Origin of the sequence: Thauera sp. (assembly GCF_035444905.1) — a bacterium.
Taxonomy (GTDB): Bacteria; Pseudomonadota; Gammaproteobacteria; order Burkholderiales; family Rhodocyclaceae; genus Thauera.
In genome coordinates, this window is record NZ_DAOMPS010000023.1 from 1 (window position 1) to 54989 (window position 54989).

The 54989-nt window shown below is 67.5% G+C and carries 56 protein-coding genes (1 of these 56 running past the window's edge); 37 read left to right on the plus strand and 19 right to left on the minus strand.

All coding sequences use genetic code 11. The features are described 5' to 3' along the window. The first annotated feature begins 205 nt into the window (after positions 1-205). Positions 206-1030 carry an ABC transporter substrate-binding protein gene (locus PLC66_RS11645; RefSeq protein ID WP_324540536.1) on the plus strand — a complete coding sequence of 275 codons (825 nt, stop codon included), beginning with the start codon at positions 206-208 and terminating at the stop codon, positions 1028-1030. Between the two features lie 33 nt (positions 1031-1063). Further along, the gene (locus tag PLC66_RS11650; RefSeq protein WP_324540538.1) at positions 1064-1648 is read left to right on the plus strand and encodes a DUF5610 domain-containing protein; all 585 of its coding nucleotides are present in this window, start codon (positions 1064-1066) and stop codon (positions 1646-1648) included. Here the strand turns inward: PLC66_RS11650 and PLC66_RS11655 are convergent. Further along, a complete protein-coding gene (locus tag PLC66_RS11655; protein WP_324540540.1) occupies positions 1608-2666 on the minus strand; it encodes an LLM class flavin-dependent oxidoreductase in 1059 nt (352 codons plus the stop codon). The genes PLC66_RS11650 and PLC66_RS11655 overlap by 41 nt on opposite strands. Before the next feature lie 47 nt (positions 2667-2713). Between PLC66_RS11655 and PLC66_RS11660 the strand changes: the two genes are divergently transcribed. From PLC66_RS11660 to PLC66_RS11680, 5 genes are all read left to right on the plus strand, one after another. After that, positions 2714-3619: an ATP-grasp domain-containing protein gene (locus PLC66_RS11660; protein WP_324540542.1), complete on the plus strand. Its 906-nt coding sequence runs from the start codon at positions 2714-2716 to the stop codon at positions 3617-3619. A gap of 109 nt (positions 3620-3728) precedes the next feature. Next, positions 3729-4520, plus strand: a complete 792-nt coding sequence (gene aotJ / locus PLC66_RS11665) for an L-arginine-binding protein AotJ (RefSeq protein ID WP_324540544.1) — start codon at positions 3729-3731, stop codon at positions 4518-4520. A 130-nt stretch (positions 4521-4650) separates the two neighbouring features. Next, on the plus strand, positions 4651-5337 hold the full coding sequence (locus tag PLC66_RS11670; RefSeq protein WP_324540546.1) for an ABC transporter permease: 687 nt from the start codon (positions 4651-4653) through the stop codon (positions 5335-5337). After that, a complete protein-coding gene (locus tag PLC66_RS11675; RefSeq protein WP_324540548.1) occupies positions 5334-6059 on the plus strand; it encodes an ABC transporter permease in 726 nt (241 codons plus the stop codon). Before PLC66_RS11670 ends, PLC66_RS11675 begins: the two co-directional genes overlap by 4 nt. A 23-nt stretch (positions 6060-6082) precedes the next feature. After that, positions 6083-6847: an ABC transporter ATP-binding protein gene (locus tag PLC66_RS11680; RefSeq protein WP_324540550.1), complete on the plus strand. Its 765-nt coding sequence runs from the start codon at positions 6083-6085 to the stop codon at positions 6845-6847. Here PLC66_RS11680 and PLC66_RS11685 read toward each other — a convergent pair. From PLC66_RS11685 to PLC66_RS11695, 3 genes are all read right to left on the minus strand, one after another. Next, on the minus strand, positions 6840-7970 hold the full coding sequence (locus PLC66_RS11685) for an MFS transporter (RefSeq protein WP_324540650.1): 1131 nt from the start codon (positions 7968-7970) through the stop codon (positions 6840-6842). The genes PLC66_RS11680 and PLC66_RS11685 overlap by 8 nt on opposite strands. A 182-nt stretch (positions 7971-8152) precedes the next feature. Then, the gene (locus tag PLC66_RS11690) at positions 8153-9157 is read right to left on the minus strand and encodes an HpcH/HpaI aldolase/citrate lyase family protein (RefSeq protein WP_324540552.1); all 1005 of its coding nucleotides are present in this window, start codon (positions 9155-9157) and stop codon (positions 8153-8155) included. A 177-nt stretch (positions 9158-9334) separates the two neighbouring features. Next, a complete protein-coding gene (locus tag PLC66_RS11695; RefSeq protein ID WP_324540554.1) occupies positions 9335-10324 on the minus strand; it encodes a malate dehydrogenase in 990 nt (329 codons plus the stop codon). Between the two features lie 226 nt (positions 10325-10550). Between PLC66_RS11695 and PLC66_RS11700 the strand changes: the two genes are divergently transcribed. The 12 genes from PLC66_RS11700 to PLC66_RS11755 all read left to right on the plus strand — a co-directional run bounded on the left by PLC66_RS11700 (position 10551) and on the right by PLC66_RS11755 (position 25614). Beyond that, positions 10551-11279 carry a GntR family transcriptional regulator gene (locus PLC66_RS11700; RefSeq protein WP_324540556.1) on the plus strand — a complete coding sequence of 243 codons (729 nt, stop codon included), beginning with the start codon at positions 10551-10553 and terminating at the stop codon, positions 11277-11279. A 104-nt stretch (positions 11280-11383) separates the two neighbouring features. After that, positions 11384-11773: a succinate dehydrogenase, cytochrome b556 subunit gene (gene sdhC / locus PLC66_RS11705; RefSeq protein ID WP_324540558.1), complete on the plus strand. Its 390-nt coding sequence runs from the start codon at positions 11384-11386 to the stop codon at positions 11771-11773. Next, the gene (gene sdhD, locus PLC66_RS11710; RefSeq protein WP_324540560.1) at positions 11767-12114 is read left to right on the plus strand and encodes a succinate dehydrogenase, hydrophobic membrane anchor protein; all 348 of its coding nucleotides are present in this window, start codon (positions 11767-11769) and stop codon (positions 12112-12114) included. The genes sdhC and sdhD overlap by 7 nt, the downstream gene beginning before the upstream one ends. A gap of 2 nt (positions 12115-12116) precedes the next feature. Beyond that, positions 12117-13910, plus strand: coding sequence for a succinate dehydrogenase flavoprotein subunit (gene sdhA, locus PLC66_RS11715; protein ID WP_324540562.1), 1794 nt, complete (start codon positions 12117-12119; stop codon positions 13908-13910). A 31-nt stretch (positions 13911-13941) separates the two neighbouring features. Continuing rightward, positions 13942-14652: a succinate dehydrogenase iron-sulfur subunit gene (locus PLC66_RS11720; RefSeq protein ID WP_324540564.1), complete on the plus strand. Its 711-nt coding sequence runs from the start codon at positions 13942-13944 to the stop codon at positions 14650-14652. 15 nt (positions 14653-14667) lie between these two features. Next, entirely contained in the window at positions 14668-14904 is a 237-nt protein-coding gene (locus tag PLC66_RS11725; RefSeq protein ID WP_324540566.1) for an FAD assembly factor SdhE, read from the plus strand. Positions 14905-14964: 60 nt separating this feature from the next. Next, complete coding sequence (gene gltA, locus PLC66_RS11730) at positions 14965-16260, plus strand: citrate synthase (protein ID WP_324540567.1); 1296 nt, start codon at positions 14965-14967, stop codon at positions 16258-16260. Between the two features lie 160 nt (positions 16261-16420). Continuing rightward, positions 16421-19273, plus strand: a complete 2853-nt coding sequence (locus PLC66_RS11735) for a 2-oxoglutarate dehydrogenase E1 component (RefSeq protein WP_324540569.1) — start codon at positions 16421-16423, stop codon at positions 19271-19273. Between the two features lie 23 nt (positions 19274-19296). Next, positions 19297-20487: a 2-oxoglutarate dehydrogenase complex dihydrolipoyllysine-residue succinyltransferase gene (gene odhB / locus PLC66_RS11740; RefSeq protein WP_324540571.1), complete on the plus strand. Its 1191-nt coding sequence runs from the start codon at positions 19297-19299 to the stop codon at positions 20485-20487. Positions 20488-20573: 86 nt separating this feature from the next. Continuing rightward, on the plus strand, positions 20574-21998 hold the full coding sequence (gene lpdA, locus PLC66_RS11745; RefSeq protein WP_324540573.1) for a dihydrolipoyl dehydrogenase: 1425 nt from the start codon (positions 20574-20576) through the stop codon (positions 21996-21998). Positions 21999-22087: 89 nt separating this feature from the next. Beyond that, positions 22088-23200: a cell division protein ZapE gene (gene zapE, locus PLC66_RS11750; protein WP_324540575.1), complete on the plus strand. Its 1113-nt coding sequence runs from the start codon at positions 22088-22090 to the stop codon at positions 23198-23200. A 167-nt stretch (positions 23201-23367) separates the two neighbouring features. Next, the gene (locus tag PLC66_RS11755; RefSeq protein ID WP_324540577.1) at positions 23368-25614 is read left to right on the plus strand and encodes a mechanosensitive ion channel domain-containing protein; all 2247 of its coding nucleotides are present in this window, start codon (positions 23368-23370) and stop codon (positions 25612-25614) included. A 112-nt stretch (positions 25615-25726) separates the two neighbouring features. Here PLC66_RS11755 and PLC66_RS11760 read toward each other — a convergent pair whose 3' ends face one another. Continuing rightward, on the minus strand, positions 25727-27754 hold the full coding sequence (locus tag PLC66_RS11760) for a PhoX family protein (RefSeq protein ID WP_324540579.1): 2028 nt from the start codon (positions 27752-27754) through the stop codon (positions 25727-25729). 188 nt (positions 27755-27942) lie between these two features. Here PLC66_RS11760 and yoaA point away from each other — a divergent pair, with 188 nt between their 5' ends. From yoaA to moaE, 5 genes are read left to right on the plus strand one after another with little or no spacing between them, the layout of a single operon-like run. Further along, entirely contained in the window at positions 27943-29904 is a 1962-nt protein-coding gene (gene yoaA / locus PLC66_RS11765) for a DNA repair helicase YoaA (protein WP_324540581.1), read from the plus strand. 57 nt (positions 29905-29961) lie between these two features. Further along, a complete protein-coding gene (gene mobB, locus PLC66_RS11770) occupies positions 29962-30468 on the plus strand; it encodes a molybdopterin-guanine dinucleotide biosynthesis protein B (RefSeq protein WP_503012197.1) in 507 nt (168 codons plus the stop codon). Continuing rightward, positions 30465-31670, plus strand: a complete 1206-nt coding sequence (locus tag PLC66_RS11775; RefSeq protein ID WP_324540583.1) for a molybdopterin molybdotransferase MoeA — start codon at positions 30465-30467, stop codon at positions 31668-31670. Before mobB ends, PLC66_RS11775 begins: the two co-directional genes overlap by 4 nt. 32 nt (positions 31671-31702) lie before the next feature. Continuing rightward, positions 31703-31963 (plus strand): molybdopterin converting factor subunit 1, encoded by a 261-nt coding sequence (moaD, locus tag PLC66_RS11780; protein WP_324540651.1) that lies wholly within the window; start codon positions 31703-31705, stop codon positions 31961-31963. Positions 31964-31966: 3 nt separating this feature from the next. Continuing rightward, a complete protein-coding gene (gene moaE, locus PLC66_RS11785) occupies positions 31967-32500 on the plus strand; it encodes a molybdopterin synthase catalytic subunit MoaE (protein ID WP_324540585.1) in 534 nt (177 codons plus the stop codon). Between the two features lie 78 nt (positions 32501-32578). Here the strand turns inward: moaE and PLC66_RS11790 are convergent, their stop codons facing one another. The 4 genes from PLC66_RS11790 to PLC66_RS11805 all read right to left on the minus strand — a co-directional run bounded on the left by PLC66_RS11790 (position 32579) and on the right by PLC66_RS11805 (position 35555). Then, entirely contained in the window at positions 32579-33085 is a 507-nt protein-coding gene (locus PLC66_RS11790) for a phasin family protein (protein WP_324540587.1), read from the minus strand. A gap of 227 nt (positions 33086-33312) precedes the next feature. Continuing rightward, a complete protein-coding gene (locus tag PLC66_RS11795; RefSeq protein ID WP_503012198.1) occupies positions 33313-33867 on the minus strand; it encodes a TPM domain-containing protein in 555 nt (184 codons plus the stop codon). Further along, positions 33868-34791, minus strand: a complete 924-nt coding sequence (locus PLC66_RS11800; protein WP_503012199.1) for a TPM domain-containing protein — start codon at positions 34789-34791, stop codon at positions 33868-33870. An 89-nt stretch (positions 34792-34880) separates the two neighbouring features. Then, a complete protein-coding gene (locus PLC66_RS11805) occupies positions 34881-35555 on the minus strand; it encodes a LemA family protein (RefSeq protein ID WP_324540589.1) in 675 nt (224 codons plus the stop codon). Positions 35556-35747: 192 nt separating this feature from the next. On the opposite strand from PLC66_RS11805, the gene PLC66_RS11810 reads away from it, so the two are divergent. Further along, positions 35748-36077: a DUF2249 domain-containing protein gene (locus PLC66_RS11810; RefSeq protein ID WP_416163234.1), complete on the plus strand. Its 330-nt coding sequence runs from the start codon at positions 35748-35750 to the stop codon at positions 36075-36077. Here the strand turns inward: PLC66_RS11810 and PLC66_RS11815 are convergent. Both PLC66_RS11815 and gorA read right to left on the minus strand, forming a co-directional pair. Continuing rightward, entirely contained in the window at positions 36074-36283 is a 210-nt protein-coding gene (locus PLC66_RS11815; protein ID WP_324540590.1) for a hypothetical protein, read from the minus strand. The two genes, PLC66_RS11810 and PLC66_RS11815, sit on opposite strands and share 4 nt — an antisense overlap. A gap of 13 nt (positions 36284-36296) precedes the next feature. Continuing rightward, positions 36297-37637, minus strand: coding sequence for a glutathione-disulfide reductase (gene gorA, locus PLC66_RS11820; RefSeq protein WP_324540592.1), 1341 nt, complete (start codon positions 37635-37637; stop codon positions 36297-36299). A 247-nt stretch (positions 37638-37884) separates the two neighbouring features. On the opposite strand from gorA, the gene PLC66_RS11825 reads away from it, so the two are divergent. Further along, a complete protein-coding gene (locus PLC66_RS11825) occupies positions 37885-39696 on the plus strand; it encodes an SLC13 family permease (RefSeq protein ID WP_324540595.1) in 1812 nt (603 codons plus the stop codon). 10 nt (positions 39697-39706) lie between these two features. On the opposite strand, the gene PLC66_RS11830 is transcribed toward PLC66_RS11825, so the two are convergent. The 4 genes from PLC66_RS11830 to ppk2 all read right to left on the minus strand — a co-directional run bounded on the left by PLC66_RS11830 (position 39707) and on the right by ppk2 (position 43369). Beyond that, a complete protein-coding gene (locus PLC66_RS11830; RefSeq protein WP_324540597.1) occupies positions 39707-40264 on the minus strand; it encodes a glutathione peroxidase in 558 nt (185 codons plus the stop codon). A 61-nt stretch (positions 40265-40325) separates the two neighbouring features. After that, on the minus strand, positions 40326-41828 hold the full coding sequence (locus PLC66_RS11835) for a methyl-accepting chemotaxis protein (RefSeq protein ID WP_324540599.1): 1503 nt from the start codon (positions 41826-41828) through the stop codon (positions 40326-40328). A gap of 31 nt (positions 41829-41859) precedes the next feature. After that, entirely contained in the window at positions 41860-42048 is a 189-nt protein-coding gene (locus tag PLC66_RS11840; RefSeq protein ID WP_324540601.1) for a hypothetical protein, read from the minus strand. Between the two features lie 133 nt (positions 42049-42181). Further along, positions 42182-43369: a polyphosphate kinase 2 gene (ppk2, locus tag PLC66_RS11845; protein WP_324540603.1), complete on the minus strand. Its 1188-nt coding sequence runs from the start codon at positions 43367-43369 to the stop codon at positions 42182-42184. A gap of 139 nt (positions 43370-43508) precedes the next feature. On the opposite strand from ppk2, the gene PLC66_RS11850 reads away from it, so the two are divergent. Continuing rightward, entirely contained in the window at positions 43509-44459 is a 951-nt protein-coding gene (locus PLC66_RS11850) for an alpha/beta hydrolase (protein WP_324540605.1), read from the plus strand. 23 nt (positions 44460-44482) lie between these two features. Here PLC66_RS11850 and PLC66_RS11855 read toward each other — a convergent pair whose 3' ends face one another. Both PLC66_RS11855 and xpt read right to left on the minus strand, forming a co-directional pair. Next, positions 44483-45343 (minus strand): HDOD domain-containing protein, encoded by an 861-nt coding sequence (locus PLC66_RS11855; protein WP_324540607.1) that lies wholly within the window; start codon positions 45341-45343, stop codon positions 44483-44485. 123 nt (positions 45344-45466) lie between these two features. Further along, complete coding sequence (gene xpt / locus PLC66_RS11860) at positions 45467-46072, minus strand: xanthine phosphoribosyltransferase (protein WP_324540609.1); 606 nt, start codon at positions 46070-46072, stop codon at positions 45467-45469. 206 nt (positions 46073-46278) lie between these two features. Between xpt and tadA the strand changes: the two genes are divergently transcribed. Genes tadA through PLC66_RS11880 form a run of 4 tightly spaced genes read left to right on the plus strand, consistent with a single transcriptional unit; the run spans position 46279 to position 48450 of the window. After that, entirely contained in the window at positions 46279-46743 is a 465-nt protein-coding gene (gene tadA, locus PLC66_RS11865; RefSeq protein ID WP_324540611.1) for a tRNA adenosine(34) deaminase TadA, read from the plus strand. Next, entirely contained in the window at positions 46744-47223 is a 480-nt protein-coding gene (locus PLC66_RS11870; protein ID WP_324540612.1) for a L,D-transpeptidase family protein, read from the plus strand. It abuts the gene before it with no gap. Beyond that, the gene (locus PLC66_RS11875; RefSeq protein WP_324540615.1) at positions 47220-47678 is read left to right on the plus strand and encodes a GNAT family N-acetyltransferase; all 459 of its coding nucleotides are present in this window, start codon (positions 47220-47222) and stop codon (positions 47676-47678) included. Before PLC66_RS11870 ends, PLC66_RS11875 begins: the two co-directional genes overlap by 4 nt. Beyond that, on the plus strand, positions 47671-48450 hold the full coding sequence (locus PLC66_RS11880) for a spermine/spermidine synthase domain-containing protein (protein ID WP_324540617.1): 780 nt from the start codon (positions 47671-47673) through the stop codon (positions 48448-48450). Before PLC66_RS11875 ends, PLC66_RS11880 begins: the two co-directional genes overlap by 8 nt. On the opposite strand, the gene PLC66_RS11885 is transcribed toward PLC66_RS11880, so the two are convergent. Further along, complete coding sequence (locus PLC66_RS11885; RefSeq protein WP_324540618.1) at positions 48416-49222, minus strand: NRDE family protein; 807 nt, start codon at positions 49220-49222, stop codon at positions 48416-48418. The two genes, PLC66_RS11880 and PLC66_RS11885, sit on opposite strands and share 35 nt — an antisense overlap. An 18-nt stretch (positions 49223-49240) precedes the next feature. Further along, a complete protein-coding gene (gene ygfZ / locus PLC66_RS11890) occupies positions 49241-50272 on the minus strand; it encodes a CAF17-like 4Fe-4S cluster assembly/insertion protein YgfZ (RefSeq protein ID WP_324540620.1) in 1032 nt (343 codons plus the stop codon). Positions 50273-50516: 244 nt separating this feature from the next. On the opposite strand from ygfZ, the gene mltG reads away from it, so the two are divergent. The 6 genes from mltG to PLC66_RS11920 all read left to right on the plus strand — a co-directional run. After that, a complete protein-coding gene (gene mltG / locus PLC66_RS11895; RefSeq protein ID WP_324540622.1) occupies positions 50517-51521 on the plus strand; it encodes an endolytic transglycosylase MltG in 1005 nt (334 codons plus the stop codon). 38 nt (positions 51522-51559) lie between these two features. After that, positions 51560-52219, plus strand: a complete 660-nt coding sequence (tmk, locus tag PLC66_RS11900; RefSeq protein ID WP_324540660.1) for a dTMP kinase — start codon at positions 51560-51562, stop codon at positions 52217-52219. Next, on the plus strand, positions 52216-53283 hold the full coding sequence (holB, locus tag PLC66_RS11905) for a DNA polymerase III subunit delta' (protein ID WP_324540624.1): 1068 nt from the start codon (positions 52216-52218) through the stop codon (positions 53281-53283). The genes tmk and holB overlap by 4 nt, the downstream gene beginning before the upstream one ends. Further along, positions 53280-53645 (plus strand): PilZ domain-containing protein, encoded by a 366-nt coding sequence (locus PLC66_RS11910; protein ID WP_324540626.1) that lies wholly within the window; start codon positions 53280-53282, stop codon positions 53643-53645. Before holB ends, PLC66_RS11910 begins: the two co-directional genes overlap by 4 nt. A gap of 118 nt (positions 53646-53763) precedes the next feature. Next, complete coding sequence (locus PLC66_RS11915) at positions 53764-54540, plus strand: TatD family hydrolase (protein WP_324540628.1); 777 nt, start codon at positions 53764-53766, stop codon at positions 54538-54540. Next, positions 54521-54989, plus strand: the 5' portion of a protein-coding gene (locus PLC66_RS11920) for an ankyrin repeat domain-containing protein (RefSeq protein WP_324540630.1). 260 nt of this gene lie beyond the right edge of the window; the window shows 469 of its 729 coding nt (coding positions 1-469); it begins with the start codon at positions 54521-54523; the stop codon falls past the right edge of the window. Before PLC66_RS11915 ends, PLC66_RS11920 begins: the two co-directional genes overlap by 20 nt.

A 54989-nucleotide genomic window follows, 5' to 3' on the forward strand; every position in this document is an offset into this window, starting at 1 on the left:
TGCGGGCCGGTCACGCTCGAGCGGGCGGAGGGTTCAAAGCCGATGAGCATCCACTGGCGGCTGGGCGTGCCTTTGCCCGGGCGGCTGTTCAGGGAGTTCAGCATCTTGCGCGGGGCGTGAGCAGCAGGGGCGGGCGGTCTGATTGGGAAAGACTTGCGGCTGGGGACGCGCCTGCAGGTGCTCGCTGGTGAGGGATAATCGGTGAATGAACCCACGCCGCCTCCCCTCCCGCATCGTCTGCCTCACCACCGAAACCGTCGAAGTCCTCTACGCCCTGGGCGAGGAAGCCCGCATTGCGGGCATCACGGGCTACACCGTGATTCCGCCGCGCGCGAGAAAGGAGAAGCCCAAGGTGTTCGCCTTCTCCAGCGGCGACCTGGAGAAGATCCTCGCGGTCGAGCCCGACCTGGTGCTGGGCTTTTCCGACATGCAGGCCGATGTGGCGCGCGACCTGATCAAGGCGGGCGTGGCGGTGCATGTGTTCAACCAGCGCAGCGTCGACGGCATCCTGGCGATGATCGAGACGGTGGGCCGGCTGGTGGGGGCGGAGGAGCGCGCGCTGGCCCTGGTGGCAGAGCTCGAGGCGACAATGGCGGCGGTGCGTGCGCAGGCCGCTGAGCTGCCGCGGCGGCCGCGGGTGTATTTCGAGGAGTGGGACGAGCCGCCGATCAGCGCGGTGGGCTGGGTGTCGGAGTTGATCGGGATCGCCGGCGGCGAGGATGTGTTTGCCGAGCGCGCACGCCATCCGGGCGCGGCCCAGCGCATCCTGGCCGATCCGCTGGAGGCGGCAAGGCGGGCGCCGGACATCGTGGTGGGCTCGTGGTGTGGCAAGCGCTTCCGCCCCGAGCGCGTAGCCACGCGCACGGGCTGGGAGGAAGTACCGGCGGTGCGCGACGGCGAACTGCACGAGGTGAAGTCGGCGTTGATCCTGGCGCCGGGGCCGGTGGCGATCCGCGAGGGCCTGCCGGCGCTGGCGGAGATCATTGCGCGCTGGGCGGGGCGTGAGGCGGGACGTACGGGCAAGGTTTAGAATAAAAAAAGAATTCTGAAAAAGGAGTCAGCCATGAACACGATCTTGCCGGCGCAGTCTGCCCTCGCCAGCGGCGCCTTCCAGCCGGCCGAGGCTGGGCGCCAGAACAGCGCGGCCGCTTCGCGCGTGCAGCGCCAGGACGAGGTGTCGGAAGGCGCCTTGCGCAAGGACCTCAACGGCAAGATCCTGCAGGCCTCGCTGGAGGTGTCGATCCGGTCGGGTAACGAGTCGCAGGCCTTGCTGCTGCGCACGGCGATCGAGGGCATCAACGAGGCCCTGGCGCCGATGCTGGGGCCGGACGCGATCCAGAACGCGATGAGCCAGGACAACTCGGCCGAGGCCACGGCCGAGCGCATCGTGTCGATGTCGACCGCGTTCTTCGACGCCTATGCCGCGCGCCGCCCGGGCGACGACCCGGAGACGGTGCTGCGCGACTTCAAGGACGTCGTCCGCGGCGGCTTCGAGAAGGGCTTCGGCGAGGCGCGCGACATTCTCGATGGGCTCGGCGTCTTCAACGGCGCGGTCGAGGCCGACGTGATGAAGACGCGCGAGCTGGTGCTGCAGGGTTACGACCGCTTCATGCTGGCGCGGCTGCCGAGTTCTGATCAGCAGGCCTGATGGCGGGCAGTCCCCACGCCTCGGCCACCAGCGCGAAGGACTTGAGCCGCGCGGCGTGATCGAAGATCTGCGCGGTGAGGACGAGTTCGTCGGCGCCGGTCTGTTCGATCAGGCCTTCGAGTTGCTTGCGCACTTCAGCGGGCGAGCCGACGGCGGAGCAGGCGAGCGATTCGTCGGAGAAGGCGAGTTCTGCGGCTGACCAGTCACGCTCGACGAAGGCTTCGGGCGGCTGCAACTGACCCCGCACGCCACGCGCCATGGCAGCGAAGCGCAGGCGCAGCGAGCGCAGCAGGTGCTGCGCGGCCTCGTCGGTGTCGGCCGCGATGGCGTTGGCAGCGACCGCCACGTAAGGCTTGTCGAGCTGTTCCGAAGGCTGGAAGCGGCTGCGGTAGAGGTCGATGGCCTTGAACAGGAAGCGCGGCGCGAAGTGCGAGGCGAAGGCGAAGGGCAGGCCGAGGTGGGCGGCGAGTTCGGCGCTGTAGAGGCTGGAGCCGAGCAGCCAGATCGGCACCTTGAGCCCGGCGCCCGGGACGGCGCGCACAGCCTGGTTGGGCTGCACCGGCTGGAAGTAGGACTGCAGCTCGAGCACGTCCTGCGGGAAGTTGTCGTCGCTGCCGGCGAGGTGGCGGCGCAGGGCGCGGGCGGTGTTCTGGTCGGTGCCCGGCGCGCGGCCGAGGCCGAGGTCGATGCGCCCCGGGAACAGCGACTCGAGCGTGCCGAACTGCTCGGCGATCACCAGCGGCGCATGGTTGGGCAGCATGATGCCGCCGGCGCCGACGCGGATGCGCTCGGTGGCGCCGGCGATGTGGGCGATGACCACCGCGGTGGCGGCGCTGGCGATGCCGGTCATGTTGTGATGCTCGGCGAGCCAGTAGCGGGTGTAGCCGCAGCGGTCGGCAAGCTGTGCGAGCTCGCGGGTGTTGCGCAGCGCGTCGGCCGGCGTGCTGCCGGCAGTGACCGGCGCGAGGTCGAGGACCGAGAGCGGGATGGCGGCTTGGGGGAGGGCAGGGTTGGACATGGCAGTCTTGCTAGAATCACGGCCCCCGATTACGCCACAGGCGCGCGATGACTGCAAAGCCGATCGATGTGCTGATCCTCACCGAGGACCGCTACGTCCAGCTCGACCCCAAGGACTGGTACCAGGCGCAGATTGCACGTGAGGAAGATCTCGTGGCCACTGCGCTGGGCGACTTGGGCCTGCGCGTGGCGCGCCGCTCGTGGTCCGACCCGGACATCGACTGGACGCGCTGCGGCTGCGCGCTGTTCCGTTCGACCTGGGACTACTTCGACCGCTTTGTAGAATTCTCCCCCTGGCTGGACGCGGTGTCGGCGCAGACGCGGCTGTTCAACGACGCCAGCCTGATCCGCTGGAACGTGGACAAGCACTATCTCGCCGACCTGGCGGCGCGCGGCGTGGCGATCGTGCCGACGCGCTTCGTCGAGCGTGGTGAGGCGATCCCGCTGGCGGCGATCATGGCGGCAGAGGGCTGGAACGAGGTCGTGTTCAAGCCGGCGGTGTCGGGCGCGGCGCGGCTGACCTTCCGCGTGAGCACGGACTCCGTTGCCGAGCATGAGCCGGTGTTCGCGCGCTGTGTGGCGCAGGAGGCGATGATGGTGCAGGCCTTCGAGCCGGCCATCGTCGACGACGGCGAGCTGTCACTGATCGTCATCGACGGCCGCGCGACGCACGCGATCCGCAAGACGCCGCGCGCGGGCGACTTTCGCGTGCAGGACGATCACGGCGGCACGGTGCATGCGCACACGCCCGATGCCGCCGAGCGCGCCTTCGCCGAGGCGGCGGTGGCGGCCTGCCCGATGGGGCCGCTGTATGCGCGCGTGGACTTCGTGCGTACCGCGCCGGGGGCGTTTCGCCTGATGGAGCTCGAACTCGTCGAGCCGGAGCTGTTCTTCCGCTTCCATCCGCCGGCGGCGCAGGTGCTGGCGCAGGCGCTGGCCGAAAAGCTGCGCTGAATCAAGGGCTTTTGCGCACTGCAGCATTGCCCGTAGTGGTTGAATTCCGGCAACGCCCACCATTGCAGCGGTTAGAATGCCGCCGTTAACGTTCAATGAAGGACTGCTCATGATCCGACGCACGCTGATGCTTGCCGCGCTGGCGCTGGCCGCCCAGGGCGCAATGGCCAAGGACTGGGACACCATCCGCTTCGCCACCGAAGGCGCCTACCCGCCGTTCAACACCGTGGATACCAGCGGTGCGGTGCAAGGCCTGGACGTGGATGTCGCCAACGCGCTGTGCGAGGAACTCAAGGCGAAGTGCGTGTGGGTCAAGCAGGAGTGGGACGGCATGATCCCCGCGCTACTGAGCCGCAAGTTCGATGCCATCTCGGCCTCGATGTCGATCACCGAGGAGCGCAAGAAGCGCGTCGATTTCACCGACAAGTACTACGCCACCCCGCTCGCGCTGGTGGCGAAGAAGGACAGCGGCCTGCTGCCCGAGCTCGAGCTGCTCAAGGGCAAGCGCATCGGCGTGCAGCGTGGCACCGTGGCCGACAGCTTTGCGAGCCGCTTCTGGGCCAGCCAGGGCGTGACCGTGGTGCGCTATGCGCGCCAGGAAGAGGCTTACCTCGACCTGTCCGCCGGCCGCATCGACGCCGCCTGGGCCGACGCCCTGGTGGCCGACGGCGGTTTCCTGAAGCAGCCGGCCGGTGCCGGCTACGAGTTTGCCGGCGGCCTGTACCACGGCCGCAACGCCGACGAGAAGGGGGTGATCGGCGAGGGCGTGGGCATCGCGCTGCGCAAGCAGGACACCGAGCTCAAGGACAAGCTGAACCAGGCGCTGGCGGCCATTCGCGCCAATGGCAAGTACGACGAGATCCGCAAGAAGTACTTCGACTACGACATCTACGGCGAGTGAGTCGGCAGGGTGGGCGCGGGCGTGATGCACTGCCCGCCCCACTGCATGCCCCCGGCGGCGGCCTGATGGCCGCCTTCATGTTTCTGCTCCCGGCACGGGCCGCACGCGCGGCCGGGCAGGGGCCTTACCGATGCTCCACGGCTATCTACCTTCCCTTCTAGACGGCGCCTGGGTGACGCTGCGTGTGGCGGTTTTCTCGCTGCTGCTCGCGCTCGTGCTCGGGCTGATCGGCGCCTCGTCGCGGCTGTCGCCGAATCCGCTGCTGCGGCTGCCGGCCACGGTGTATACCACGGTCGTGCGCGGCATCCCCGACCTGGTGATGATGCTGCTGATCTTCTACGGCGGCCAGGTCGGCATCAACGCGCTCACCGATGCGCTCGGGTTTGGCTATGTCGACATCAACCCCTTCGTTGCTGGCGTGCTCACGCTGGGCTTCATCTTCGGTGCCTACTTCACCGAGACCTTCCGCGGCGCCTTCATGGCGGTGCCGGCAGGGCAGCTCGAGGCCGGGCGCGCCTACGGCATGAGCCGCTGGCAGGTGTTCCACCGCATCCTGTTTCCGCAGATGCTGCGCCATGCGCTGCCGGGCCTGGGCAACAACTGGCAGGTGATGCAGAAGAGCACCGCGCTGGTGTCGATCATCGGCCTGTCTGACATCACCTGGCTCGCCGACCAGGCCGGCCGCACGACGCACGAGCCCTTCCTGTTCTACGCGGTGGTGTGCGTGTTCTATCTCGGGCTGACGGCGGTGTCCGGGCTGCTGTTCCGCTGGCTCGAGCGGCGCTACTCGGTGGGCGTGCGGAGGGCGGCGGCATGATCGAATGGAGCCTGTTCGCCGAGAGCTGGCCGGCCTACCTGGACGGCCTGTGGTTGACGGTGAAGCTCACCGCGCTGTCGTTGGTGGCCGGCCTGGTGCTGGCGATTCCGCTCGCGGTGCTGCGGGTGTCGCCCAATCGCTGGGTGGCGGGGCCGGTGTGGGCCTACAGCTATTTCTTCCGCGGCACGCCGATGCTGGTGCAGCTGCTGCTGATGTATTACGGCCTCGGCCAGTTCGAGTGGATCCAGGCGCAGTGGGCCGAGGGTAACCGCTTCTGGCTGGTGTTCCGCGACCCCTATGGCTGTGCGCTGGTCACCTTTGCACTCAACACCGGCGCCTACACCACCGAGATCATCGCCGGCGCGCTGCGTGCGATGCCGCACCGCGAAATCGAGGCCGCGCGCGCCTGTGGCATGAGCCGCTTTACCATGCTGCGCCGCATCCTGCTGCCCGGCGCGCTGCGCCGCGCGCTGCCGGCCTACAGCAACGAGATCATCTTCATGCTGCACGGCACCTCGATTGCGTCCACCGTCACGCTGGTGGATCTGACCGGCGCCGCGCGCAATGCCTACTCGCAGTTCTTTGCGCCGTTCGAGGCCTTCATCTTCGCCGGCCTGATCTATCTCTGTCTCACCTTCGCGCTGGTCGGCCTGTTCCGGCTGGCCGAGCGGCGCTGGCTCGCCCATCTGCGTCCGCGCACCCCGGTGCGCAAGGCGGCCTGAGCCTGCTTCAAGGACATCTTTCAATGACCCAGCTTACCGTCGAAGACCTGCACAAGCGCTACGGCGACCACGAGGTGCTGAAGGGCGTGTCGCTGTCGGCCGAGGCCGGCGACGTGATCACCATCATCGGCTCGTCCGGCTCGGGCAAGAGCACCTTCCTGCGCTGCATCAACTTCCTCGAACAGCCCGACGCCGGCCGCATCAGCGTCGCCGGCGAGGAGATCCGCCTGGTGCCGGGCAAGGACGGGCACTTGCGGGTGGCCGATGCGAAGCAGTTGCAGCGCCTGCGCACGCGGCTGGCGATGGTGTTCCAGCACTTCAATCTGTGGGCCCACATGACGGTGCTGGAGAACGTCGTCGAGGCGCCGGTGCATGTGCTCGGCGTGCCGAAGAAGGAAGCGCTCGAGCGTGCGATGGCCTACCTCGACAAGGTGGGTATCAGCCGCTTCAAGGACAGCTACCCGGCCCACCTGTCGGGCGGCCAGCAGCAGCGCGTGGCGATTGCGCGCGCGCTGGCGATGGAGCCGGCGGTGCTGCTGTTCGACGAGCCGACCTCGGCGCTCGACCCCGAGCTGGTGGGCGAGGTGCTGAAGGTGATGCGCGGGCTGGCCGAGGAGGGTCGCACCATGGTGGTGGTGACCCACGAGATGGGCTTTGCACGGGAGGTGTCGAGCCAGGTGATGTTCCTGCACCAGGGCCTGGCCGAAGAGAGCGGGCCGCCGGCGCAGGTCTTCGGCCAGCCGAAGAGCGAGCGCCTGCGTCAGTTCCTGTCCGGCAACCTCAAGTAGGCAGGCGGCGCAGGTACAGGCCTACGCCAAGGGTGGCGAGCACGCAGGCGCCGAGCAGCGCCGACAGCCCGCCCCAGTGCCCGGCGGTCCACGCCGTGCCGGCCAGGCTGCCGATGACGCTGGCGCCGAGGTAGTAGCTCGACAGGTAGAGCGCCGACGCCAGCGCGCGCCGTTCGCCCGCCCGCCGCCCCACCCAGCCGCTGGCCAGCGCATGGGCGGCGAAGAAGCCGAAGGTGAACACGCCCACGCCGGCGATGATCAGCCACAGCGGCTGCGCCAGCGTCAGCGCCAGGCCGCTGCCCATCACCACCACCATCAGCCACAGCACGCGCGGCCGCCCCTGGCGTTCGGCCAGGCGGCCGCTCAGCGCCGAGGCCCAGGTGCCGACCAGGTAGAGCAGGAAGATCGCGCCGATGGCGCTCTGGCCGAGCGCATACGGCTGCTCGAGCAGGCGGAAGCCGAGGAAGTTGTACAGGCCGACGAAGGCGCCCATGGCGAGGAAGGCGACCAGGAACAGCCAGGGCAGCCCGGGGTCGCGGTAGATCGCCAGCGCATCGCGGAAGATGCGCGCCGGCGTGGCTGCGCGCGGCACGAAGTGGCGCGAGGCCGGCAGCCGGCGCCAGAACACCACCGCCGATACCAGCCCGAACACGCCGATCACGGCAAGCGCGGTGCGCCACGAGCTCCAGTCGGTGACGAGTGCGCCGACGAAGCGTCCGCTCATGCCGCCCAGGGCATTGCCGGCGATGTAGAGGCCCATCGCCCGCGCCTGCGCGTTGGGTGTGACCTCCTCGCCGATGTAGGCCATGGCCGCCGCGGGCAGGCCGGCGAGCACCGCGCCGAGCAGGGCGCGCAGCACCAGCAGCGAGAAGAAGTCGGGCGCGAAGGCGGTGGCGAGTGCGAGCACGGCGGCGATGGCGAGCGCGAACTTCATCAGCTGCTGGCGGCCGAGGCGGTCGGCAAGCACGCTGCCCGGGATCAGCATCAGCGCGAGCCCGGCAGTGGTCGCCGACACGCTCAGGCTGGCGCTCGCCGCGCTGACGCCGAACTCGGCCGCCAGTAGCGGCAGCAGGGGCTGGGTGCAGTAGACGAGCGCAAAGGTGGCGAAGCCGCCGATGAACATCGCGATGTTGGCGCGGCGGTACGCGACCGTTCCGGCTTCGAGGTGGGTCGAAGGCGCGTCGGCAGCGGCAGTGTCGGGCTGGGACATGGCTCGGAGGCGCTAGCGGCCGCTCGGCGCACCCGAGGCGCCGCTACAGCTCGCGGTGGCGACCGCCGCCGGGCTGGCGAGCTTCGTCGAGCACCTCATGCGGCGGCCTGGTGCGGTATGAAGAAGCGCTGGCGTGCCTCGTCGGGAATCTCCATGCCGGTGTTGCGCGCGCGCTGCAGCAGTTCCCAGTAGTAGCGGTAGGACGCGCGGTCGTGCAGGCGGCCCTTGTGCTGGATCGGGCCCCAGGCGGCGTCCTGCGCGGCGACGAGGATCTCGGCGGCCTCCTCGACTTCGGAGAAGTCGGGCTGCATGGCGGCGATGATCGGCAGGATCTGGTTGGGGTGGATGCTCCACATGCGCAGGTAGCCAAATTCGCGCCGGGCGCGCTCGGCGTCGTGGCGGATCACGGCGACGTCCTGCAGCTCGGTGGTGACGTTGTGCGAGGGCACGGCGCCGTTGGCGAGCGCGGCGGCGGCGATGTCGGCCTTGGCGCGCACGATCAGCGGATGCGCGAACTGGCCGGGGCTTTTCATCGCGCTGCCGGGGATGGCGCCGTGGTGGCCGGAGACGAAGTCCATCAGGCCGAAGTCGAGCGACTCGACGCCATCCAGGGCGGCAATGTCCCAGGCCTCGCGCAGGGCGCCGTGGGTCTCGATCAGGACGTGCACCGGCAGCGGGCGCGCAATGCTGCAGGCGGCTTCGACACGGCGCAGTTCGGCGATCTGGGCGGCAGCATCGGCGGCCGAGCGCACCTTGGGAAGGGTGACGAAGGCCAGCCGATGGCCGGCGCCACCGACCAGGATCTCGAGGTCGCGCTGCCAGTGTGCATGGGTGATGTCGTGGATGCGCGCACCGACGCGGCCGAAGTGGTTCTCGGCGCCATTGACGACCTCGACCACCATGCGTGCGTGCTCGGCTTCGGCGCCCGCACGGGCACCGTCCTCGCAGTCGCAGGTGATGTCGAACACCGGGCCGAGCTCCTGCTGCAGCTTCAGTGCCTTCAGCATCAGCTTCTCGGCGCCGGCGTAATGGTCGACGGCGGGCAGGGCGGGGAAGGGCTTTTCGCCCGAGAACAGGACTTCGGCAGGGTGAAGGTGCATGTCGGACTCCTCGTTGGCGGCAGCGGGTGCCTCGGGCTGCCGCGCCGGAACTGGATCGCCGCGGAGGGCGAGGAAACGGGCGGGAAACAAGACGGGCGGGACAACATGAAAAAAGCCACGGGATTCTACCCCCGTGGCTTCTGGCGAAGGCGGCCGGCGGCCGCGCTTGCGCGTCGATTACTTCAGCATGTCGGCGACGGCCGCGCGCTCTTCCTCGAGCTCCTTGAGCGTGAGGTTGATCTTGCCCTGGGAGTACTCGTCGATCTCCAGACCCTGGATGATCTTGAACTGGCCGTCCTTGCATTCGCAGGGGAAGCCGAACACGAGGCCTTCGGGGATGCCGTAGGAGCCGTCGGAGGGCACGCCCATGGTGACCCAGTCGTTCGAGCCGAGCACCCAGTCACGCACGTGGTCGATGGCGGCGTTGGCGGCCGAGGCGGCCGACGACAGGCCACGGGCCTCGATGATGGCGGCGCCGCGCTTACCGACCGTGGGCAGGAACACGTCGTTGTTCCAGGCGTGGTCGTTGATCAGCGCCTTGACGCTGTCGCCGTTCGACTCGCAGAAGCGGTAGTCGGCGTACATCGAGGGCGAGTGGTTGCCCCACACGACCATCTTCTTGAGCGAGGACACCTCACGGCCGGACTTGGCGGCGAGCTGCGACAGCGCGCGGTTGTGGTCCAGGCGCAGCATGCCGTGGTAGTTGTTCGGGTTGGTGCGGCCGACCTTGATGGCGGCGGCGCGGGCGATGTAGGCGTTGGTGTTGCAGGGGTTGCCCACGACCAGCACGCGCACGTCTTCCTTGGCGTTCTCGGCGATGGCCTTGCCCTGGACGGTGAAGATGGCGCCGTTGGCGGTCAGCAGGTCGGCCCGCTCCATGCCGGGGCCGCGCGGACGGGCACCGACCAGCAGGCAGACGTCGGCGTCCTTGAAGGCGACATTGGGGTCGTCGGTGGCGACCATGCCGGCCAGCAGCGGGAAGGCGCAGTCTTCCAGTTCCATCATGACGCCCTTGACGGCCTTCTGCGCCTGCGGCAGGTCGAGCAGTTGCAGGATGACGGGCTGGTCCTTGCCCAGCATTTCGCCGCTGGCGATGCGGAACAGCAGGCTGTAGCCGATCTGGCCGGCTGCGCCGGTGACAGCAACGCGCATGGGGGCTTTGCTCATGTGGATACTCCCTCAAGTAAGACGGTCTAGGTTGTCCAGAAATCCTGCCCGGTGCCTGCAGCGAAACCCGGGGCTCGCCGGCGGTCCTGGCGCCAAGGAATTGCGCCAGGAGCGAGCGCGGGGATACTAATGCGAAGCGCCTGCACTGTCAAATGTGGTCTTATGTCTTATATAAGACATAAGACAGGGTATGGACGAGTCAGAAATTTTGTGCTCAAATGCGCGCATGTCACACGAAGCGCCGACCTTCAGCCCGCTTTACCGCCAGATCAAGGCCCTGATTCTGCAGGCTCTTGAGGCTGGGGAATGGCGTCCCGGCCAGGCGATCCCGAGTGAGCAGGAGCTGGCCGCACGCTTCAGTGTGTCGCAGGGGACCGTGCGCAAGGCCATCGACGAGATGGCGGCCGAGAATCTGCTGGTGCGCAAGCAGGGCAAGGGGACTTTCGTCGCCTCCCATAACGACCCGCGTGCCTTGTTCCGTTTTCTTCGTCTCGCACCCATTGACGGTGACCTCGCGCCGCCGCAGAGCATACCGCTGGACTGCTGGCGGGCGAAGGCCGGTCAAGAGGCCTCGCGCATGCTCGGCATCGAGCCGGGGGCGCCGATCATCATCGTGCGCCGCCTGCTGAAGTTCGCGACCAAGCCGGTCGTGATCGACGAAATCTATCTTCCCGGCGAGATCTTCCAGGGGCTCACTGCCGAGGTGCTGCAGGGCTGGAACGGCTCGCTCTACAGCCTGTTCGAGACCCGTTTCGGCCTGCGCATGATCCGTGCGCAGGAGCGCATCCGCGCCGTGGCGGCCGATCGTGGCGCAAGCGAGGCGCTCAAGGTGCCCGAGGGCACGCCGCTGCTGTCGGTTGAGCGCGTCACCTATACCTACGGGGACAAGCCGGTCGAATGGCGGCGCGGCCTGTATTCGACGGCGGAGCATTTTTATCTGAATGAACTGAGTTGAGGTCGCCGAAGGCCGAATGTCGGCGTCCTGCAGCGCTATAATTACGTGCTTTTTTTTCGGAGTCAGCGACGGTCGTTCGTCGCACATGCAAGAGGGGAGTCTTCATGTCAGAAGTGACAGTGCGCAAGCCGAGGCCGAAGCATCTGGCCTTGAACCAGATCCGGCTGCCGTTGCCGGGTATCGTGTCGATCCTTCACCGGATCAGTGGGGCGGGCCTGTTCCTGCTGCTCCCCTTCCTGCTGTTCCTGCTCGATCGCAGCCTGGGTTCGCCGCAGACCTTCGAGACCTTCAGTGCCGTCGTCGGCAATCCGCTCGTCAAGTTGCTGCTGCTCGGTCTGCTGTGGGCCTACCTGCATCACTTCTGTGCCGGCATCCGTTTCCTGCTGCTCGACATGCACAAGGGCACCGAGCTCGCCGCGGCGCGCAAGTCCTCGCAAATCGTCCTGGCAGTCAGCATCGTGCTGACCCTCATCATCGGGGTGAAACTATGGTGAAACGTCAAGCCGTCGGCGCGCATTACGGTCTGAAGGACTGGATTGCCCAGCGTGCCACCGCCGTGTTCATGGCGATCTACACGATCATCTTCGCGATCTGTGCGCTGGCTCTGCCCGAACTCAGCTATGAGGCGTGGTCCGGCCTGTTCTCCAACGGCCTGTTCAAGTTCCTCAGCTTCCTGTTCTTCCTGTCGCTGTTCTATCACGCCTGGATCGGCATTCGCGACATCTGGATGGACTACGTCAAGCCGACCGGCGTGCGCCTTGCGCTGCACCTGGTCACCCTCTTCCTGCTCGTCGGCTACGCCGGCTGGGCTGCCCAGATCCTGTGGAGGCTCTAAGCGTGAATGTCGCGAAGCGTACCTTTGATGCTGTCATCGTCGGCGCGGGTGGCGCCGGCCTGCGTGCGGCACTGCAACTGTCCGAGGCCGGCCTCAAGACCGCCGTGTTGACCAAGGTCTTCCCGACCCGCTCGCACACGGTTGCTGCGCAGGGTGGGGTGGCGGCCTCGCTCGGCAACTCCACCGAGGACAACTGGCACTGGCACATGTACGACACCGTGAAGGGGTCGGACTGGCTGGGCGATCAGGATGCCATCGAGTTCATGTGCAAGAAGGCGAACGAAGTCGTCATCGAGCTCGAGCATTACGGCATGCCCTTCGACCGCACCGACAACGGCAAGATCTATCAGCGTCCGTTCGGCGGCCACTCGATGAACTACGGCCAGGCGCCGGTGATGCGCTCCTGTGCCGCTGCCGACCGTACCGGCCACGCCATGCTGCATGCGCTCTATCAGCGCAACGTGCGCGCCAACACCCAGTTCTTCGTCGAGTGGATGGCGCTCGATCTGATCCGCGACGCCGACGGCGACGTGCTGGGCGTGACCGCGATGGAGATGGAAACCGGCGAGGTCTCCATCTTCCACGCCAAGGCCACCGTGTTTGCCACCGGCGGCGCCGGCCGCATCTACTACTCCTCGACCAACGCCTTCATCAACACCGGCGACGGCGTAGGCATGGCGGCGCGTGCCGGCATCCCGCTGGAGGATATGGAGTTCTGGCAGTTCCATCCGACCGGCGTGGCCGGCGCGGGCGTGCTGATCACCGAAGGGGTGCGCGGCGAAGGCGGCATCCTGCGCAACGCCTCGGGCGAGCGCTTCATGGAGCGCTATGCGCCCAACCTGAAGGATCTGGCCTCGCGCGACGTGGTTTCCCGTGCGATGACCACCGAGATCAACGAGGGCCGTGGTTGCGGTCCCGACAAGGATCACGTGCTGCTCGACATCACGCACCTGTCGCCCGAGACGATCATGAAGCGCCTGCCCGGCATCCGCGAGATCGCGATCCAGTTCGCCGGCGTCGATCCGATCAAGGCGCCGATCCCGGTCGTGCCGACCTGCCACTACCAGATGGGCGGCATTCCGACCAACTACAAGGGCCAGGTCGTGGTGCCCAAGGACGGCAACCCGAACAGCCCGGTCGCCGGCTTCTACGCTGCGGGCGAATGCGCCTGCGCCTCGGTGCACGGCGCCAACCGCCTCGGCACCAATTCGCTGCTCGACCTGCTGGTGTTCGGCAAGTCGGCCGGCGAGACCGTGGTCGAGGACTTCCAGTCCGGCCAGCTCAAGCTGAAGCCGCTGCCGGCCGATGCCGCCGACGTGTCGCTGGCCCGCCTGGCCCGCCTCGACGGCCAGACCAAGGGCGAGAGCGTGTTCGATGTCGGCCTCGAGATGCGCCGTACGATGCAGAAGCACGCCGGTGTGTTCCGCTTCGACAGCCTGCTGCGCGAAGGCGTGCAGAAGATCGGCGAGGTCGCCGAGCGTGCCAAGCGCACCGAGATCGCGGACAAGTCCAAGGTCTGGAACGTGGCCCGCATGGAAGCCCTCGAGCTCGACAACCTGATCGAAGTCGCGCGCGCCACCATGGTGTCGGCCGAAGCCCGCAAGGAATCGCGTGGCGCCCACGTGCGTGATGACGCGCCGGATACGCCGGAGAATCCGAACGGCCGTGACGACGCCAACTGGCTGAAGCACACCCTGTGGTACAGCGAAGGCGACCGACTCGACTACAAGCCGGTCAACCTGAAGCCGCTGTCCGACGATGTCGAGCCGATCGCGCTCGCCAAGCGCACTTATTGATCAGCGTGATGAGCGCACGGGAGAAACACACATGACCAAGCGTACCGTTCAATTCAAGATCTACCGCTACGATCCGGACAAGGACGAGAAGCCCTACATGCAGGACATCTCGGTCGAACTCGAGCCGTCCGACAAGAAGCTGCTCGACGCGCTGGTCCGCCTGCGCGCCAAGGACGATTCGATGTCCTTCCGGCGTTCCTGCCGCGAAGGCGTGTGCGGTTCGGACGCGATGAACATCAACGGCAAGAACGGCCTGGCCTGCCTGACCGATGTCGACAGCCTGCAGCAGCCGATCACGCTGCGTCCGCTGCCCGGCCTGCCTGTCATTCGCGACCTGATCGTGGACATGACGCAGTTCTTCAAGCAGTACCACTCGATCAAGCCCTACCTGGTCAACAACGACCCGGCGCCCGAGCGCGAGCGCCTGCAGTCGCCGGAAGAGCGCGAGGAGCTCAACGGGCTCTACGAGTGCATCCTGTGCGCGTGCTGCTCGACCTCCTGCCCGTCGTTCTGGTGGAACCCGGACAAGTTCGTCGGCCCCGCGGGCCTGCTGGCGGCTTACCGCTTCCTTGCCGATACGCGCGACCAGGATACCAATGCCCGCCTCGACAACCTCGAGGACCCGTATCGGCTGTTCCGCTGCCACTCCATCATGAACTGCGTCGACGTCTGTCCGAAGGGTCTGAATCCGACCCGCGCGATCGGCAAGATCAAGGACATGATGGTGCGGCGTGCAGTATAGATCTGGACGAGGGGCGTGAGCATGAACAGAGGGCGTGTGCGCTGGCAGTGCCGGAGGGCGCTGCTGGAACTCGATCTGGTGTTCACGCGCTTTCTCGAGCGGCATTTCGATCGTCTCACCGACGATCAGGTGGCGGACCTGGACGATCTGCTGCGCTGCGACGACTACGACATCTGGGCGATGGTCAACGGCAGCAAGGCATGTGAAGTGGACCGCTGGAAGGAGATGATCGGTCTGTTGCGTCAGCCCTGAGGCGGCGGGCCCGATCACAACACGACAAGCAGTTAAACCGGCAAGTAGAAGGGACGATCTATGAGCACTGAACGCACTGCAACGCTAACCGTCGATGGCAAGACCGTCGAATTTCCGGTGATGGTCGGTACCCACGGGCAGGATGTCATCGACATCCGTACCCTGGGTGGCAAGACCGGTCTCTTCACGTACGACTCGGGTTTCCTGTCGACTGCGAGCTGCAAGTCGAAGATCACCTTCATCGACGGCGACAAGGGCGAGCTGCTGTATCGCGGCTATCCGATCGAGCAGCTTGCCGAGAAGTGCAACTTCCTCGAGGTCGCCTACCTGCTCAAGAACGGCGAGCTGCCGAACGCGCAGCAGCGCGTCGAGTTCGAGAACGTCATCAAGAACCACACCATGGTTCATGACCAGCTCACCCGCTTCTACAACGGCTTCCGCCGTGACGCCCATCCGATGGCGATCATGGTGGGTGTCGTCGGGGCGCTGTCGGCCTTCTACCACGACGCGATGGACTTCTCCGACGAGGCGCATCGCAACGTCTCGGTCAACCGTCTGATCGCGAAGCTGCCGACCATCGTGGCCATGGCCTACAAGTACAACACCGGCCAGCCCTTCATGTACCCGCGCAACGACCTCGGCTACACCGCCAACTTCATGCACATGATGTTCGGCACGCCGTGCGAGAAGTACGAGCCGAACCCGGTACTGGTGCGCGCCCTGGACGTCATCTTCACCCTGCATGCCGACCACGAGCAGAACGCCTCGACCTCGACTGTCCGTCTGGCCGGTTCGTCGGGCGCCAACCCGTTCGCCTGCATCTCGGCCGGCATCGCCTGCCTGTGGGGTCCGGCGCACGGCGGTGCGAACGAAGCCTGCCTGAACATGCTCGAAGAGATCGGCGACGTGTCGCGCGTCGGCGAGTACATCAAGCGCGCCAAGGACAAGAACGACAGCTTCAAGCTGATGGGCTTCGGCCACCGGGTGTACAAGAACTTCGATCCGCGCGCGAAGCTGATGGGCAAGGTCTGCGCCGAGGTGCTGGGCGAGCTCGGCCTCGAGAACGACCGCCTGTTCAAGCTGGCGAAGGAGCTCGAGCGCATCGCGCTGGAAGACGAGTACTTCGTCGAGAAGAAGCTCTATCCCAACGTCGACTTCTACTCGGGCATCGTGCAGAAGGCGCTGGGCATCCCGACGTCCATGTTCACCTGCATCTTCGCGCTCGCGCGCACGGTGGGCTGGATCACCCAGTGGGAAGAAATGATCACCGACCCGGAATACAAGATCGGCCGTCCGCGCCAGCTCTACATCGGCGCTGCGCGACGCGACGTTCCGGCAGTCGAACAGCGTCCCTAAGAGGCGATGGAGAGAGGGGGAGGCTTCGCCCACTCTGAGGATTACGGGGTGGCTGCGCGTGCGCGGTCATCCCGTTTTTCCATCCGGAGTAGGCGCGAGCCTTACCGAATACTGCAGTAGCTGAACGCATCACAACAGAACACAACAGGTGGCCTGCATCATGATGAAGCAACTCGAACAGACTTCGCATTTGTTCGGCTCCAACGCGCCGTTCATCGAAGAACAATACGAAAATTACCTTGCCGACCCGGGTTCGGTGTCCGAAGAATGGCGCGAGTATTTCGACAAGCTGCAGAACCAGGTCGGGGCCGCGTCGCGTGACGTCGCCCACGGCCCGATCATCGCGGCCTTCGAGCAGATGGCCAAGCGTGGCCCGGTGCGTACCGTGGTCGCCGCCGGTGGCGAAGACAAGCAGCAGGTATCGGTGCTGCAGCTGATCAACGCCTACCGCTTTCTCGGTAACCGCTGGGCGAACCTCGACCCGCTCAAGCGTACCGAACGGCCGCAGATCGCCGAGCTCGAGCCCTCCTACTATGGCTTCACCGAGGCCGACCTGTCGAAGAGCTTCAACGTCGGCTCCTTCCATGGCTTCTCGACCGAGCACGCCAGCCTGCGCGAGATCCTCGAGGCGCTGCGCCAGACCTACTGCGGCTCGATCGGCGCCGAGTACATGTACCTGACGGACATCGCGCAGAAGCGCTGGATCCAGAGCCGTCTGGAGAGCGTGCGCGGGACGCCGAAGTTCTCCGTCGAGATGAAGAAGCGCATCCTCGAGCGCACCACCGCGGCCGAGACGCTCGAGCGCTACCTCCACACCAAGTACGTCGGCCAGAAGCGCTTCTCGCTCGAAGGCGGCGAGACCGCGATCGTGGCCATGGACGAGATCATCCGCGTCGCCGGTGGCCTGGGCGTGGCCGAGACGGTGATCGGCATGGCCCACCGCGGTCGCCTCAACGTGCTCGTCAACACCCTGGGCAAGTCGCCCTCGATGCTGTTCTCGGAGTTCGAGGGCAAGGCTGCAGCCGACCTCACCGCGGGCGACGTCAAGTACCACATGGGCTTCTCCAGCGACGTCATGACCCCGGGCGGCCCGATGCACCTCACGCTCGCCTTCAACCCCTCGCACCTCGAGATCATCAACCCGGTGGTGGCGGGCTCGGTGTACGCGCGCCAGGTGCGCCGCGGCGACGTCGACAAGCGCGAGGTGTTGCCGGTGCTGATCCACGGTGACGCCGCCGTCGCCGGCCAGGGCGTCAACCAGGAGATGCTGAACTTCTCCCAGACCCGCGGCTACGGCACGGGCGGGACGATGCACATCGTCATCAACAACCAGATCGGCTTCACCACTTCCGATCCGCGCGACTACCGCTCCTCGCTGTACTGCACCGACATCTTCAAGATGGTCGAGGCGCCGATCTTCCATGTGAACGGCGACGATCCCGAGGCCGTGGCCTTCGTCACCGCGCTGGCGATCGAGTTCCGCCAGGAGTTCAAGAAGGACGTCGTCGTCGACATCATCTGCTTCCGCAAGCTCGGCCACAACGAGCAGGACGAGCCGATGGTGACCCAGCCTCTGATGTATCGCAGCATCCAGAAGCACCCGGGCACCCGCAAGCTCTACGCCGACCGCCTGGTCGCCGAGGGCAGCATCACCGCCGACGAGCCCGAGAAGATGATCGCCGAGTACCGCGAGCACCTCGATCGTGGCGAGCTGCTGTACAACCCGGTGCTGTCCGGGCACAACCGCCAGCATGCGGTAGACTGGACCCCCTACCTCAAGCAGCCCTACACCGACGAGGCCGAGACCGCCATCCCGGCGCAGGAAGTCAAGCGCCTGGGCGAGCGCCTGAGCACGGTGCCGGAGGGCTTCTCGCTGCACTCGCGCGTCAAGAAGATCATCGACGATCGTGCCGCGATGGCACGCGGCGAACTGCCGCTCGACTGGGGCATGGGCGAGAACCTTGCCTACGCGAGCCTGGTCGCTCAGGGCTATGGCGTGCGCATCTCGGGCGAGGACGTCAACCGGGGCACCTTCTTCCACCGCCACGCCGCGCTGCACGACCAGAAGCGCGAGCGCTGGGACGAGGGCACCTACAAGCCGCTCGAGCACATCCAGGACGGCCAGGCGCCGTTCCAGTGCTATGACTCGGTGCTGTCGGAAGAAGCGCTGCTCGCCTTCGAATACGGCTACTCCACCGCCGAGCCGAACGAGCTCGTGGTGTGGGAGGCGCAGTTCGGCGACTTCGTCAACGGCGCCCAGGTGGTGATCGACCAGTTCATCAGCTCGGGCGAGGCCAAGTGGGGCCGCCTGTCGGGCCTGGTGATGATGCTGCCGCACGGCTACGAAGGGCAGGGGCCGGAGCACTCCTCGGCCCGTCCCGAGCGCTTCATGAACATGGCGGCCGAGCACAACTGGCAGATCTGCGTGCCGACCACGCCGGCCCAGATCTTCCACCTGCTGCGCCGCCAGATGGTGCGCCGCCTGCGCAAGCCGTTGATCATCATCACGCCGAAGTCGCTGCTGCGCCACAAGGAGGCGATCTCCTCCATCGAGGAACTGGCCAATGGCCGCTTCCAGACGGTGATCCCCGAGGTCGAGAAGCTGGACCCGAAGAAGGTCAAGCGGGTGGTGTTGTGCCAGGGCAAGATCTACTACGAACTGCTGGCGCACCGGCGCGAGAACAAGATCACCGACACCGCCCTGGTGCGCGTGGAGCAGCTCTATCCCTTCCCGGCGGATGCGTTCGCGAAGGCGATCGAGCAGTTCCCCAACGCCAAGGAAGTGGTCTGGTGCCAGGAGGAGCCGCGCAACCAGGGTGCCTGGTACTGGCTCGCCTCGCGCCAGCACCTGGTCAACGTGCTCGGCACCAAGCGCAAGCTGCTGCTGGTCAGCCGCCCGGCGGCGGCCTCGCCGGCTGTCGGCTACTACGCCAAGCACAACCAGCAGCAGAAAGAAGTCATCGAAAACGCTTTCGGTCCGATCCAGGACACGACGCCGCAGTCCCCGAACTGAAAAGAACCTAGGGAGAAAGATTCATGCTGATCGAAGTCAAAGTACCGCAGCTTTCGGAGTCCGTGTCCGAAGCGACCCTCGTGTCCTGGCACAAGAAGGAGGGCGATGCCGTCTCGCGCGACGAGAACCTGATCGACATCGAGACCGACAAGGTCGTGCTCGAGACGCCGGCACCGGCCGATGGCGTGCTGGTGAAGATCATCAAGCAGAACGGTGACACCGTGACCTCGGGTGAGCTGATCGCCCAGATCGATACCGAGGCCAAGGCCGCGGGCGCCGCAGCGCCGGCCGCCGCGCCGGTGCAGGCGGTGACCCCGCCGCCGGCCTCCCCGGCGTCGGCCGGCGGTGCAGCCAGCCCGGCCGCGCGCAAGATCCTCGACGAGAAGGGCATCGCCGCCGCTGATGTCGCCGGCTCCGGCCGTGGTGGTCGCGTCACCAAGGAAGACGCCGTCGCCGCCCAGCCCAGGGCTGCCGCCGCTGCACCGGCCCCGGCCGTGATCGCCGCCGTTGGCGACCGTCCGGAAGAGCGCGTGCCGATGACCCGTCTGCGCGCCCGCATCGCCGAGCGCCTGATCCAGTCGAAGAACGAGAACGCCATCCTGACCACCTTCAACGAGGTCAACATGGCGCCGGTGATGGCCCTGCGCAAGCAGTACGGCGACAAGTTCGAGAAGGCCCACGGCGTGCGCCTTGGCTTCATGGGCTTCTTCGTCAAGGCCGCGGTGGCCGCGCTGAAGAAGTTCCCGATCCTGAACGCCTCGGTCGACGGCAACGACATCGTCTACCACGGCTACATCGACATCGGCATCGCGGTCGGTTCGCCGCGCGGCCTGGTGGTGCCGATCCTGCGCAACGCCGAATCGATGTCGATCGCCGAGATCGAACTGAAGATCGCCGAGTTCGGCCAGAAGGCCAAGGACGGCAAGCTGTCGCTCGACGACCTGTCGGGTGGCACCTTCTCGATCTCCAACGGTGGCGTGTTCGGCTCGATGATGTCGACCCCGATCATCAACCCGCCGCAGTCGGCCATCCTCGGCATCCATGCCACGAAGGATCGCGCCGTGGTCGAGAACGGCCAGATCGTGATCCGCCCGATCAACTACCTGGCCATGTCCTACGATCACCGCATCATCGATGGTCGCGAGGCGGTGCTCGGCCTGGTGACGATGAAGGAAGCGCTGGAAGATCCGGCCCGCCTGATCCTCGACGTCTGATCACAACACACAGGGGCGCGTCACGCCGCAGGGTCTCGAGGCCCGCGCGGTGGGACAGCGCCCCGTTTTTCGGTAGGGAGAGATGAATGTCCAAAGAATTTGACGTCCTCGTCATCGGCGGCGGCCCCGGCGGCTATGTCGCGGCCATCCGTGCGGCGCAACTCGGCTTCAAGACCGCGTGCTGCGAATCCAACCCCTATGCCGACCCCAAGGGCGAGCCGCGCCTCGGCGGCACCTGCCTGAACGTCGGCTGCATCCCCTCCAAGGCGCTGCTGCACACCTCGCACCTGTTCGAGGAGGCCGGCCACAGCTTCGAGAGCCAGGGCATCAGCGTCGGCACCCCGAAGATCGACGTGGCCAAGATGATTGCGCGCAAGAGCGGCATCGTCGACCAGCTCACCGGTGGCATCAAGGGCCTGTTCAAGAAGAACAAAGTCACCTTGCTCAATGGCCACGGCGCCTTCGTCGGCAAGGGTGACGCAGGCTGGCATGTGAATGTGGGTGACGAGCTTGTCATCGCCAAGCAGGTCATCGTCGCCACCGGTTCGTCGCCGCGCCACCTGCCGGGCATCCCGGTCGACAACAAGATCGTCTGCGACAACGTCGGCGCGCTCGATATCGACGCGGTGCCCAAGAAGCTTGCCGTGATCGGCGCCGGCGTCATCGGCCTCGAGATGGGGTCGGTGTGGCGCCGCGTGGGTTCGGAAGTGACCGTGCTCGAGGCCATGCCGGACTTTCTCGCTGCGGCCGACCAGGACGTGGCCAAGGAGGCGCTCAAGCTCTTCACCAAGCAGGGCCTCAAGATCAACCTCGGCGTGCAGATCGGCGAAGTCAAGGTCGGCAAGAAGGGCGTGACCGTCGCCTACAAGGACAAGGACGGCGCCGAGCAGAAGCTCGAAGCCGACCGCCTGATCGTGTCCGTCGGTCGTGTGCCCAACACCGAAGGGCTGAACCCGGATGCCGTCGGCCTCAAGATCACCGAGCGCGGCATGATCGAAGTCGATGAGCACTGCCGCACCAACCTGCCCGGCGTGTGGGCGGTGGGCGACGTGGTGCGCGGCCCGATGCTGGCGCACAAGGCGATGGAAGAGGCGGTGATGGTCGCCGAATTGATGGCGGGCCAGGCCGGTCACTGCAACTTCGACACCGTGCCCTGGGTCATCTACACCAGCCCGGAGATCGCCTGGGTCGGCAAGACCGAGCAGCAGCTGAAAGCAGCAGGCGTGGCCTACAAGGTCGGCAAGATCCCCTTCCTGGCCAACGGTCGCGCGCTCGGCATGGGCGACTCGAGCGGTTTCGTCAAGATGCTGGCCGATGCCGCGACCGATCGCATCCTCGGCGTGCACATCATCGGCGCCAATGCCTCGGAACTGATCTCCGAAGCGGTGGTGGCGATGGAGTTCGCCGGCTGCTCCGAAGACTTGGCGCGCATCTGCCATGCCCACCCGACGCTGTCGGAAGTGGTGCATGAAGCTGCACTGGCCTGCGACAAGCGCCCGCTGCACTTCTGATCGCTATCGACGCAGTGCCCGGGGTGAGGTGCGAGGGGCTTCCCTCGCCACTCACCCCTTTTCCGTCAACCTCGCCCGAACCATCCACCATGCCCCATCGCATCCTGAACGTGGCCGAGCACGGCATGCTCGAGGCCTACGAGGCCGAACTCAAGGCCCGCGGCTATTCGTCCGACCCCGCCCAGCGCGCCGCCGCGACCCGCCTGCAAAGGCTCTACACCGAGCTTCTGGGGTTCAAGGCCGCCCGTCGGACCAGACTGCGCAAGATGTTCGCGCGTCCGGCGATGCCACGCAGCGTCTATTTCTGGGGCGGGGTCGGGCGGGGCAAGAGCTTTCTGATGGACTGCTTCTTTGATGCCGTGCCCTACCAGCGCAAGCGTCGCGTCCATTTTCACGCCTTCATGCAGGAGGTGCAGAACGACCTCCGGCTGCACAACAATGAACCCGACCCACTGCAGAAGGTGGCCGATCGCATCGCCGCCGAGTCGCGGCTGCTGTGCTTCGACGAGTTCCATGTGTCGGACATCGCCGACGCGATGATCCTCGGCCGCCTGCTCGAGGCCTTGTTCGCGCGCGGGGTGATCTTCGTGATGACCTCGAACTACCCGCCCGACGGGCTCTATCCGAACGGCTTGATGCGGGTGAACTTCCTGCCCACGATCGAGTTCATGAAGAAGCGCTTCGACGTCATCGAGGTCGACGATGGCACGGATTATCGGCTGCGCACGCTGGAAACACTCGAGATCTACCTCGTGCCGCACGATGCCGTTGCCGAGCGCAAGCTGAAGGACGATTTCGTCCGTCTCGCCGGTGGCGAGGGCGAGGGGGGTGAGATCGTGGTGCTCGAGCGCCGCCTGCCGGTGATCCGCAAGGCGCTGGGCGTGATCTGGTTCGATTTCGACACCTTGTGCCGTGGTGCCCGCTCGCAGAACGATTACCTCGAGATCGCACGCGAGCACCACACGCTCATCCTGTCGAACGTGCCCAGGATGCTCGTCGGCAATGCGGCCGAGGCCAGGCGCTTCACCTGGCTGATCGACGTGCTCTACGACTTCCGGGTGAAGCTCATCATGAGCGCCGAAGTACCGGCCTATGAGCTCTACACCGAGGGGCAGAACGCCCACGAGTTCGTGCGCACGGTCAGCCGCCTCATCGAGATGCGCACGCGGGACTATCTGGCGGAGGCTCACCGCACCGACTAGCGAGGCTCCGGGCGGGGCGGAAGGGGGTTGCTGGAGGCATGTTACAATTGCGCAAATATAAATCCCGGCCTTCCTGCAGGTGCGCGACTGGACTGGCATGACTGAGGTACGGTTGCTCCATCCTGCCTGCGGGCGCAACTCCCCCGACCGACAACAAGGAGCCCTGTTTGAAGAACAAGATCACGGCCATTCTGTCTTGCGTCCTTGCCCTGACCCTCCTCGCGCTGGCGCCGACCGCGGCGCTCGCGACCCAGTCGAACCCCGATCGAGCCGGGCACCAGCGCCTGGCCGACCTCCTCGAGGATGATGCGGCGCGTGCCGCGCTGATCGAGCAACTGCGGCAGGTGGGGGACGAGCAGGCAGCCGCTGCGCTCGCCCCCGAGCCGCCTGCCGAGACCCTGGGCGGTCGCATCGCCACTTTCACGCAGAGCATCGCCCAGGGCACGGTGCATGAGACCTCGTCCGCCTTCAATGCACTCGGCGCGTCCTGGACGCGGCTGGCGACGGCCGATGCCGCCGACTTGCTGTGGGAGCTCGGCGAGTTCGCGGCGCTCATCGTCGCAACCCTCTTCATCTTCCGCATGCTGTCCCTGGGCGCGCGTTTCATCCATCGCACCCTCGATCGCCTTGCCACCGGTGGCGAAAGCTTGGCGCTGGCCTGGGGGCGTCGCCTCGTTGCCGTGCTGGCGGCCGGTGTCAGCGATCTGGCCACGATTGCGCTCACCTGGCTGGCCGGTTATGGCATTGCGCTGTTCGTGCTCGGCGAGTTCGGCACGATCCGCATGCAGGACTCCCTGTTCCTCAACGCCTTCCTGCTCGTCGAGTCGGTGCGTGCGCTGCTTCGCCTCGTGCTGGCGCGTCACGGCGAGCATCTGCGCCTGCTGCCGTTCGGGGGCGAGGAGGCGGCCTACTGGTTCCTGTGGGCGTCGCGCCTGGTGTTCTTCGTCGGCTACGGCTTGTTGCTGCTGGTGCCGGCGATCAACCACTACCTGACCCCCGAATTCGGTCGCGCGGTCGCGATCGTGATCCTGCTGACCGCCCTGCTCAAGGCAGGCGTGATCGTGATGCAGAACCGCAACCGGGTGCGCGCGGGCTTCGAGTCCCTTGCCGAGCGCATGCAGTCGCCCTTTGCGCGGGTCAGTCTCGGCATCGGCGGCCGCATCTGGCACTTCATTGCGATCGTCTACCTGGCCGCGATCCTGGTGACGGCGATCCTGTACCCGGAGCAGGCGCTACCCTTCATGGTCGCCGCCACGGTGCAGACGCTGGTGGCGGTGGTGATCGGCATTGCGCTCGCCGCGCTGCTGACCACGGTGATCCTGCGCCGGATCAAGGTCGGTGACGAACTGCGGGCAAAGTTTCCGCTGCTTGAGGAGCGGCTCAATGCCTACGTGCCGACGGCGCTCAAGATTGCCCGCTTCACCATCCTTGCCGTCGTCGTCGCTGTCATCGTGGATGCGTGGACGGTGTTCGATCTCGGTGCCTGGCTGACGTCCGACACCGGCACCCAGCTGCTCGGCCGTGCGCTGTCGGTGACCCTGATCATCATCCTTGCGCTGACGGTCTGGCTGGTGGTCGCGAGCTGGATCGAGTTCAGGCTGAGCCCGAATGGTGGCGGCGAGTCCAATGCGCGGGCGCGCACCTTGCTGACCATCTTCCGCAATGCGGTGGCGATCGCGCTGCTGGTGCTCACGGTGATGGTCGTGCTGGCCGAGATCGGCATCAACATTGCACCGCTGCTGGCCGGTGCTGGCGTACTTGGCCTGGCGATCGGTTTTGGCGCGCAGAAGCTGGTGCAGGACGTCATCACCGGTGTCTTCATCCAGCTGGAACGCGCGATCAACGTCGGCGACGTGGTGAGCGCGGGCGGCGTGACCGGTACGGTCGAACGCCTGACGATCCGTTCGCTGGGTTTGCGCGACCTGTCCGGCACCTACCACCTGATCCCTTTTTCCTCGGTCGATACGGTGGCGAACTTCAACCGCGATTTCGGCTATCACGTCGGCGAGTACGGCATTGGCTATCGTGAGGACACGGACGAGGCGATCGTGCACCTGCGCGCCGCATTCGACGATCTGCGGCAGGATCCGGCCTATCAGGGGCTCATCCTCAGCGAAGAGCTCGAGGTCCACGGCGTGACGGCGCTTGCCGACAGCTCGGTGAACATCCGGGTGCGCATCAAGGCCGTCGCCGGGTCGCAGTTCCCGATCGGTCGGGCCTACAACCGTCTGGTGAAGCGCCACTTCGATGCGGCCGGTATAGAGATTCCCTTCCCCCACATGACGCTCTACTTCGGCGAGGACAAGCAGGGCAAGGCGCCGCCGGCCAACCTGAGGCTGCTCGACGCCGGTGGCGGCAAGGTGGCGCAGGCGCTGGCGGTCGAGGCGCCGATGGACCTGAGCACCGCACGATGAAACCGAGCCTGCCGCGGCCGGGAGGCAGGGGCGGGCTCGGTGGTTTCACGGCCGGCGCGGCCTGCGCGGACCCCCAACGGGAACGCGCAGGCCGCGCTGCGTGTCGCCGGGCTCAGGTGCCGATCACGCCGCCGTCGTCCTTGGTGATGACGACGGTCGCCGAGCGCGGGCGGCCACCGGCGGCATCCGGCCAGCGGCTGAAAGCGAGCGGGTTGGCGGCGATGAAGTCATCCATCGATACCCCGGCCGGCGGCGTGGGGCGGTTGGGATGGCTGCCCACCTCGCCCGGGTGCTGGACGTTGATGAACATCGTCTTGCCGTCCGGGGTGAAGGTCAGGCCGGTGATTTCGCAGCCTGCCGGGCCGACCAGGAAGCGGCGGATCTCACCGGTTTCCGGGTTGGCGCACAGCATCTGGTTGTTGCCCTGGCCGGCATAGACCCCGGTGTCGCTGAAGTTGCCGTCGGTCTGGATCCACAGGCGGCCATCGGCGTCGAAGCCGATGCCATCGGGGCTGTTGAAGGTGTTAGCGCTGTTGATGGCCGACGAGCCGGCGTTGAGGTCGCCCGGCGCGTACACGTTCGGGTTGCCGGCGATCACGAACAGGTCCCACTCGAAGCGCATCGCGGCGGCGTCGTTGCCAGCCTCGCGCCAGCGCACGATCTGTCCGAAACGGTTCGCTGCACGCGGGTTGGCGTCGTCAACCTGGGCGGCGCTGCGGCCGCTGTTGTTGGTGAGCGCGCAATAGACCTCGTTGGTCGCCGGATGCACGGCGATCCATTCCGGGCGGTCCATCTTGGTCGCACCCACGGCGTCGGCGGCCTGGCGCGTCTTGATCAGCACCTCGGCCTGGTCGGCAAAGCTGGCGTCGGCGGCCAGCACCGGGTTCGCCTGCTTGTCGAGCAGTACCCACTCGCCGGTACCCATGAAGTCGCCCGCGGTCGCGCCGTTGCCGAACTTGGCCACATAGAGCTTGCCGCTATCGAGCAGGCGGCGATTGGCGGCGTCCTTGCCCGGCACGAAGCGGCCGTCGGAAACGAACTTGTAGATGTAGTCGTTGACCTGGTCGTCGCCCATGTACACCACGACGCGGCGATCGGGCGTGAAGGCGTAGGCACAGTTCTCGTGCTTGAAGCGACCGAGCGCGGTGCGCTTGACCGGCATCGAGGTCGGGTCGAAGGGGTCTATCTCCACCACCCAGCCGAAGCGGTTCGACTCGTTGGGCTCCTTCGCGTAGTCGAAGCGCTCGTCGAACTCTTCCCAGCGGTAGCCCGTGCCGCGCGCGCTGATGCCGTAGCGGCGCATCGACGCGTCGCGTCCATCCACCCCGCTGGTGGTGCCGAAGTAGCCGTTGAAGTTCTCTTCACAGGTGAGATAGGTGCCCCAGGGCGTGAAGCCGTTGGCGCAGTTGTTCAGGGTGCCGAGCACACGGGTGCCGGTGGGGTCGGCCTTGGTCCGCATCAGCGCATGGCCGGCGGCCGGGCCGCTGATCCGCATCGGCGTGTTGCCGGTGATGCGGCGGTTGTACTTCGAATTGAGGACGATCTCCCACCTGTTCCGGTGCTGGCGGATGTGGATGACCGCGGCGCCATGCGCGTTCTGCGCCTTCAACACCTTGTCGGCCGTCCACGGTTCCATGAACTCGGCACCGAACAGGTACTCGTAGTTGGTGTACTCGTGGTTCATCACCAGCAGGCCTTCCTTGCTCGACTTGCCGTGAATCGGGAAGAAGTGCATGCCGTCATGGTTGTCGCCGATCTGGCGGGCCTGATCGGCGCCGCTGTTGCTGCCATCCGGCTTCCACCGCGGCGAGTCGGCGAACAGCGCATCACCCCAGGCCGCGAAGATCTGCGCGCTGTAGCCTGGCGGAACGACGATGGCGTCGCCACGCGAGGCCGCCACCGGGGCAAAGCCGATCTTCGGCGTCTTGCGCGGCCCATTGTTGCCATAGCCGGCGCCCATGTGCTGATGCGCTTTCTGGGCGGCCTGCGCGGCGAGCGGCGCCGCGAGGAAGGCGGCGGCACCGAGACCGAGACCGCTCTTCAGGAAGCCGCGGCGCGACACCACGCGCTCCACGACGTTCTGGAAGTGCTCGTTGTCGGAAAGGTTGCTGGGCAGGTCGTCGAGGTCGAACTGACTCATTACGGGCTCCACGGATCGGGTTACTGAAAGGAAGCCGGATTCTCGCGAGTGCGTATGTCAGTCCCGTGACCGTGATATGAAGATGTCTCGCAGGCGCCTGAAAGTTCAGGACAAAGGAATGATCGCCGGTTGCGGCGGTCTGGGCGGCGGGCGCTATACTCCCGGGTTTCCAAGTGCCTTCAGTGTCGATGTCCGACCCCACCCCGATCTTCGCCGCCGACGGCCCGCTCGCCGCCGCGATCCCCGGTTTTCGCGCCCGTCCGCAGCAGATCGAGATGGCGCAGAAGATCGCCGAGGCTTTGCGCGACAACCGGGTGCTGGTGGCCGAGGCCGGCACCGGCACCGGCAAGACCTTCGCCTACCTGGTGCCGGCGCTGCTGGGCGGTGGCAAGGTCATCATCTCCACCGGCACCAAGACCTTGCAGGACCAGCTCTTCAACCGCGACCTGCCCACCGTGCGTGCAGCGCTCAAGGTGCCGGTGTCGATCGCGCTGCTCAAGGGGCGCGCCAACTACGTCTGCCACTACCACCTCGAGCGCAACGCCCGCGACGGCCGCTTCCTGACCGCGCAGGATGCCGCCGACCTGCGCGCCATCGGCCGCTTCGCCCAGCTCACGCAGACCGGCGACAAGGCCGAATGCACCGACGTGCGCGAGGACTCGCTGGCCTGGACCGCCGCCACGTCGACGCGCGACAACTGCCTCGGCCAGGACTGTCCGCACAAGGACGAATGCTTCGTGATGCAGGCACGGCGCAACGCGATGGAGGCCGACGTGGTGGTGGTCAATCACCACCTGTTCTTCGCCGACGTGATGCTGCGTGACGAGGGCATGGGCGAGCTGCTGCCGGCCTGCAACGCGGTGATCTTCGACGAGGCGCACCAGCTGCCGGAGACGGCGAGCCTGTTCTTCGGCGACAGCGTATCCACCGCCCAGGTGCTGGAGCTGGCGCGCGACACGCGCTCCGAGACCGTGGCCGCGGCGCGCGACTGCGTGGCGATGATCGATCAGACGCGCAACCTGGAAAAAGCCGCGCGCGACCTGCGCCTGGTGTTCGGCACCGAGTCGGCGCGCCTGTCCGCTGCTCAGGCGGCTGAGCGTGAGGGCTTCGATGCCATGGTCGACGCGCTCGAGAAGGCGCTGGCCGACTTCCAGGCCGTGCTCGACACCCAGGCCGAGCGCTCCGAAGGGCTTGCCAACTGCCTGCGTCGCACCGAGGAAATGACCGAACGGCTGGCGAACTGGCGCAACCCGGAAGCGAAGGAGCTGATTCGCTGGGTGGAGGTCTTTACCCAGTCGCTGGCACTGAATGCGACCCCGCTGCATGTGTCGGATGTGTTCAAGCGCCAGCTCGAGGGGCACCCGCGCGCGTGGGTGTTCACTTCCGCCACGCTGGCCGTGGGCAAGGCCGATTTCGGCCACTATTGCCGCGAGCTGGGCCTGGCGTGGATGGATCCGCCGCCGCTCACTGCGGTGTGGGGCAGTCCCTTCGATTACGCCGAGCAGGCGCTGCTGTACGCGCCTGCCGGCATGCCCGAGCCCAACGCGCCCGACTACACCGAGCGCGTCGCCCGCGTCGCGCTACCGTTGATCCGCGCCTCGCGCGGGCGTGCCTTCGTGCTATGCACCTCGCTACGCGCGATGCGCCGCATCCACGAGCTCATCGTCGACGGACTGCAGCAGGGCGGCGATACGCTGCCGGTGCTGCTGCAGGGCGAGGGCTCGCGGACCGAATTGCTCGAGCGCTTTCGGCGCCTGGGCAATGCGGTGCTGGTGGCGAGTCAGAGCTTCTGGGAGGGCGTGGACGTGCCGGGCGATGCGCTGTCGCTGGTGGTGATCGACAAGCTGCCCTTCGCGCCGCCGGACGACCCGGTGCTGGCCGCGCGCGTCGAACACATGCAGAAGCAGGGCCTGAGCCCCTTCGTGCACCACCAGCTGCCCAAGACCGTGATCAACATGAAGCAGGGCGCGGGGCGCCTGATCCGTACCGAGCGCGATCGTGGCGTGCTGTGCGTGTGCGATCCGCGCATGATCGAGAAGTCCTACGGCAAGGTGGTGTGGCGCAGCCTGCCGCCGATGCGGCGCACCCGGATGGAGGCCGACGCGGTGGCCTTCCTCGAGCGGCTGCCGCCGCCGCGACAGGGCGACTGAGGCCCGTCTGTTGTATCCTCTCGGGTCACGCAACCCGACCCCGACTGCGGCTTCTCGATGAACGTTTTCGGTTTCGCCGGCTGGTCCGGCTCCGGCAAGACCACCCTGGTGGAAAAGCTCATTCCCGAGTTCACCCGGCGCGGGCTGCGGGTGTCGGTGATCAAGCACGCCCACCACGGCTTCGACCTCGACAAGCCCGGCAAGGACTCCTGGCGCCACCGCGAGGCCGGTGCTACCCAGGTCCTGATGCTGTCCAACGAGCGCTGGGCGCTGATGCACGAGCTGCGTGGCGCGCCCGAGCCCACGCTGGACGCGCAGCTGCGCCTGCTCGAACCCTGCGACCTGGTGCTGATCGAAGGCTACAAGGCCGCGGCCGTGCCCAAGATCGAGATCCACCGCCCTGCACACGGCAAGTCGCCGCTGTGGCCGGAGAACCCGCACGTGGTTGCGGTCGCGACCGATGCCGCCGACCCAGCGGATCTCGACTGCCCGCTGCCGCGCCTGCCGCTCAACGAGCCGGCGCGCATCGCCGAGTTCATCCTCGACTACCTGAAGATTCAATGAACGCCAACATGCTCTCCTTCGATGAGGCCTACGAGAAGCTGCTGGGTTTCGTCCGCCCGGTGCGCGAGATCGAGCAGGTGGACGCGATGTTCGCCACCGGTCGCGTCCTCGCCGTCGCCCAGCACTCCTCGATCAACCAGCCGCCAATGGACAACTCCGGCATGGATGGCTACGCGCTGCGTGCCGCAGACGTGCCGGCGGCTGGCACCCGATTGCCGGTGAGCCAGCGCATCCCGGCCGGCAGCGTGGGGCACGACCTGGCCCCCGGCACCGCCGCGCGCATCTTCACCGGGGCAGCGCTGCCGCCGGGTGCCGACGCCGTGGTGATGCAGGAGCTGTGCGAGCACGATGGCGAACACGTCATCGTCAACACCATCCCCCAGGTCGGTGAAGCCGTGCGCCGCAGGGGCGAGGACATGGCGGTGGGCGAACTCGTGCTGCCGGCCGGCATGCGCCTGAGCCCGCAGGCGGTGGCGCTGGCAGCATCGATCGGTCTGGCGCAATTGCCGGTATTGAGAAGGGTGAAGGTGGCGATGTTCTCCACCGGGTCCGAACTCGTGATGCCGGGCGAGCCACTGCCGCCGGGCGCCATCTACAACTCCAACCGTTTCATGCTGCGCGGCCTGCTTGCCGAGCTGGGCTGCGAGATCGAGGACTTCGGCATCGTGCCCGACCGCCTGGACGCCACCCGCGAGGTGCTGCGCCGCGCCGCGCAGGGACACGACCTGATCCTCACCAGCGGCGGCGTGTCGGTGGGCGAGGAGGATCACGTCAAGCCCGCGGTCGAGGCCGAGGGCAGCCTCGACATGTGGAAGATCGCGATGAAGCCGGGCAAGCCGCTGGCCTACGGCAACGTGCATGGCGCGGCCTTCATCGGGCTGCCCGGCAATCCGGTGTCGAGCTTCGTGACCTTCCTCATGATGGTGCGTCCCTTCCTGCTCGCGACCCAGGGTGTGCGCGAGGTGGCGCCGACCGCGCTGATGCTGCGGGCCGATTTCGACTGGCCGAAACCGGACCGCCGCCGCGAATTCCTGCGCGCGCGCATGAATGCGCAGGGGGGCGTCGAGCTCTTCGCCAACCAGGGCTCGGCCGCCCTCAATTCCACGGTGTGGGCCAACGGCCTGGTCGATATTCCGGCCGCCACTGCGATCGCCCGCGGCGAGCCGGTCCGCTTCCTGCCCTACGGCGAACTGCTGCATTGAACGAGTCCCCACGGACGAGCGAGACGATGAACATGACGATGAAGGTGAAGGTTCTGTATTTTGCCAGCCTGCGCGAAGCCCTCGGCGCGTCTGGCGAGGAGCTGGCCCTGCCCGCCGGCGTCGATACGGTCGGTGCACTGCGCGCCCACCTGGCCGCCCGCGGCGAGGCCTGGCAGGCAATGGCGAGCGGCCGCAACCTGCGGGCGGCGGTGAATCAGCGCATGGCGGGCCTCGAGGCTGCGATTGCGGCCGGCGACGAAGTGGCATTCTTCCCACCGGTGACCGGAGGCTGAGTCATGAGTGCGCCCAGTGAAGTGAGCGTGCAGGAGGCAGACTTCGACGTCGGTGCCGAGATCGCGGGTCTTGGCGAGGAGCGGCGTGATGTCGGTGCCGTGGCCAGCTTCGTCGGTCTGGTGCGTGACATCAACGACGGCAGCGGCGTGTCGGCAATGACCCTGGAGCATTATCCGGGCATGACCGAGCGTGCCCTCGAGGACATCGTCGCCGACGCGCGCCGTCGCTGGTCGGTGCTGGGGGTGCGCGTCATTCATCGCTATGGGCGGCTCGAGCCGACCGATCGCATCGTGTTCGTCGGCATCGCGAGTGCTCACCGCGGTGATGCGTTCGCGGCCTGCGAATTCATCATGGACTACCTCAAGACGCGTGCGCCATTCTGGAAGCGGGAGGAGACGCCGCAGGGGGCGCGCTGGGTCGATGCACGCGAGGCCGATGACTCGGCCGCGGCGCGTTGGGAGGGGGCGGAGCAGGGCGCTCTCGGCACGGACAAGGGTATCGAGGAGAGCTGGGACGAGGTCGAGCAGCGACGCTGAGACGGTGCGCACTCGGTAACGAAAACGGCGCCTTGCGGCGCCGTTTCTACAGATCGGGTGTGGCCCGAGCCGGGCTGCTTACTTGCGGCCCTTGCCGCCCTGCTGGGTGAAGGCCTGGAAGGCTTCGGTCGAGGCGCGGGTCATCTGCTCGAAGGCGGCGCGAGTCGTGTCCATCGCCGTCTGCATCGCGCCGAGGGCGTTCTGGTCCGAGATCGGCATGCCCTTGAACATCTTCTGCATCGCTTCGAACATGTCGGTGCTGCCGCTGGTGAGCTGCTCGCCCACGAGCTTGCCGAACTCGGCCTGCGTGGTCGCGGAGATCTCGGCGATCTCACGGGCGCACGCGAGCATCTTCTCGGTCGTGCTCTGCGCGTACTGCGCGCGCAGTTCCATCATGCCCTTCGGGTCCTTCACGGTCGACAGCGCCTTGGCGTTCTCGACGCCTTCCTCGAACAGGCGCTTGGCGGTATTGACCTGGATTTCCATGATGCGCTGCGAGTTCTCGATCGACATCTGGGCCAGACGCATGGCGGCCTCGAGGTTCTTCTTTTGAAGTTCGTTGAACTGGTCTTGTTTGGTAGCCATAAGCAATCTCCACTCGCGCGATATTGGATTGATTCGAAGGTGGCGAGGCGTCCATTGCGCAAGCCCGTACCGATCCTGAATTCGACCAGCCGACTGCGCCGTATCCCTGCGCCTCAGCCGGCACAATAGCACAGGCGCGCGGCGGCATCGGTTGCGGGCAAAGACAAAGGGGCGAAACAGGGCGTCCGTGTTGCGTCGCGGGAACAATGCGCCGATGGCGGGCGGCGTCACCGGATACGGGCGCGGTTGTCGAGATCCCGGTCCGGGTCGCCGGGGGCATCGGCAGCGTGCCGCGGGAACCAGGTCTCGAGTTCGTGGCCCACGGCGTCGATCGCCGCCTCGAGGCCGGACTCCAGTCGCCCCGCGCGGCAGGCGGCGCCGAGCGGCTCGACGATCGCGCGCCAGTGCGCAGCATCGACGTGGCGCGCGAGGCCGCGGTCGGCGACGATCTCGATCAGGTGCTCGGCGAGCTGAACGTAGATCAGCACCCCATTGTTGTATTCGGTGTCCCACACGCGCTGCTTGCCAAAGACGGTGATGGCGCGGTCGCGGACGATGTCGGCGATGGGCTCGCCGTGACGCAGGTTGCGCCACAGGTAGCGCAGCGGCAGGCTCGCCTCGACGCACAGGCAGATCTGTCCGCTGTGGCTTCGCTCGCTCGCGCCCACACGTTGTTCGAGGCGGTCGAGGCCGTCCTCGCCGAGTGCGCGGAAGGCGTCGTCGGCGTCCAGCCAGAGGTGGCGGGCGAGGCGGCTGAGGGCTTCCAGGCTCAGGATGGTCATCTACCAGCCCCCCGAGGCGCCGCCACCACCGAAACTGCCGCCACCGCCCGAGCGAAAGCCTCCGCCGCTGCGCCCGCCGCCGCCCCGGCCACCGCCCCAGATCACCGGGCCGCTGCCGCGATGAAAGCCCCCGCTACCGCCGCCACGGCCACCGGCGCCGGTGGCGAGCACCAGCGCAAGCACCGCGGCAATGACGCCGGCGATGCCCGCCAGCACCAGACTGCCGGTGATGAGCTTGGCGACCACGCCGATGGCACCACCGGTGGCGATGGCGCCGAGCTTGCGCCCGAGCACGCCGATCAGGATGGAACCCAGCACCGGCACGGCGACGAAGAGGAAGGCGGCGAGATCCTCGAAGGCGAAGTCGCCGCCTGTGTCCTGGCGGGCAGGCAGTGGCAGATCCTCCCCCCGGATCAGGGCCATCAGGCCCTCGACACCGGCATCGAGCCCGCCGGCAAAATCGCCGGCGCGAAAAGCCGGGGTGATCAGGCGATCGATGATGCGGTAGGCCGCGAGGTCGGGAACGGCACCTTCGAGTGCCCGCGCGACCTCGATGCGCACCTTGCGGTCGTCCTTGGCAACGATGAGCACGATGCCGTCGCCGATCTCGCGGCGGCCGATCTTCCAGGCGTCGGCCACTCGCCATGCATAGGCTGCGATGTCCTCGGGCGCGGTGGTCGGCAGCAGCAGGACAACGATCTGGCTGCCGCGCTCGGCCTCGAAGGCGGCGAGTTTGGCCTCGAGTGCGCGCAGTTGGCTCGCATCCAGGGTCGCGCTGCGGTCGATCACCCGCGCCTGCAGTTCCGGCACCGGCTGCAGGTTCTGCGCCAGGGCCGCCGCCTGGACCAGCAGCGCCAGTGCGGGTAGCAGCAACAGCACCAGCAGCCGATACCAGCCGGCGCCGCGCCGCCGCGCCGCGGTCAAGGGTGCCGACACGCCGGCAGGGTGGGGCGCAGCAGGTGACGCGGGCAGCAGCGCCACCGTGAGGCCTGCGGACAACGCGTTCACCGCGGTCAGCGCGCGCCCGCGCCGCTGCCCTGGCCGCCGAAGTCCACGCGCGGCGGCGCAGAGATCTCGGCCTCGTTGGCCACCGTGAAGCCCGCCTTGGGCCTGTAGCCGAACACCATCGCGGTCAGGTTGGTGGGAAAGCTGCGCGCGAGGACGTTGTAGGCCTGCACCGATTCGATGTAACGGTTGCGGGCCACGGTGACCCGGTTCTCGGTGCCTTCGAGTTGCACGCGCAGGTCCTGAAAACCCTGGTTGGCGCGCAGGTTGGGGTAGTTCTCGGATACCGCAAGCAGCCGCGACAGCGCGCTGCCGAGCTGGCCCTGGGCCTGCTGGAAGCGCTCCATCGCCTGCGGATCATCGAGCATCTCCGGGGTGACCTGGATCGCGGTCGCGCGCGAGCGTGCCTCGATCACCCGGCTCAGGGTCTCCTGCTCGAAGTTCGCCTCGCCCTTGACCGTTTCCACCAGGTTCGGGATCAGGTCGGCGCGGCGCTGGTACTGGTTCAGGACCTCGGCCCAGCTGGACTTGGTCTGTTCGTCCAGACGCTGGAAGTCGTTGTAGCCGCAGCCGCCCAGCAGCAGGCTGGCGCTGAGCACGGCGGCGGCGCTGAAGTGGCGCGCGCCGGTGTTGCGCTTTGCGGGGGGCGTCGTTGAACGTGCGGGCGTGGTGGCGACAAGCATGGTGTGACTCCCTGATCTGTTGATGCTGGCGTCGTCGAACTGTACCAGTGCGCGACCGTCGCGGGGCCTGACGGCCAAGCCCGAATTCTTGTTTTTCCTCAAGGCGGGCGCACCCGCCCCCGCATAGGATTCGCTTCGCTGCGAGTCCGGCCGCAGGTCATGTCCGGATCCCAACCGATGGAAGAGATCACGATGTTCCAGAACGATGTTCACCCCTTCGATGCGCGTGGCGTCGCCAAGCGCTTCCGCCATGCGGCGATCTTCGGCGCCCTCGAGTCGCTCGAGGACGGCGAGGTCATGCGTTTCGTCAATGACCACGACCCCGTGCCCCTGCTGGGCCAGATCCAGCAGCGCTATGGCAACCAGGTCGGCATCAACTACGTCGCCCGCGAGCCGGGCAACATCGTCATCGATTTCACCATCCAGCTCGGCGCGCCCGCTGCAGCCGGCATCCCGGCCGCAGCGGCGGCAACGGGTAGCTGCGGCGGTGGCGGCCACGGCTGCGGCTGCTCGAGCAGCTAAGCCTTCCGGTACTTGCGGAAGATCGCGCGCGCATCGGCTTGCGCGCGCTCCAGTGTGCACATCGACGGATCGTCGTCGTGCCCGCTGAAGAAGTCGTCCGCCTGGGCGGCCATCACCAGCTTGATGGCCGCTTCCTCGCTCTGGTCGTAGCGCTCATAGAGCAGGGTGGCGACCTCGTCGAGGTGCTGTTCGTAGCTCATCGGCATCGCGCGTTCTCCCTCAGCGCATCGTGACGAATTCTTCCGCGCTGGTCGGATGGATCGCGATCGTGTCGTCGAAATCCGCCTTGCGCGCCCCCATCTTTACCGCCACCGCAAAGCCCTGCAGCATCTCGTCAGCGCCTTCACCGATGACGTGGGCGCCGACGATGCGCTCGTCAGGGCCGGCACACACCAGCTTCATCGCGGTCTTCGGCCGATGCTCGGTAAGGGCGTGATACATGCCGGTAAAGCGCGTCGTGTAGACCTTCACGTCGGTCAGCCGGCTGCGGGCCTCGTCCTCGGTCAGTCCCACGGTGCCAATCGGCGGATGGCTGAAGACCACCGTCGGAATGTGCTCGTAATCGAGCCGGCTGTCCCCTTGATTCAGAAACAGTCGGGCCGCCAGCCTACGCCCGGCGGCGATGGCCACCGGGGTCAGCTCGGCGCGCCCGGTGATGTCGCCGATGGCGTAGATGCCGGGGACGGCGGTGTTCTGAAAGGCATCGGTGGCGATCACGCCCTTGTCGTCGGCCGCGAGACCGGCCGCCTCCAGTCGGAGCGCGCCGGTGTTCGCCCGGCGGCCGGTCGCCCACACGAGTGCGTCCACCTCCAGCATGCCGCCATCGCCGCACTCGATGCGGAGCGTGCCGTCGGCCTGGCGGCTGACCCTGCGCACCTGGGTGCCGAAGTGCAGGCGCACACCGTCCTCCTGCATCTGCGCCATCAGCTCCTCGCGCAGCATGGCGTCGAAGGGCCGCAGCAGATGAGGGCCGCGCACGAGCATGCTGACCTCGCTGCCCAGGCCGTTGAACACGCCCGCCAGTTCGACCGCGATGTAGCCCGCACCGACCACGGCGACGCGGCGCGGCTGCCGCTCTAGCGCAAAGAAGCCGTCCGAGTCGATGCCCAGCTCGGCGCCCGGGATGTCGGGCACCAGCGGCCCGCCGCCGGTGGCAATGACGATGTGCGGGGCGCTGAAGCGCTCGCCCCCGACCTCGATCGTGCGTGCATCCACGAAGCGGGCAAAGCCGCGCGCGACATCGACGCCGGCCTTGTCGAGCATGCTGGCGTAGATGCCGTTCAGTCGCGCGACATAGGTGTCGCGGCGGGTCTTCAGGGTGTTCCAGTCGAACCGCGTCTCGCCGACGCTGAAACCGTAGCCGGGGGCGTCGCGCAGGGTCTGCGCGATGCCCGAGGCGTACCACATCACCTTCTTGGGCACGCAGCCCACATTGACACAGGTGCCGCCGAGCCTGCCCGCCTCCACCACCAGCGCGCGGGCGCCGTATTCCGCCGCACGCCGTGCCGTCGCCACGCCGCCGCTGCCGCCGCCGATGGCGATGTAGTCGTAGTTCTTCATTCCTCACTCCGATGCTGTTGAGCCCTTGAAGCAGATCCCGCTGCCGGGCAGGGATTCGCCAATGGCTGCATTTTCGCCCGGCTGCGCCGGTCTGGGGGCTTGATTCCATTGTGGTGGATGAGGACCTGGCAAGGCCTGGCCGCCATCCTCTACGCAGAGAATAAAAAGATAACTTTATATTCTTTTGCGATCTTAAAGGCCTCGGTTAAGGTGCTGCGATCTGAATTCTGCACCGCATCACCGAATCATGCCCCTTCCCGAAAGTGTTCATGCACTGATCGTCGGCGTCGTGTTGATCGGTCTGTTCGTCACTTTCGTGCGCGAATGGGTCAAGCCCGACGTCGCGGTCATTGCGGCGGTCGCGCTGCTGCTGGCGCTCGGCCTGCTCACGCCCGCGAAGGTGCTGAGCGTGTTCAGCAACAGCGCGCCGATCACCATCGTCTGCCTGTTCATCATCAGCGGTGCCCTCGGGCGCACCGGCTGCGTGGATCGGCTCGGAGAATGGATCGGCAATCTCGCCGGGCACAGCGAGCGCCGCCTTCTCATTGCAATGCTGCTGGTCGGGGTGACGGTGTCGCCCTTCATCAACAACACGCCGGTGGTGATGGTGATGATTCCGGCCGTGATCGCCATGGCCGGACGCTTCGCGGTGGCGCCCTCGCGCCTGCTGATTCCCCTGTCCTACGCCACCATCCTCGGCGGGCTGGTGACCATGGTCGGCACCTCGACCAACATCCTGGTCGATGGCGTGGCGCGTGACATGGGGCTGGCGCCCTTCTCGATGTTCGAGATCTCCGCGCCGGCGCTGGTGATGGCCTTGATCGGCTGCGCCTTCATGGCCGTCTTCGCGCAGCGCTTCCTGCCGGTGCGCGAGACCCTGACCCAGCAATTCAGCGGCAGCAGCGACCGTCTGTTCATGACCGAGCTGTTCGTACCCGAGAACTCGCGCCTGGCCGGCCGCACACTCAAGGAGGCCCGGCTGTCGAACGGCGTCATCAAGGTGCTGAAGCTGTTCCGTGGCGAGGACGAACTGTCGGCGCCGGCGCCGGAGACCCGCCTCGAGGTGGGCGACCGCCTGATCGTGCATACGCGCAGCAGTGCGATGGTTGACCTGCGCAGCACCGATCTCGTCGGCCTGCGCGTGCAGAGTCCGCCCGCGGCCGACCCGCATGACCTCGAGACCCTGCGCCGGCGCGACGTGGTGATCGTCGAAGCCCTGGTCGGGCAGACCTCGCGCTACGTGCAGCGCCCGATCCGCGACCTGGACCTCGCCGCGCGCTATGGCATCCACCTCATCGCCGTGCATCGCCGCAATGCCTCGATCCCGGATGTGGGCGACGACTTCCAGCTCCAGTTTGGCGACGTGTTGCTGGTCGAAGGCACGCCGACGCAGATCAAGCGTTTCTGCGACAACGGCGACCTGTTCGCGATCACCGACGGCAAGGTCAGCGCCACCCGCAGCACCAAGGCGCCGGTCGCGCTCGCCACCATCGCCGGGGTGATGCTGCTGGCGGCCTTCAACGTGATGCCGATCGAGGGGCTGGCCATCATCGGCGCCGCGGTGGTGCTGATCACCGGCTGCATTCGCGCCGATGAGGCCTACAAGGCAGTGGAATGGCCGATCATCGTGCTCATCTTCGGCATGCTCGCGATCAGCATCGCGATGCGAGATTCCGGCCTCGCGGCCCTGCTGGCGGGCAGCCTGGTGACGATCGGCGAGGGACTGTCGCCGTGGATGATGCTGTCGCTGGTGATCCTGATGACCTCAATCGCCACCGAGTTCATCAGCAACAACGCGGTGGCGGTGCTGTTCACGCCGGTGGTCATCGGCGTTGCCCAGCACCTGGGGGTGGATCCGCGCCCCTTCGTGGTGGGGGTGATGTTCGCCGCGAGCGCGAGCTTCGCCACCCCGATCGGCTACCAGACCAACACCCTGGTCTATAGCGCGGGCAATTACCGTTTCGCGGACTTCGCCCGCCTCGGCATCCCGATGAACCTCATCGTGTGGGCGGCGGCCAGCGTGCTGATTCCGCTGTTCTGGCCGCTGCGCGCGCTGTAAGCGCGAGCGCTCACAGCACCTGCTCGATGGCTTTCAGCACTTCCGGGGCGTCGGGCTTCACCCGGCTCGGGAAGGATGCGACGACGCGGCCATTGCGGTCGATCACGTACTTGTGGAAGTTCCAGCGCGGCGCCGACGACTGGCGCGCGATCTCGCGGAACAGCGGATGAGCCTTGTCGCCGGTCACCGAGATCGGCGCGAACATGTCGAAGCTGACGCCGAAGTTGGTGAAGCACACCTCGGCCGTCTTGGCCTCGTCGTCCGCCTCCTGGCGGAAGTCGTCGGACGGGAAGCCCGCCACCTTCAGGCCTCTGTCCTTGTATTTCTGATGCACCGCCTCGAGCTCGCGGAACTGGCCGGTGAAGCCGCAATGGCTGGCGGTATTGACCACGAGGACCGCCTGCCCGCCGAAGCGCGCGGCCAGATCGACCACCTCGTCCGAATGCAGGCGTCGCATTTCATGGCTGAACATCTGGCTGGCCGCAGCGCCCTGATCGGCGAGCGCGGGGGCGCACAGTGCCGCAACGGCGGCAGGCAGAAACAGGCGGCGGAAGGTCGCGTGCAGCATGGTTTCATCTCCGGTTGGGGTGCCGGATAGACCACGGGCTGCGCTGCCGGTTCGCTGTGCATCAGGCGATGCGGAAGCTGCCCACCGTCTGCGACAGTTCGCGGGCCGCGCGCTCCAGGGTGTCGACCTCTCCGGCGACGAAGCTTGCGGAGGCCTCCGTCTCGTCGGCGAGGCCGGCCACGGCGTCGACCGCTGCAGCAATGTGTCGCGCAGCCGCGCTCTGCTCACCGAGGCTGGCTGCAATCGATCCGAAGACTTGTTCGACGCGGCCTGCGTCGTCGGTGATGCGCCCGATCGAGGCCCCCGCCTCGGCAGCGAGCTCGGTGCCCTTGCCGACACGCTCGACCGCCGAGTCGATGTTGGCCAGCGCTTGCGCCTTGCTCGCCTGGATGTCGTCGATCATGCTGGCGATCTCCTCGGTCGCGGCCGAGGTGCGTTCGGCGAGCTTGCGCACTTCGTCGGCGACGACCGCGAAGCCACGGCCCTGTTCGCCGGCACGTGCAGCCTCGATGGCGGCGTTGAGGGCGAGCAGGTTCGTCTGGCCGGCAATGTCCTTGATCAGGCCGACGACTTCCGCCACGCGGTCAGACTGGTTGCCCAACTCCTCGACGCTGTGCGCCGAATGCTGGATCGTGCTGGCGATGCCCGTGATCTCGTCGATCGCCGCCTGGACGATGCCGGCGCCATTGCGTGCCGAGGCCCCCGAGTCGGCAGCCAGGGTCCGTGCCTGCTGCGCATCGCTTGCCAGGCGCGCCATCTCGTTGGTGAGCGCGTCGACCGAGGCCGAGATGTCCCCGGTGGCGCCGCGCTGCTGGCGCATGCGTTCGGCGGCGACGCTTGAATGGTGGTCCAGCGCCTGCGCACTGCTGGCAATTGCCTGCGCCTCGCGGTTGAAGCGCTCGAGCGTGCTTGCGAGCTTGCCCTGCATGTCGAGGACCGAGCGCAGCAGGCTGGAGGCACCATCGCCATGACCGAGCGGTCGCAGGTCGCCTTCACCGATGCGTGCAGCGAGCTCGCCGACCCGCGCCGACTCGATCGCCTCCTGTTCCAGCCGCAGCGCCATGTACATCAGCATTCCCGCCTGCACGACGACGTACGCGGCATGCCCGAGTACTCGCGCCAGCGACGGCCCACTCTCGAACACGTAGACGCCCCAGTTGAGGGCCTGCAGGGTGTTGAATGCAAGGTGATGGACTGCGATGAGCAGGGCAGCGAGCAGGATGGGGCGCCAGTCGCGGTAGTAGAGCAGGAAGGCGAGCAGCACGAAGATGCCGAAGTGGGCCTCGATCACGCCACCGAACTGCTGGATCGTCAGCCCCGAGAACACCATGAAGGCCGCGGCGATCGCGCACCGTGAAAGCAGTGAGCCGGGTACGAGCGAGACCAAAGCGCTTGGCACGAGCAATGCGGGCAAGCCGACGGCGATGCCGATCAGCCAGCTCTCAGTGTACGCGGCGATGCCGAGCGTCAGGACAAACAGCGCGCCAAGGAAGGCGAGCATCAGCCGGTCGGCAGCGGCACGAAAGCCGTGCAGGCTGTCGGGGGAGTCTGGGGGCCTGGACATGAGGTTTTCCTGGTTTCGGTCGTGTGCGGTTTCAGCGCACGATGCACGCATCGGCAGGCGGTAGGGTGAGGGCATGCCAGCCCAGCAGTGCTCCGCTGTAGGCAATCCAGAACACGAGTGCGACCCAGGCCAGGCGGCGTCGAAAGACACCACCTGGCGCCGCCTGCGGGGAGCCGGGCTGGTGTCGATCGGAGGCGTCCTGCGTTCCAGCGCTAAACATGCCTCGCTTGAACGGCAGGCCCTGGTGAAACTTTAGCCGCTGAACGGGGACGGACCCACCGGCGACTCAGCGCCCCCATCCTGATCCTCGATCGCATCGGTCACCATGGCCCTGCCGATGCTGGAGAGCGGGCCTAAAGCAGCGGAACCGCGTCCTTCTCGCCACGCTCGTAGACCACGTTCGCACGGCCCACCAGCAAGGGGTCGAGCGCGCCGATGCGGTCGAGGTCCTTGCTGGTGTAGGGTAGCCGGTGCAGCACGTAACGCAGGGCGTTGAGTCGCGCGCGCTTCTTGCAATCCGACTTCACCACCGTCCACGGCGAGTCGGCGGTGTCGGTGTAGAAGAACATGGCCTCCTTGGCCTTCGTGTAGTCGTCCCACTTGTCCAGCGATGCGAGGTCGATGGGCGACAGCTTCCACTGCTTGAGCGGGTGCGACTCGCGCTCCTGAAAGCGGCGCCGCTGCTCCTCGCGGCTCACCGAGAACCAGAACTTGATCAACTGGATGCCGCTGCGCACGAGGTTGCGCTCGAACTCCGGCACCTGGCGCATGAACTCGTTGTATTCGTCCGGCGAGCAGAAGCCCATCACGCGCTCGACGCCGGCGCGGTTGTACCAGGAGCGGTCGAACAGCACGATCTCGCCCGCGGTGGGCAGGTGCTGGATGTAGCGCTGGAAATACCACTGTCCGCGTTCGAGTTCGGAGGGCTTCTCGAGTGCGACCACGCGCGCGCCGCGCGGGTTGAGGTGTTCCATGAAGCGCTTGATGGTGCCGCCCTTGCCGGCCGCGTCGCGCCCTTCGAACAGGATCACCACGCGCTGGCCGGTTTCCTTCACCCAGGCCTGCAGCTTGAGCAGTTCGACCTGCAGGCGGTACTTCTGCTTCTCGTAGGCCTTGCGCGACATCAGATTGCGGTAGGGGTAGCCGCCCTGGCGCCAGTCTTCGGCGAGCTCGTCGTCGGGGTGGGCGTCGGCGGCGGGCGTGCCGCCTTCGGCACGCATCAGGGCGCGCCGCAAGGCATGGATGTCGTCCGGCGAGGCCCCGGCAAGGATCGCCTCAAGGGCGCGGGTGGCATGTCTCGGGTCGCGCTGCACCGCGGTCTTCAGGATGTCCGTCACCGCGGTGAGTTTGGAGTCTTCTGCGGCCTCGGTCGCCTGCTCGATCTCGAACGCTTCGATGGCGGCCGTGGTCAGCGCTGGCGCAGTGTCGCCCTGGCTGACCTTGCGCACCGAAGGCTTGCGCCTGGGCTTGGCCGGTGCGGAGGCGGCGGGCTTGTCCGAGGCAAAATCGGCGGGGTTGTGCACGGGGTCCTTCTGGTCCATGTGAATCCTCCTCTTACCATCCCGACATTCTATTCCTCACTGTCTGGTCACGGGTGTGGCGGGTTTGTCGGGCAATGAACGCTAGAATTGCGCCTCTTTCGCCATCCAGAGCCGCGGCTGCCGTGCCGCTCCTGCTTCCATGCCGCTGACCCCCCAAGCCCGTTCCCTGCTCGACATGGCCTACCGTGTCGGCGCGCCGCGTTTTCACGACCTGGGCGAGGCCCAGGCGCGGCACTCGTTTCACAAGCTCCAGTTCGCGTTTCGCCCCGAGCCGCCGCCGGTGGCGTCCACGCTGGAGGTGCCGATGGCGCGGCCCGATGGCAGCGCGCTGCTTGGCCGCCTGTATCGACCGCTGTCCAGCCATGCCGAGGACCGCCTGCCGCTGCTGATCTACCTTCATGGCGGTGGCTGGTGTGTGGGCGACGTGCCCAGTTATGACGTGCTGTGCCGGCAGCTGGCGAATGCGTCCGCCTGCGCGGTGCTGTCGGTCGAGTATCGGCTGGCGCCCGAGCATCCCTTTCCGGCGGCGGTGCACGATGCCGCGTTCGCCTTCCACTGGGCGGTCGAGCAAGCCGACCTGCTTGCGATCGACGCGGATGCCATCGCCCTTGGTGGTGACAGCGCAGGCGGCAACCTGTCCATCGTGACCGCGCTCGCGCTGCGCGGCCAGGCGGTCCAGCCCGGCATGCTGCTGCTGATCTACCCGAGCACCGAGATCATCAGCACGCGGGCCTCGCGCGAGCGCTATGCCGACGGCTTCTTCCTCGATCGCGGCACGCTCGAGTGGTTCTTCGCGCGTTACCTGCCGGAGGGCAACACCGAGGACTGGCGCGCTTCGCCGATGCGCGCGGCCTCACTGGCCGGCTTGCCGCCGATGCTGCTGGTGAGCGCCGAGTTCGATCCGCTCGTCGATGACTGCGCCGCCTTCGCCGAGCGTGTGCGCGCGGAGGGCGGGGTGGTCGACTACGTCGAGATTCCCGGCGTGGTGCATGGCTTCCTGACCCTCGGCAAGGTCTTCCCCGAGGCCGGCGAGGTGATCGAGATGGCGGCACGAACGCTGCGCCGCCATCTGCTGCCGGGCGTGGGCTGAGCCTCCGGGATTGCGGCGGGGCTTCAGCCGCACACGGCGGCGATCATCTCCTGGCGCATTTCACGCGCCGCGGCCATCAGCGCGCGAAAGGCTTCCGGGTCGAGGTCGCCGAGGCTGGCTTCAAGCAACTCGGGTCGCCGCTGCACGCCGAGCAGGGTGTCGAAGGGATTGAGGGTTTCCGCGGCGAGGGTGGCGACGAAGATGACGTCGCCGAGCGCGGCCGGCGGCCATTCGGTGTGCGCGGTCGGGTCGGCCGCGCAGGCGTCCACGACGAGCTCGGGCAGGTCGAAGGCCTCCATCACGGCATTGCGCACGGGCTCGTCCCACAGCGAGACCACCTCGGCGAAGCGGTTCATGTTGCCTTCGATCGCGGGATAGCGCGCGGCACGGGCGAGCAGGTAGAACTGGCCGACATTCAGCATCAGGCCGGCAAGCAGGGCCGCGTCCGGTGTGTCGCGCTTGAGGTGGCGGGCGAAGGCGTAGGCCCAGGCGGCGACGTCGATCGAGTGCATCCACAGGCCGGTGGCGACCAGGCGCATCTGGCGCGAGCGGTGGTCACGCGCGAGCTGTTCGGCGGCGACCGCGTAGGCCAGGCAGCGCAGGGTGGACAGTCCGATGCGGCCAATGGCGTCGTCGATGCTGTTGATCTCGCCACGGTAGGGGTTCAGCAGCAAGGTGTTGGCCATGCGGATGACCTTGGCCGCCAGCACCGGCTCGGTCTTGACCACGTGGGCAATGGCCGACAGCGAACTCTCGGGGTCGTCCGCGAGCTTCTTGATGCGCAGGGACAGGTCGAACACCGTTGGGAAGCTCAACACTCCGTCACGCAGTTCTTCTTCGATCTGCTGCGCGAAAGCCTCGGTCTGCGTTTCGAATTCTTCCATGTCGGTGCTGGTTCCTGCGAAGTTCGGTGGCGGTGTGCCCGGGCTGCAGCGGGCGAGGTCGGCGCCTAGTCTAGCGGGCCCGCCATCGGCCTGGGCGTGCATATCCCACGGTCGCGCTCCGGTTCAGGGCTGTGTCAGACGCGCGCGTCCGTTCTCCAGTCCCTCGACCTGGGCCAGGGTGGCGACCGGCACGCCGAGCGCTTCGATTGCCGCATGCCCCTGCTTGAAGCGCTTCTCGACGATGAAGCTCGCGCACAGCACCTCGGCGCCGGCTTCGCGCGCCATCTCGATCAGCGCCACGGCGGTGCGGCCATTGGACAGGAAGTCGTCCACGATGACGACGCGATCGCTGCCCATGATGTAGCGCTGCGACAGCACCAGCTTGGTCTCGCCCCCTTTGGTCGGCGACGGGATCACGCGCGCGAGGGCCGGTGATTCGACCTGGGGGGCGTACTTCTTCGCATACACCAGCGGCACGCCGAGCGCCTGGGCCACGACGAGCCCCGGCGCGATGCCGCTGGCTTCGGCGGTGAGGATGACGCTGGGCTTGAAGCGGGCGACCCGACGCGCGAGCTCCTGGCCCATCTCGGTGATGAAGCCCGGTTCGATGCGATGGTTGAGGAAGTGGTCGATCTTGAGGATCTGGTCGCCGATGACCGTCGCTTCGGCTTCGATGCGACGCACCAGCGGGGCGTAGGGACGGAGGAGGGCGAGGTCGGCGTCGTTCATGCGCAGGTCCGCAAACAAAAGCGCCCCCGGGGCTCGAGGGCAGAGAGCCGCCATTCTAGCGCAGCAAGCAGATTGCGCAGGCGCCCGATCCCGGGGCGCGGCGTCCGGTAGAATCGGCCCTCGATGAGGTCACCGGCAGCGGGCTCCGCGCCGGCGATCGAGGCCTCCAACCCAAGCGCCTTTACGACCGCCTTTACGACCAGTTGATGAACGAAGAAGACTACATGCGCGCCGCGCTCGAGCAGGCGCGCCAGGCCGGAGCCTGCGACGAAGTACCGGTGGGTGCGGTGGTCGTGCTCGATGGCGAGATCGTCGGTCGCGGTTTCAACCAGCCGATCCGGCGCCACGACCCCACCGCCCATGCCGAAGTGATGGCCTTGCGCGACGCTGCCGAGCGCCTGGGCAACTACCGGCTGCCGGGCTGCGAGCTGTACGTCACGCTCGAGCCCTGCGTCATGTGCTCGGGGGCGATCATGCACGCGCGCATCGCCCGCGTCGTGTTCGGTGCCCGCGACCCCAAGACCGGCGTCGCCGGCAGCGTCCTCGACCTGTTTGCCGAGACGCGCCTCAATCACCATGCGCGCATCGAGGGCGGGGTGCTCGCCGACGAGTGCGGACGCGTCCTGTCGAACTTCTTTGCCGCGCGGCGCGGCCGGACCCTGGTGGCCTGAATGCGCATTCGTGTCGATCTTGCTGTGCAGTGCCTGTCGCTGTTCGGTGACGATGGCGCCTGCATCCGGCGCTACGTCGTGTCCACCGCCGCGAAGGGTGCGGGAGAACAGAACGGCAGCGAGTGCACCCCGCGCGGCCGCCATCGCATCCGCGCCAAGATCGGCGCGAATGCGCCACGGGGTGCGGTGTTCCGCGGCCGACGGCCCACCGGCGAGGTCTGGTCGATGCAGTTCGCCGCCGATCACCCGGGGCGCGACTGGGTCCTCAGCCGCATCCTCTGGCTATGCGGCGAGGAGCCCGGCCGCAACCGCGGTGGCAGCGTCGACTCGATGCGCCGCTACATCTACATCCACGGCACGGGCGACGACCAGCCGATGGGGGTGCCGCTGTCGCATGGCTGCATCCGCATGCGCAATCGCGAAGTGATGGAGCTCTTCGCGCTGGTCGCACCCGGCACACCGGTGGAGATCCACGAATGAGCACGACCGGCCTCCCTGCCATCGAGATCCACGACTGGGCGCGCGCGGCACCTTATGCCACGCCGCTGCGTACGCAGGTGTTCGTGCGCGAGCAGGGGGTGCCGCTCGAGATCGAACTGGACGCGTTCGACGCGGTGAGCCGCCATGCGCTCGCCTTCGGGCCCGATGGCCGGGTGGTGGGCACCGGCCGCCTGCTGCCCGACGGCCACATCGGTCGCATGGCGGTGGAGGTCGGCTGGCGCGGTCGCGGCGTGGGCGGCGCCGTGCTCGAGGCGCTGGTCGCCGAAGCGGCACGGCGCGGCTTCGAGCGGGTGGTGCTCAACGCCCAGGTCCCGGCGCTGGGCTTTTATCGCCGCCACGGCTTCGTCGAGGAGGGGGAGCCCTTCGTCGAGGCGGGCATCCTGCACCGCGCGATGTGGCGCGCGATTGGCCCGGTGGAGGGGGAGCATGGCTGAAGGCGAGGCGGGCAGCGGACTGTTCGTCGCCGAGCACGCCGGATTGCGCTCGCTGCAGTTCGACGGGCTCACCGTGCAGAGCGTGATGCTGCTGTCCGAGCCCGACCTGCTTGCCCTCGATTACACGCGGGCGATGATGGGGTTCCTGTTGTTCAGGCCTGCGCCGGAGCACATCGTCATGATCGGGCTTGGCGGCGGTTCGCTGGCCAAGTACTGCCTGCGCCACCTGCCGCAGACGCGCTTCACCGCGGTGGAGATCAACCCCGAGGTCATCGCCTTGCGCGATCGCTTCGGCGTGCCGCCGGACAGCGAACGCTTTCGTGTGGTGTGCGGCGATGGCGCGGATTTCGTGCGCGAGACCGCCGAGGCGGCCGACGTGTTGCTGGTCGACGGTTTCGTTGCCGAAGGCCTGCCCGAGGGCCTCGGCAGCGTCGCCTTCTACGCCGACTGCCGGCGCATGCTGGCCCCGGGCGGCGTGCTGGTGACCAACCACTGGGCGGGCGATGTGCGCTACTCGGTGTATGCGGCACGGTTGCGCGCGGCCTTTGACGATCGGGTGCTCGCGATCGGCGCCGAGGACGGCGACAACCGGGTCAGCTTCGCGAGCAAGGACGGGCACTTTCCGCCCACTCGCAGTGAAGTGCTCGACCGCGCCCGCGCGCTGGTCCCCGGCCAGGGCTTCGACCTCGCCGCGATCGCGCGCCGCGTCGACGAGCGTCTCGTGCGTCAGCGCCGCTTCATGCCCGGCGTGCGACGTGGAAGCGGTGGCTGACCTCGCTGTACAGCTCGCCGTGGCTGTCCCAGGTCCATTCGGTGAAGCGCACGCGGCCGTCCTGTCCGATCAGCACCACGCTGCTGCAGCGCGTGCCGTAACCGGGCGCACGGATGAAAGCCGGTGACAGCCAGCGCTCCCATTCCAGGCTGACGCCGGTCTCGGGCAGATGCGGGTCGGGCGCGGGGCGGGGGTCGCGCAGCAGGCTGAGCAGGCGCTCCCTGAGGGCGTCCTCCTGCTGCGGCGCTGTCGATGTGCCGGCCGGCAGCGCACGCAGCGCCTCGGCGAGGCCCTGGCGTGTCTTCAGCAGCTTGGGCCAGGGGCTGTCGAGCAGATGGTTGGACAGCCCGTACACCCCCGGGGTCAGCATGCGCACCTGGCCGGTGGTGCTCTCCAGCACGCCGAGGCTGTCTCCGTCACCGACGAGGAGATTGAACGCCGCGTAGCGCTCGCTGGTGCCGGCCAGTTGCTGCAGCACCTCGTGGGCGCCCGTTTCGGCGCTCAGCGCCTCGCGCACCAGTGCGCCACGCGAGGGCGCGCCCTCGATGCGGCGGCTGGGGTCGCGATAGTTGGTGAGGGCGGCAAAGCGGCCGGTGCGCGCCAGCCCCATCCAGCTGCCGCCTGCCTCGAGGTCGCGGCCGGCGAGCAGGTCGGGCGCATCGGTCCACCAGTGCGCCGGTACCGCGGGTCGCGCGAGGAATTCGTCGCGATTGGCGGCGACCACCAGCGGGTAGTCCGCGTGTGCGCGCCAGGCAAGGACGATCAGGCACATCGGCGCCGGTGCCGTCTTTCAGCCGAGCGCGTAGGGCAGGGGCAACAGCGCGAGTGCCGGACCGTCGGGGGCGCCGAGATGCAGTTTGCCGGTCTCTGCGCTGCTGCACTGGATCACCGCCAGGGCCTCGCTGCCGCCGTCGGCCGTGGGGGCCGTATTCACCAGCTTGCCGGCGGACTGCTCGCCGAAGTCGGGCGCATACACATCCATGCCGGGAGCGGCGGCGGCGCCGGCCGGCAGGGCGACGCGATACATGCGCTTCTTGAGCTTGCCGAGGTACTGCGTGCGGGCGACGATCTCCTGGCCCGGGTAGCAACCCTTGTGGAAGTTCACGCCGCCGATCAGCTCGTAGTTGAGCATCTGGGCGACGAACTCTTCCTGCGTGGGCGCGGTGATCAGCGGCAGCCCGGCGCGGATCATGCGCAACTGCCAGGCCGCGGTGCCCGCCTTCACGGCGCCCTTGGCGAGCAGGGCGTCGTACACCGCCGGCGCTGCCTCGGCCGGCACGGCCAGCACATGCGTCTGCGGGTCGAGGCGGATGCAGCGCACACCGGCAGCATTCACCGTCTGCCGCATGTCGGCGGCGGGCAGCTCGATCCCAGCGGCCTGCAGTGCGGCAGCGGCTTCGGCGCCGGCCACGCCGACCAGCGCCAGCGTCGCGCTCGCGTCGGACAGCTTGACCTTGCTGCGCAGGACGTACATCGAGAACTTCTTCAGGAAGGCCGGCAGGATGTCGGCCGACAGCGCCATCGCATGGCCTTCGGCCTCCGGCCACATCAGCAAGCTGGCGATCATGCGGCCCTTGGGCGAATTGAAGCTGTTCCATTCGGCGGCGTCGGCGGCGAGCTTCTTGACGTCGTTCGAGACCAGGTTGTGCAGGAAATCGGCCGAGTCCGGCCCCAACGAGCGGATTACGCCAAGGTGCAGCAGCGGAACGGCGATCGTGGCTTCATCGGCGGCGCGCGCCTCGCTCTCCGGGGTGGAGAAGTGCAGGCTGGCATCAGCCAGATTGGCGCCCAGGCGGGCGAGATGTTCGGTCCAGGCAGTCATAGGTCGGTTGTCGAGTGGGGTTGTAGCGGCAGGCGGGTCGGATCGGGAGGCGTCGGGGCGGGTTGTGGGTGGTGGGGACGTCGGGATCGGATAAGGGCAGGCGCAAGCCATGCGCGACGCTGCATGGCGGGGCCGGGCGAAGGGTTCCGCGCGCCGAGCTGATTGCGCGATGCAGTATTATAGGCGCCCGCCGCACGCCGGTCGCCCCTGCGGCCGACAGGGCCTTTCCATCCTGCAGACGTCGATGAAGCGCTTCATCCTCCGCCTTTTCCTGTTGCTGCTCGTGCTCGCCGCGCTCGGCGCCGGCAGCATCGCGTGGTACGCGCATCGTCCGCTCGCGCTGCAGGGAGAAACCGTCGATTTCACCGTGCCGCGCGGGGTCGGCATGCGCCAGGCGGCCAGCATCATCGAAGGTGCCGGGGTCGGCGTCGATGCCCGCCTGCTCACCCTGCTGGCGCGCATCACCGGGCGGGCGACCAGCATCAAGGCGGGCAGCTACGAAGTGCACGCCGGGCTCACGCCCTGGCAGCTGATCCTCAAGCTCTCCAGTGGCGACGTGACCATGGGCGAGTTGCTGCTGGTCGAGGGCTGGACCTTCAGTCAGGTCAGGCGGGCGCTCGAGTCGCACCCCGACCTCGAGCCCGACAGCGCCGGGCTGCCGGACGAGGAGATCCTCGCCCGCATCGGTGCGACGGAGAAGCACCTCGAAGGCCTGTTCTTCCCTGACACCTATCTGTTCGACAAGCGTTCGGGCTCGCTCGCCTTGTTGCAGCGCGCCTACGAGGCGATGCATGCCCGGCTCGAGCGCGCCTGGAATGAGCGCGATCCTGCGGTGCCGCTGGCCTCGCCCTACGAGGCGCTGATCCTCGCCTCGATCATCGAGAAGGAGACCGGTCGGCCGGAGGACCGTGGCCTGGTGGCTTCGGTGTTCGCCAATCGCCTGCGCATCGGCATGCGCCTGCAGACCGACCCGACCGTGATCTACGGCCTCGGCCCCGACTTCGACGGTCGCCTGCGCCGCATCCACCTCGACACCGACCATCCGTGGAATACCTATACGCGGGCGGGTCTGCCGCCGACGCCGATCGCGATGCCGGGCGAGGCCTCGCTGCGCGCGGCGCTGCAGCCGGAGCAGAGCGAATTCTTCTACTTCGTCTCGCGCGGCGACGGCAGCAGCGAGTTCTCGCGCGACCTGGCCGAGCACAACCGCGCGGTCAATCGCTTCATCCGCAACGGCGGCAGCCGATGAGCGCCATGCCGCCGGGCCTGTCCACCAATCTCCAGCCCATGACCGACACCCTGCTCGATCCCGCTGCGGTGCGTGCGCCGTCGCGCGCGCGCTTCATCACCTTCGAAGGCATCGACGGCGCCGGCAAGAGCAGCCAGATCGAGGCGCTTGTCGCGCTGCTGCGCGCCCGCGGCCTGGCCGTCGAGCAGTCGCGCGAGCCCGGCGGTACGCCGCTCGGCGAGCGCCTGCGCGAACTGCTGCTGCACGAGCCCATGCACCTGGAGACCGAGGCGATGCTGATGTTCGCGGCCCGGCGCGAGCACCTCGCCACCCGCATCGAGCCGGCGCTGGCTGCGGGACGCTGGGTCGTGTGCGACCGTTTCTCCGACGCCACTTTTGCCTATCAGGTCGGTGGACGCGGGCTGGCGCGGGCCAAGTTCGATGCGCTCGAGCGCTGGGTCCATCCGGGCCTGCAGCCGGACCTGACCCTGCTCTTCGATCTGCCGCCCGCGGTCGCGGCGGCGCGGGTGGCGTCCACCGGCGCCGAGCCCGACCGTTTCGAGCGCGAGCAGCGCGACTTCTTCGAGCGCGTGCGCGCCGCCTACCTCGAGCGCGCACAAGCGGCGCCGCAGCGCATCTGCGTCATCGACGCGGCGCGCCCGCCCGCGCTCATCCGCGCCGAGGTCGAGCGCATCGTGTGCGAGCGCTTCTTCCCATGATCCACCCGTGGCTGCAGCCGACCTGGGCGCGCCTGACCGAGCTCGGCGAGCGCCTGCCGCACGCGCTGCTCTTCGTCGGTCCGGCCGGCCTGGGCAAGCGCGAGCTGGCCGAGGCGCTGGCAGCGCGCCTGCTGTGCGATGCGCCGCGCGCCGACGGCCATGCCTGCGGCCAGTGCGAGCCCTGCGCCTGGCGCCTGGCCGGCAATCATCCCGACCTGTATCACGTGGTGCCGGCCGCCGAGGCGGCGGCTGCCGAACGCGCGGAAGGCGAGGGCGGCGAGGGCGGGGCGGGGCGCGAGACCGGCGGCAAGGCGGCGTCCGAGCAGATCGTGATCGAGCAGATCCGTGAGCTGCAGGCGGCCCTGAGCGTCACCGGCCACCACAGTGCACGCCGCGTGGTCGTGCTCGACCCCGCCGAAGCGATGAACGTGTTCACCGCCAATGCGCTGCTCAAGCTTCTCGAGGAGCCGCCGGCCGGTTGCGTCTTCCTGCTCGTGTCGTCGGCGCCGCGCCGGCTGCTGCCGACCATCCGCAGCCGCTGCCAGCAGTGGCCGTTCGGCCGTCCCGACGAGGGCGCGCTGGCGCACTGGAAGGCGCACAGCGATGCCGATGTGCAGGCGCTGCTCGCCCTCGGCGGCGGCATGCCGCTGGCGGCCGAACGCCTCGCCCTGGCTGGCGGCGGCGCCTTGCTGGCGCGCTTCGTGCGCGACCTCGGCGGCCTGCAGCCGGCCGAGGTGCTCAAGCTCGCGGCGCAGTGGGAGAGCTGGCTGAAGTCGAAGGAGGCGCTTGCGGCCGGTTTCGGCCTGCCAGAGTTGTGCGACTGGATGCAGCGCTGGGTCAGCGATCTCGCCGCCCTGCGCCTGGGGGGGCAAGTGCGCTTCTTCCCGGCGCAGGAGGGCGTGCTGTCGGCGCTGGCCAGCCGCATGAGCGTGGCCGCGGCGAGCGGCTGCTACAATGAACTCGCCCAGATTCGCAAGGTCTCCCGCCATCCGCTCAACCTGCGCCTGGTTCTCGAGGACATGTTGATGCGCTATGCCCGCGCCACTGCCGGAGCACGAGGATGAACGACACTGCCAGACCCGCGTCGGTGCGCCCCAGCGTGCTGTCGCTCAACATCAACTCGAAGTCCGCGCTCTATGCGGCCTACATGTCCTTCCTGAGCAACGGCGGCATCTTCGTGCCCACGCCCAAGAACTACAAGCTGGGCGACGAGGTCTTCATGCTGCTGCAGTTGATGGACGATGCCACCCGCCACCCGGTCGCCGGTACGGTGGTGTGGGTCACGCCCCACGGCGCGCAGGGCGGCAAGACGCAGGGGATCGGCGTGCATTTCTCGGCCGACGAATCGAGCAAGGTGCTGCGCGGGCGCATCGAGCAGATCCTCGCCGGCCACCTCGGCTCGAACCGGCCGACACATACCCTCTGAGCCATGGCCGCTGACCCACACGCCCTGACCACCCCCTCTGATCCCTTTTCATTCCGTCTGGCCTGTTGCGTCTGCTTGATTCCCGCAGCCGCCAGCAGGACTCACTTCAAGCGCAGCGATGTTCGTTGATTCCCACTGTCACCTCGATTTCCCCGACCTCGCCAGCCGCGAGGACGAAGTGCTCGCCAACATGGCGCGCAATGTCGTTGGCTGCGCGCTGTGCATCAGCGTCAAGCTCGAGGATTTCCCGCGCGTGCGCAGCCTGGCCGAACGCCATGCCCACCTGTGGGCCTCGGTCGGCGTGCACCCCGACAACGATGGCGTCGAGGAGCCCGACGTAGCCCGCCTGGTCGCGCTCGCCGATCATCCCAAGGTGGTCGCCATCGGCGAGACCGGGCTCGACTACTACTGGCAGAAGGACGCGCCCGAGTGGCAGCGCGAGCGCTTTCGCACCCATATCCGCGCCGCGCGCGAGACCGGCAAGCCGCTCATCATCCACACCCGCAGCGCCGCCGACGACACCTTGCGCCTGATGCGCGAGGAGCGGGCGGGCGAGGCCGGCGGCGTCATGCACTGCTTCACCGAGAGCTGGGAGGTGGCGCAAGGGGCGCTGGAGCAGGGCTTCCACATCTCGTTCTCGGGCATCGTCACCTTCCGCAATGCCAAGGAGCTCAAGGAGGTGGCGCGCCGCGTTCCGCTCGATCGCCTGCTGATCGAGACCGACTCACCCTATCTCGCCCCGGTGCCGCACCGTGGCAGGACCAACGAGCCCGCCTGGGTCGTGCATGTGGCCGAGGAGATCGCCCGCCTGCGCGACGAACCGCTGGAGCGCATCGCGCAGGCCAGCACCGACAACTTCTTCCGCCTCTTCCGCCATGCACAAAGACCTGCCTGACAACCGATTCGCGCCGCTTTCCCTGTCCGTTGCGCGCCGCGCCCTGCTGGCGGGCCTGGTCGCCGCCTGCGGCCTGTTCGCGAGCCCGGCGTTCGCCAACAGCTACGAGGACGCGCTGAGCTCGGCGCGCCTGGGTGACACGCGCCAGCTCGTCGGTCTGCTCAATCGCGGCATCGACCCCAATACCGTCGACGCCAACGGCAACACCTTGCTGATCCTGGCCGCGCGCGAAGGGCAGCTTGCCACCGTCGAAGCCCTGCTGCAGTACCGGGTGCGCCTCGACTATCGCAACCTCGCCGGCGACTCCGCGCTGATGCTCGCCGTGCTGCGTGGTCACGACGCGGTGGTCGAGGTCCTGCTCAAGGCCGGGGCAGCGGTGAATCATGACGGCTGGGCGCCGCTGCATTACGCGGCCTTCGAGGGGCGCGAGGCGGCGCTCGAGGCCTTGA

Bases quoted from the DNA above. Each gene is read 5' to 3' on its own strand.
- PLC66_RS11825 (WP_324540595.1), top strand. From the start codon at position 37,885: ATGCCCCTTCCCGAAAGTGTTCATGCACTGATCGTCGGCGTCGTGTTG.
- PLC66_RS11795 (WP_503012198.1), bottom strand. From the start codon at position 33,867: ATGACCATCCTGAGCCTGGAAGCCCTCAGCCGCCTCGCCCGCCACCTC.
- odhB (WP_324540571.1), top strand. From the start codon at position 19,297: ATGCTGATCGAAGTCAAAGTACCGCAGCTTTCGGAGTCCGTGTCCGAA.
- PLC66_RS11870 (WP_324540612.1), top strand. From the start codon at position 46,744: ATGCGCATTCGTGTCGATCTTGCTGTGCAGTGCCTGTCGCTGTTCGGT.
- PLC66_RS11790 (WP_324540587.1), bottom strand. From the start codon at position 33,085: ATGGCTACCAAACAAGACCAGTTCAACGAACTTCAAAAGAAGAACCTC.
- ppk2 (WP_324540603.1), bottom strand. From the start codon at position 43,369: ATGGACCAGAAGGACCCCGTGCACAACCCCGCCGATTTTGCCTCGGAC.
- PLC66_RS11835 (WP_324540599.1), bottom strand. From the start codon at position 41,828: ATGTCCAGGCCCCCAGACTCCCCCGACAGCCTGCACGGCTTTCGTGCC.
- PLC66_RS11735 (WP_324540569.1), top strand. From the start codon at position 16,421: ATGATGAAGCAACTCGAACAGACTTCGCATTTGTTCGGCTCCAACGCG.
- tadA (WP_324540611.1), top strand. From the start codon at position 46,279: ATGAACGAAGAAGACTACATGCGCGCCGCGCTCGAGCAGGCGCGCCAG.
- PLC66_RS11655 (WP_324540540.1), bottom strand. From the start codon at position 2,666: ATGTCCAACCCTGCCCTCCCCCAAGCCGCCATCCCGCTCTCGGTCCTC.
- PLC66_RS11720 (WP_324540564.1), top strand. From the start codon at position 13,942: ATGACCAAGCGTACCGTTCAATTCAAGATCTACCGCTACGATCCGGAC.
- PLC66_RS11690 (WP_324540552.1), bottom strand. From the start codon at position 9,157: ATGCACCTTCACCCTGCCGAAGTCCTGTTCTCGGGCGAAAAGCCCTTC.
- PLC66_RS11875 (WP_324540615.1), top strand. From the start codon at position 47,220: ATGAGCACGACCGGCCTCCCTGCCATCGAGATCCACGACTGGGCGCGC.
- PLC66_RS11685 (WP_324540650.1), bottom strand. From the start codon at position 7,970: ATGTTCATCGGCGGCTTCGCCACCTTTGCGCTCGTCTACTGCACCCAG.
- ygfZ (WP_324540620.1), bottom strand. From the start codon at position 50,272: ATGACTGCCTGGACCGAACATCTCGCCCGCCTGGGCGCCAATCTGGCT.
- PLC66_RS11810 (WP_416163234.1), top strand. From the start codon at position 35,748: ATGTTCCAGAACGATGTTCACCCCTTCGATGCGCGTGGCGTCGCCAAG.
- PLC66_RS11660 (WP_324540542.1), top strand. From the start codon at position 2,714: ATGACTGCAAAGCCGATCGATGTGCTGATCCTCACCGAGGACCGCTAC.
- PLC66_RS11855 (WP_324540607.1), bottom strand. From the start codon at position 45,343: ATGGAAGAATTCGAAACGCAGACCGAGGCTTTCGCGCAGCAGATCGAA.
- yoaA (WP_324540581.1), top strand. From the start codon at position 27,943: ATGTCCGACCCCACCCCGATCTTCGCCGCCGACGGCCCGCTCGCCGCC.
- PLC66_RS11670 (WP_324540546.1), top strand. From the start codon at position 4,651: ATGCTCCACGGCTATCTACCTTCCCTTCTAGACGGCGCCTGGGTGACG.
- PLC66_RS11680 (WP_324540550.1), top strand. From the start codon at position 6,083: ATGACCCAGCTTACCGTCGAAGACCTGCACAAGCGCTACGGCGACCAC.
- PLC66_RS11915 (WP_324540628.1), top strand. From the start codon at position 53,764: ATGTTCGTTGATTCCCACTGTCACCTCGATTTCCCCGACCTCGCCAGC.
- PLC66_RS11775 (WP_324540583.1), top strand. From the start codon at position 30,465: ATGAACGCCAACATGCTCTCCTTCGATGAGGCCTACGAGAAGCTGCTG.
- moaD (WP_324540651.1), top strand. From the start codon at position 31,703: ATGACGATGAAGGTGAAGGTTCTGTATTTTGCCAGCCTGCGCGAAGCC.
- aotJ (WP_324540544.1), top strand. From the start codon at position 3,729: ATGATCCGACGCACGCTGATGCTTGCCGCGCTGGCGCTGGCCGCCCAG.
- xpt (WP_324540609.1), bottom strand. From the start codon at position 46,072: ATGAACGACGCCGACCTCGCCCTCCTCCGTCCCTACGCCCCGCTGGTG.
- PLC66_RS11675 (WP_324540548.1), top strand. From the start codon at position 5,334: ATGATCGAATGGAGCCTGTTCGCCGAGAGCTGGCCGGCCTACCTGGAC.
- PLC66_RS11840 (WP_324540601.1), bottom strand. From the start codon at position 42,048: ATGTTTAGCGCTGGAACGCAGGACGCCTCCGATCGACACCAGCCCGGC.
- PLC66_RS11830 (WP_324540597.1), bottom strand. From the start codon at position 40,264: ATGCTGCACGCGACCTTCCGCCGCCTGTTTCTGCCTGCCGCCGTTGCG.
- PLC66_RS11760 (WP_324540579.1), bottom strand. From the start codon at position 27,754: ATGAGTCAGTTCGACCTCGACGACCTGCCCAGCAACCTTTCCGACAAC.
- sdhD (WP_324540560.1), top strand. From the start codon at position 11,767: ATGGTGAAACGTCAAGCCGTCGGCGCGCATTACGGTCTGAAGGACTGG.
- gltA (WP_324540567.1), top strand. From the start codon at position 14,965: ATGAGCACTGAACGCACTGCAACGCTAACCGTCGATGGCAAGACCGTC.
- PLC66_RS11885 (WP_324540618.1), bottom strand. From the start codon at position 49,222: ATGTGCCTGATCGTCCTTGCCTGGCGCGCACACGCGGACTACCCGCTG.
- mltG (WP_324540622.1), top strand. From the start codon at position 50,517: ATGAAGCGCTTCATCCTCCGCCTTTTCCTGTTGCTGCTCGTGCTCGCC.
- gorA (WP_324540592.1), bottom strand. From the start codon at position 37,637: ATGAAGAACTACGACTACATCGCCATCGGCGGCGGCAGCGGCGGCGTG.
- lpdA (WP_324540573.1), top strand. From the start codon at position 20,574: ATGTCCAAAGAATTTGACGTCCTCGTCATCGGCGGCGGCCCCGGCGGC.
- PLC66_RS11910 (WP_324540626.1), top strand. From the start codon at position 53,280: ATGAACGACACTGCCAGACCCGCGTCGGTGCGCCCCAGCGTGCTGTCG.
- holB (WP_324540624.1), top strand. From the start codon at position 52,216: ATGATCCACCCGTGGCTGCAGCCGACCTGGGCGCGCCTGACCGAGCTC.
- PLC66_RS11645 (WP_324540536.1), top strand. From the start codon at position 206: ATGAACCCACGCCGCCTCCCCTCCCGCATCGTCTGCCTCACCACCGAA.
- moaE (WP_324540585.1), top strand. From the start codon at position 31,967: ATGAGTGCGCCCAGTGAAGTGAGCGTGCAGGAGGCAGACTTCGACGTC.
- PLC66_RS11850 (WP_324540605.1), top strand. From the start codon at position 43,509: ATGCCGCTGACCCCCCAAGCCCGTTCCCTGCTCGACATGGCCTACCGT.
- sdhC (WP_324540558.1), top strand. From the start codon at position 11,384: ATGTCAGAAGTGACAGTGCGCAAGCCGAGGCCGAAGCATCTGGCCTTG.
- PLC66_RS11700 (WP_324540556.1), top strand. From the start codon at position 10,551: ATGTCACACGAAGCGCCGACCTTCAGCCCGCTTTACCGCCAGATCAAG.
- PLC66_RS11815 (WP_324540590.1), bottom strand. From the start codon at position 36,283: ATGCCGATGAGCTACGAACAGCACCTCGACGAGGTCGCCACCCTGCTC.
- PLC66_RS11805 (WP_324540589.1), bottom strand. From the start codon at position 35,555: ATGCTTGTCGCCACCACGCCCGCACGTTCAACGACGCCCCCCGCAAAG.
- mobB (WP_503012197.1), top strand. From the start codon at position 29,962: ATGAACGTTTTCGGTTTCGCCGGCTGGTCCGGCTCCGGCAAGACCACC.
- tmk (WP_324540660.1), top strand. From the start codon at position 51,560: ATGACCGACACCCTGCTCGATCCCGCTGCGGTGCGTGCGCCGTCGCGC.
- zapE (WP_324540575.1), top strand. From the start codon at position 22,088: ATGCCCCATCGCATCCTGAACGTGGCCGAGCACGGCATGCTCGAGGCC.
- PLC66_RS11695 (WP_324540554.1), bottom strand. From the start codon at position 10,324: ATGAGCAAAGCCCCCATGCGCGTTGCTGTCACCGGCGCAGCCGGCCAG.
- PLC66_RS11650 (WP_324540538.1), top strand. From the start codon at position 1,064: ATGAACACGATCTTGCCGGCGCAGTCTGCCCTCGCCAGCGGCGCCTTC.
- PLC66_RS11880 (WP_324540617.1), top strand. From the start codon at position 47,671: ATGGCTGAAGGCGAGGCGGGCAGCGGACTGTTCGTCGCCGAGCACGCC.